Annotated in this window: 72 protein-coding genes (1 of these 72 only partly in view); 47 read left to right on the forward strand and 25 right to left on the reverse strand. The window is 40.6% G+C overall.

Features of this window, described 5'->3' with window-relative positions:
* From pilN to AC0IWZ_RS22595, 9 genes are all read left to right on the forward strand, one after another.
* On the forward strand, positions 1–1570 hold a 1570-nt coding region (pilN, locus tag AC0IWZ_RS22555; protein ID WP_471680533.1), incomplete at its 5' end, for a PilN family type IVB pilus formation outer membrane protein.
* Positions 1571–1579: 9 nt separating this feature from the next.
* Positions 1580–2986, forward strand: coding sequence for a type 4b pilus protein PilO2 (pilO2, locus tag AC0IWZ_RS22560; protein ID WP_471679357.1), 1407 nt, complete (start codon positions 1580–1582; stop codon positions 2984–2986).
* Complete coding sequence (locus AC0IWZ_RS22565; RefSeq protein WP_471679358.1) at positions 2970–3443, forward strand: hypothetical protein; 474 nt, start codon at positions 2970–2972, stop codon at positions 3441–3443. Before pilO2 ends, AC0IWZ_RS22565 begins: the two co-directional genes overlap by 17 nt.
* Complete coding sequence (locus tag AC0IWZ_RS22570; protein WP_471679359.1) at positions 3444–4994, forward strand: GspE/PulE family protein; 1551 nt, start codon at positions 3444–3446, stop codon at positions 4992–4994.
* Between the two features lie 3 nt (positions 4995–4997).
* Positions 4998–6062 (forward strand): type II secretion system F family protein, encoded by a 1065-nt coding sequence (locus tag AC0IWZ_RS22575; protein WP_471679360.1) that lies wholly within the window; start codon positions 4998–5000, stop codon positions 6060–6062.
* Between the two features lie 10 nt (positions 6063–6072).
* Positions 6073–6576 (forward strand): type 4 pilus major pilin, encoded by a 504-nt coding sequence (locus tag AC0IWZ_RS22580; RefSeq protein ID WP_471679361.1) that lies wholly within the window; start codon positions 6073–6075, stop codon positions 6574–6576.
* Entirely contained in the window at positions 6576–7550 is a 975-nt protein-coding gene (locus AC0IWZ_RS22585) for an ATPase, T2SS/T4P/T4SS family (protein ID WP_471679362.1), read from the forward strand. The genes AC0IWZ_RS22580 and AC0IWZ_RS22585 overlap by 1 nt, the downstream gene beginning before the upstream one ends.
* A 2-nt stretch (positions 7551–7552) precedes the next feature.
* The gene (pilV, locus tag AC0IWZ_RS22590; RefSeq protein ID WP_471680534.1) at positions 7553–8896 is read left to right on the forward strand and encodes a shufflon system plasmid conjugative transfer pilus tip adhesin PilV; all 1344 of its coding nucleotides are present in this window, start codon (positions 7553–7555) and stop codon (positions 8894–8896) included.
* A 1006-nt stretch (positions 8897–9902) separates the two neighbouring features.
* Positions 9903–11018, forward strand: coding sequence for a tyrosine-type recombinase/integrase (locus tag AC0IWZ_RS22595; RefSeq protein WP_471680535.1), 1116 nt, complete (start codon positions 9903–9905; stop codon positions 11016–11018).
* On the opposite strand, the gene AC0IWZ_RS22600 is transcribed toward AC0IWZ_RS22595, so the two are convergent.
* Together AC0IWZ_RS22600 and pilM are read right to left on the reverse strand one after the other, a co-directional pair.
* Complete coding sequence (locus AC0IWZ_RS22600; RefSeq protein ID WP_471679365.1) at positions 11010–11579, reverse strand: hypothetical protein; 570 nt, start codon at positions 11577–11579, stop codon at positions 11010–11012. The genes AC0IWZ_RS22595 and AC0IWZ_RS22600 overlap by 9 nt on opposite strands.
* A gap of 50 nt (positions 11580–11629) precedes the next feature.
* A complete protein-coding gene (gene pilM / locus AC0IWZ_RS22605; RefSeq protein WP_471679366.1) occupies positions 11630–12058 on the reverse strand; it encodes a type IV pilus biogenesis protein PilM in 429 nt (142 codons plus the stop codon).
* A gap of 75 nt (positions 12059–12133) precedes the next feature.
* Between pilM and AC0IWZ_RS22610 the strand changes: the two genes are divergently transcribed.
* From AC0IWZ_RS22610 to AC0IWZ_RS22675, 14 genes are all read left to right on the forward strand, one after another.
* A complete protein-coding gene (locus AC0IWZ_RS22610) occupies positions 12134–12655 on the forward strand; it encodes a lytic transglycosylase domain-containing protein (RefSeq protein WP_471679367.1) in 522 nt (173 codons plus the stop codon).
* Positions 12652–12864, forward strand: a complete 213-nt coding sequence (locus AC0IWZ_RS22615) for an EexN family lipoprotein (protein ID WP_471679368.1) — start codon at positions 12652–12654, stop codon at positions 12862–12864. The genes AC0IWZ_RS22610 and AC0IWZ_RS22615 overlap by 4 nt, the downstream gene beginning before the upstream one ends.
* A gap of 30 nt (positions 12865–12894) precedes the next feature.
* Positions 12895–13470 (forward strand): TrbM/KikA/MpfK family conjugal transfer protein, encoded by a 576-nt coding sequence (locus AC0IWZ_RS22620; protein ID WP_471679369.1) that lies wholly within the window; start codon positions 12895–12897, stop codon positions 13468–13470.
* Positions 13467–13880, forward strand: a complete 414-nt coding sequence (locus AC0IWZ_RS22625; RefSeq protein WP_471679370.1) for an H-NS family histone-like protein — start codon at positions 13467–13469, stop codon at positions 13878–13880. The genes AC0IWZ_RS22620 and AC0IWZ_RS22625 overlap by 4 nt, the downstream gene beginning before the upstream one ends.
* A 4-nt stretch (positions 13881–13884) precedes the next feature.
* Positions 13885–14364, forward strand: coding sequence for a thermonuclease family protein (locus AC0IWZ_RS22630; protein ID WP_471679372.1), 480 nt, complete (start codon positions 13885–13887; stop codon positions 14362–14364).
* Positions 14365–14810: 446 nt separating this feature from the next.
* On the forward strand, positions 14811–17057 hold the full coding sequence (locus tag AC0IWZ_RS22635) for a DNA topoisomerase (RefSeq protein ID WP_471679373.1): 2247 nt from the start codon (positions 14811–14813) through the stop codon (positions 17055–17057).
* Between the two features lie 20 nt (positions 17058–17077).
* On the forward strand, positions 17078–17299 hold the full coding sequence (locus AC0IWZ_RS22640; protein WP_471679374.1) for a hypothetical protein: 222 nt from the start codon (positions 17078–17080) through the stop codon (positions 17297–17299).
* A gap of 81 nt (positions 17300–17380) precedes the next feature.
* On the forward strand, positions 17381–17566 hold the full coding sequence (locus tag AC0IWZ_RS22645) for a helix-turn-helix domain-containing protein (RefSeq protein ID WP_471679375.1): 186 nt from the start codon (positions 17381–17383) through the stop codon (positions 17564–17566).
* Positions 17567–17639: 73 nt separating this feature from the next.
* Positions 17640–17834 (forward strand): hypothetical protein, encoded by a 195-nt coding sequence (locus AC0IWZ_RS22650; RefSeq protein ID WP_471679376.1) that lies wholly within the window; start codon positions 17640–17642, stop codon positions 17832–17834.
* A gap of 49 nt (positions 17835–17883) precedes the next feature.
* Positions 17884–18153 (forward strand): antirestriction protein ArdR, encoded by a 270-nt coding sequence (locus tag AC0IWZ_RS22655; protein WP_471679377.1) that lies wholly within the window; start codon positions 17884–17886, stop codon positions 18151–18153.
* On the forward strand, positions 18143–18652 hold the full coding sequence (locus AC0IWZ_RS22660) for a hypothetical protein (protein ID WP_471679379.1): 510 nt from the start codon (positions 18143–18145) through the stop codon (positions 18650–18652). Before AC0IWZ_RS22655 ends, AC0IWZ_RS22660 begins: the two co-directional genes overlap by 11 nt.
* Positions 18645–18836 carry a hypothetical protein gene (locus AC0IWZ_RS22665; RefSeq protein ID WP_471679380.1) on the forward strand — a complete coding sequence of 64 codons (192 nt, stop codon included), beginning with the start codon at positions 18645–18647 and terminating at the stop codon, positions 18834–18836. Before AC0IWZ_RS22660 ends, AC0IWZ_RS22665 begins: the two co-directional genes overlap by 8 nt.
* Before the next feature lie 305 nt (positions 18837–19141).
* Positions 19142–19426 carry a hypothetical protein gene (locus AC0IWZ_RS22670; protein ID WP_471679381.1) on the forward strand — a complete coding sequence of 95 codons (285 nt, stop codon included), beginning with the start codon at positions 19142–19144 and terminating at the stop codon, positions 19424–19426.
* A 44-nt stretch (positions 19427–19470) separates the two neighbouring features.
* Positions 19471–19698 (forward strand): hypothetical protein, encoded by a 228-nt coding sequence (locus tag AC0IWZ_RS22675; protein WP_471679383.1) that lies wholly within the window; start codon positions 19471–19473, stop codon positions 19696–19698.
* Between the two features lie 246 nt (positions 19699–19944).
* On the opposite strand, the gene AC0IWZ_RS22680 is transcribed toward AC0IWZ_RS22675, so the two are convergent.
* Entirely contained in the window at positions 19945–20217 is a 273-nt protein-coding gene (locus AC0IWZ_RS22680) for a helix-turn-helix domain-containing protein (protein ID WP_471679385.1), read from the reverse strand.
* A 342-nt stretch (positions 20218–20559) separates the two neighbouring features.
* Here AC0IWZ_RS22680 and AC0IWZ_RS22685 point away from each other — a divergent pair, with 342 nt between their 5' ends.
* The 11 genes from AC0IWZ_RS22685 to AC0IWZ_RS22735 all read left to right on the forward strand — a co-directional run bounded on the left by AC0IWZ_RS22685 (position 20560) and on the right by AC0IWZ_RS22735 (position 27314).
* Positions 20560–20862: a type II toxin-antitoxin system HigB family toxin gene (locus AC0IWZ_RS22685; protein ID WP_115784126.1), complete on the forward strand. Its 303-nt coding sequence runs from the start codon at positions 20560–20562 to the stop codon at positions 20860–20862.
* A 5-nt stretch (positions 20863–20867) separates the two neighbouring features.
* Positions 20868–21227, forward strand: coding sequence for a helix-turn-helix domain-containing protein (locus AC0IWZ_RS22690; RefSeq protein ID WP_471679387.1), 360 nt, complete (start codon positions 20868–20870; stop codon positions 21225–21227).
* A 123-nt stretch (positions 21228–21350) separates the two neighbouring features.
* Positions 21351–21605, forward strand: coding sequence for a hypothetical protein (locus AC0IWZ_RS22695; protein WP_471679388.1), 255 nt, complete (start codon positions 21351–21353; stop codon positions 21603–21605).
* 83 nt (positions 21606–21688) lie between these two features.
* Positions 21689–21937 carry a hypothetical protein gene (locus tag AC0IWZ_RS22700; protein WP_471679390.1) on the forward strand — a complete coding sequence of 83 codons (249 nt, stop codon included), beginning with the start codon at positions 21689–21691 and terminating at the stop codon, positions 21935–21937.
* A gap of 903 nt (positions 21938–22840) precedes the next feature.
* Entirely contained in the window at positions 22841–23161 is a 321-nt protein-coding gene (locus tag AC0IWZ_RS22705) for a hypothetical protein (protein WP_471679391.1), read from the forward strand.
* A gap of 109 nt (positions 23162–23270) precedes the next feature.
* On the forward strand, positions 23271–23690 hold the full coding sequence (gene umuD / locus AC0IWZ_RS22710; RefSeq protein ID WP_471679429.1) for a translesion error-prone DNA polymerase V autoproteolytic subunit: 420 nt from the start codon (positions 23271–23273) through the stop codon (positions 23688–23690).
* 8 nt (positions 23691–23698) lie between these two features.
* Positions 23699–24958, forward strand: a complete 1260-nt coding sequence (umuC, locus tag AC0IWZ_RS22715; protein WP_471679392.1) for a translesion error-prone DNA polymerase V subunit UmuC — start codon at positions 23699–23701, stop codon at positions 24956–24958.
* Between the two features lie 86 nt (positions 24959–25044).
* The gene (locus AC0IWZ_RS22720) at positions 25045–25533 is read left to right on the forward strand and encodes a hypothetical protein (RefSeq protein WP_471679393.1); all 489 of its coding nucleotides are present in this window, start codon (positions 25045–25047) and stop codon (positions 25531–25533) included.
* Positions 25534–26031: 498 nt separating this feature from the next.
* Positions 26032–26559, forward strand: a complete 528-nt coding sequence (locus AC0IWZ_RS22725; RefSeq protein ID WP_471679290.1) for a DUF2778 domain-containing protein — start codon at positions 26032–26034, stop codon at positions 26557–26559.
* Positions 26528–26821, forward strand: coding sequence for a hypothetical protein (locus AC0IWZ_RS22730; RefSeq protein WP_471679394.1), 294 nt, complete (start codon positions 26528–26530; stop codon positions 26819–26821). Before AC0IWZ_RS22725 ends, AC0IWZ_RS22730 begins: the two co-directional genes overlap by 32 nt.
* A 1-nt stretch (position 26822) precedes the next feature.
* On the forward strand, positions 26823–27314 hold the full coding sequence (locus AC0IWZ_RS22735) for an Hcp family type VI secretion system effector (protein ID WP_471679289.1): 492 nt from the start codon (positions 26823–26825) through the stop codon (positions 27312–27314).
* A gap of 67 nt (positions 27315–27381) precedes the next feature.
* Here AC0IWZ_RS22735 and AC0IWZ_RS22740 read toward each other — a convergent pair whose 3' ends face one another.
* Genes AC0IWZ_RS22740 through AC0IWZ_RS22750 form a run of 3 tightly spaced genes read right to left on the reverse strand, consistent with a single transcriptional unit; the run spans position 27382 to position 29237 of the window.
* Positions 27382–27831 carry a hypothetical protein gene (locus AC0IWZ_RS22740; protein WP_471679395.1) on the reverse strand — a complete coding sequence of 150 codons (450 nt, stop codon included), beginning with the start codon at positions 27829–27831 and terminating at the stop codon, positions 27382–27384.
* Positions 27828–28313 (reverse strand): hypothetical protein, encoded by a 486-nt coding sequence (locus tag AC0IWZ_RS22745; RefSeq protein WP_471679396.1) that lies wholly within the window; start codon positions 28311–28313, stop codon positions 27828–27830. Before AC0IWZ_RS22745 ends, AC0IWZ_RS22740 begins: the two co-directional genes overlap by 4 nt.
* A gap of 30 nt (positions 28314–28343) precedes the next feature.
* Positions 28344–29237 (reverse strand): DUF6364 family protein, encoded by an 894-nt coding sequence (locus AC0IWZ_RS22750; protein WP_471679397.1) that lies wholly within the window; start codon positions 29235–29237, stop codon positions 28344–28346.
* Positions 29238–30641: 1404 nt separating this feature from the next.
* On the opposite strand from AC0IWZ_RS22750, the gene AC0IWZ_RS22755 reads away from it, so the two are divergent.
* Both AC0IWZ_RS22755 and dinQ read left to right on the forward strand, forming a co-directional pair.
* A complete protein-coding gene (locus tag AC0IWZ_RS22755; RefSeq protein WP_471679398.1) occupies positions 30642–31454 on the forward strand; it encodes a tyrosine-type recombinase/integrase in 813 nt (270 codons plus the stop codon).
* A 644-nt stretch (positions 31455–32098) separates the two neighbouring features.
* Positions 32099–32152 (forward strand): damage-inducible type I toxin DinQ, encoded by a 54-nt coding sequence (dinQ, locus tag AC0IWZ_RS22760; RefSeq protein WP_373863399.1) that lies wholly within the window; start codon positions 32099–32101, stop codon positions 32150–32152.
* A 74-nt stretch (positions 32153–32226) separates the two neighbouring features.
* On the opposite strand, the gene AC0IWZ_RS22765 is transcribed toward dinQ, so the two are convergent.
* From AC0IWZ_RS22765 to AC0IWZ_RS22780, 4 genes are all read right to left on the reverse strand, one after another.
* The gene (locus tag AC0IWZ_RS22765; protein WP_471679399.1) at positions 32227–32436 is read right to left on the reverse strand and encodes an Hha/YmoA family nucleoid-associated regulatory protein; all 210 of its coding nucleotides are present in this window, start codon (positions 32434–32436) and stop codon (positions 32227–32229) included.
* 70 nt (positions 32437–32506) lie between these two features.
* Complete coding sequence (gene mobF, locus AC0IWZ_RS22770) at positions 32507–35326, reverse strand: MobF family relaxase (protein WP_471679400.1); 2820 nt, start codon at positions 35324–35326, stop codon at positions 32507–32509.
* 8 nt (positions 35327–35334) lie between these two features.
* Complete coding sequence (locus AC0IWZ_RS22775; protein WP_471679401.1) at positions 35335–36870, reverse strand: type IV secretion system DNA-binding domain-containing protein; 1536 nt, start codon at positions 36868–36870, stop codon at positions 35335–35337.
* A gap of 1 nt (position 36871) precedes the next feature.
* Complete coding sequence (locus tag AC0IWZ_RS22780) at positions 36872–37210, reverse strand: hypothetical protein (RefSeq protein WP_471679402.1); 339 nt, start codon at positions 37208–37210, stop codon at positions 36872–36874.
* 457 nt (positions 37211–37667) lie between these two features.
* Between AC0IWZ_RS22780 and AC0IWZ_RS22785 the strand changes: the two genes are divergently transcribed.
* From AC0IWZ_RS22785 to AC0IWZ_RS22805, 5 genes are all read left to right on the forward strand, one after another.
* Positions 37668–38051: a hypothetical protein gene (locus AC0IWZ_RS22785; protein ID WP_471679403.1), complete on the forward strand. Its 384-nt coding sequence runs from the start codon at positions 37668–37670 to the stop codon at positions 38049–38051.
* Entirely contained in the window at positions 38051–38746 is a 696-nt protein-coding gene (gene stbB / locus AC0IWZ_RS22790) for a StbB family protein (protein ID WP_471679404.1), read from the forward strand. Before AC0IWZ_RS22785 ends, stbB begins: the two co-directional genes overlap by 1 nt.
* 2 nt (positions 38747–38748) lie before the next feature.
* Positions 38749–39099, forward strand: a complete 351-nt coding sequence (locus tag AC0IWZ_RS22795; protein WP_471679405.1) for a hypothetical protein — start codon at positions 38749–38751, stop codon at positions 39097–39099.
* A gap of 80 nt (positions 39100–39179) precedes the next feature.
* Entirely contained in the window at positions 39180–39950 is a 771-nt protein-coding gene (locus AC0IWZ_RS22800) for a SprT-like domain-containing protein (RefSeq protein ID WP_471679406.1), read from the forward strand.
* A complete protein-coding gene (locus tag AC0IWZ_RS22805) occupies positions 39943–40164 on the forward strand; it encodes a hypothetical protein (protein ID WP_471679407.1) in 222 nt (73 codons plus the stop codon). Before AC0IWZ_RS22800 ends, AC0IWZ_RS22805 begins: the two co-directional genes overlap by 8 nt.
* A gap of 254 nt (positions 40165–40418) precedes the next feature.
* Here the strand turns inward: AC0IWZ_RS22805 and AC0IWZ_RS22810 are convergent, their stop codons facing one another.
* The 14 genes from AC0IWZ_RS22810 to AC0IWZ_RS22875 all read right to left on the reverse strand — a co-directional run bounded on the left by AC0IWZ_RS22810 (position 40419) and on the right by AC0IWZ_RS22875 (position 47967).
* Positions 40419–40679, reverse strand: coding sequence for a hypothetical protein (locus AC0IWZ_RS22810; RefSeq protein WP_471679408.1), 261 nt, complete (start codon positions 40677–40679; stop codon positions 40419–40421).
* On the reverse strand, positions 40679–41266 hold the full coding sequence (locus tag AC0IWZ_RS22815; protein WP_471679409.1) for a hypothetical protein: 588 nt from the start codon (positions 41264–41266) through the stop codon (positions 40679–40681). The genes AC0IWZ_RS22810 and AC0IWZ_RS22815 overlap by 1 nt, the downstream gene beginning before the upstream one ends.
* 45 nt (positions 41267–41311) lie before the next feature.
* Positions 41312–41524, reverse strand: a complete 213-nt coding sequence (locus AC0IWZ_RS22820; RefSeq protein WP_471679410.1) for a hypothetical protein — start codon at positions 41522–41524, stop codon at positions 41312–41314.
* Between the two features lie 128 nt (positions 41525–41652).
* The gene (locus AC0IWZ_RS22825; protein ID WP_471679411.1) at positions 41653–41991 is read right to left on the reverse strand and encodes a hypothetical protein; all 339 of its coding nucleotides are present in this window, start codon (positions 41989–41991) and stop codon (positions 41653–41655) included.
* Between the two features lie 106 nt (positions 41992–42097).
* Positions 42098–42283: a hypothetical protein gene (locus tag AC0IWZ_RS22830; RefSeq protein WP_471679412.1), complete on the reverse strand. Its 186-nt coding sequence runs from the start codon at positions 42281–42283 to the stop codon at positions 42098–42100.
* A gap of 53 nt (positions 42284–42336) precedes the next feature.
* Positions 42337–43002, reverse strand: coding sequence for an antirestriction protein (locus tag AC0IWZ_RS22835; protein WP_471679413.1), 666 nt, complete (start codon positions 43000–43002; stop codon positions 42337–42339).
* A 516-nt stretch (positions 43003–43518) separates the two neighbouring features.
* A complete protein-coding gene (locus AC0IWZ_RS22840; protein ID WP_471679414.1) occupies positions 43519–43866 on the reverse strand; it encodes a helix-turn-helix domain-containing protein in 348 nt (115 codons plus the stop codon).
* The gene (locus AC0IWZ_RS22845; protein WP_471680536.1) at positions 43863–44138 is read right to left on the reverse strand and encodes a hypothetical protein; all 276 of its coding nucleotides are present in this window, start codon (positions 44136–44138) and stop codon (positions 43863–43865) included. Before AC0IWZ_RS22845 ends, AC0IWZ_RS22840 begins: the two co-directional genes overlap by 4 nt.
* A gap of 99 nt (positions 44139–44237) precedes the next feature.
* A complete protein-coding gene (locus AC0IWZ_RS22850; RefSeq protein WP_471679416.1) occupies positions 44238–44426 on the reverse strand; it encodes a hypothetical protein in 189 nt (62 codons plus the stop codon).
* A 28-nt stretch (positions 44427–44454) separates the two neighbouring features.
* A complete protein-coding gene (locus AC0IWZ_RS22855; RefSeq protein ID WP_471679417.1) occupies positions 44455–44970 on the reverse strand; it encodes a J domain-containing protein in 516 nt (171 codons plus the stop codon).
* 425 nt (positions 44971–45395) lie between these two features.
* The gene (locus AC0IWZ_RS22860; RefSeq protein ID WP_471679418.1) at positions 45396–45734 is read right to left on the reverse strand and encodes a hypothetical protein; all 339 of its coding nucleotides are present in this window, start codon (positions 45732–45734) and stop codon (positions 45396–45398) included.
* A gap of 4 nt (positions 45735–45738) precedes the next feature.
* On the reverse strand, positions 45739–46206 hold the full coding sequence (locus AC0IWZ_RS22865) for a hypothetical protein (protein WP_471679419.1): 468 nt from the start codon (positions 46204–46206) through the stop codon (positions 45739–45741).
* Positions 46187–47221: a ParB/RepB/Spo0J family partition protein gene (locus AC0IWZ_RS22870; protein WP_471679420.1), complete on the reverse strand. Its 1035-nt coding sequence runs from the start codon at positions 47219–47221 to the stop codon at positions 46187–46189. Before AC0IWZ_RS22870 ends, AC0IWZ_RS22865 begins: the two co-directional genes overlap by 20 nt.
* Complete coding sequence (locus AC0IWZ_RS22875; protein WP_471679421.1) at positions 47218–47967, reverse strand: ParA family protein; 750 nt, start codon at positions 47965–47967, stop codon at positions 47218–47220. The genes AC0IWZ_RS22870 and AC0IWZ_RS22875 overlap by 4 nt, the downstream gene beginning before the upstream one ends.
* 2062 nt (positions 47968–50029) lie before the next feature.
* On the opposite strand from AC0IWZ_RS22875, the gene AC0IWZ_RS22880 reads away from it, so the two are divergent.
* Complete coding sequence (locus AC0IWZ_RS22880; protein WP_471679422.1) at positions 50030–50782, forward strand: RepB family plasmid replication initiator protein; 753 nt, start codon at positions 50030–50032, stop codon at positions 50780–50782.
* A 58-nt stretch (positions 50783–50840) separates the two neighbouring features.
* Here the strand turns inward: AC0IWZ_RS22880 and AC0IWZ_RS22885 are convergent, their stop codons facing one another.
* The gene (locus AC0IWZ_RS22885; RefSeq protein WP_471679423.1) at positions 50841–51173 is read right to left on the reverse strand and encodes a hypothetical protein; all 333 of its coding nucleotides are present in this window, start codon (positions 51171–51173) and stop codon (positions 50841–50843) included.
* 101 nt (positions 51174–51274) lie between these two features.
* Between AC0IWZ_RS22885 and AC0IWZ_RS22890 the strand changes: the two genes are divergently transcribed.
* The 5 genes from AC0IWZ_RS22890 to AC0IWZ_RS22910 form a co-directional block, all read left to right on the forward strand.
* Positions 51275–52024: a lytic transglycosylase domain-containing protein gene (locus AC0IWZ_RS22890; protein ID WP_471679424.1), complete on the forward strand. Its 750-nt coding sequence runs from the start codon at positions 51275–51277 to the stop codon at positions 52022–52024.
* A 71-nt stretch (positions 52025–52095) separates the two neighbouring features.
* Positions 52096–52383 (forward strand): hypothetical protein, encoded by a 288-nt coding sequence (locus AC0IWZ_RS22895; RefSeq protein ID WP_471679425.1) that lies wholly within the window; start codon positions 52096–52098, stop codon positions 52381–52383.
* Complete coding sequence (locus tag AC0IWZ_RS22900; protein WP_471679426.1) at positions 52373–52657, forward strand: hypothetical protein; 285 nt, start codon at positions 52373–52375, stop codon at positions 52655–52657. Before AC0IWZ_RS22895 ends, AC0IWZ_RS22900 begins: the two co-directional genes overlap by 11 nt.
* Before the next feature lie 13 nt (positions 52658–52670).
* A complete protein-coding gene (locus AC0IWZ_RS22905) occupies positions 52671–52976 on the forward strand; it encodes a VirB3 family type IV secretion system protein (RefSeq protein ID WP_471679427.1) in 306 nt (101 codons plus the stop codon).
* Between the two features lie 9 nt (positions 52977–52985).
* Positions 52986–54357 carry the 5' portion of a VirB4 family type IV secretion/conjugal transfer ATPase gene (locus tag AC0IWZ_RS22910; protein ID WP_471680537.1) on the forward strand. The gene runs 1091 nt beyond the window's last position, so only the first 1372 of its 2463 coding nucleotides appear in the window; the start codon lies at positions 52986–52988; its stop codon lies beyond the right edge, outside the window.

Raw genomic sequence — 54357 nt, forward strand, 5'->3', positions numbered from 1 at the left:
TTTAAAAGATTTTACCAACAACAGACCTACGGTTGTTTATAAAAATGAGCAATGGATTAATCCAACACCTTTACATATTAATCCTGATGATGTTCCTCCACCTGAATTAACATGCAAGGTTTCTTATAAACCAGTACGGCCTATTGACGTATTTCAGTTTGGTCAGGACATTACTACGCTTTGTCACATACCTGTTCGTATTACACCAGATGCAGCAATGCTGTTATCTAATCAGTCAGTTGGAGCGAACGGCAGCACGCAACAGTTAACAGCGGTTCCTCCGCCTGTGCTGGATGGTAATAATATGGTGTCACTACAGGCATTGAATGCCCCATCTACATCGCCAGTATCACAGGTGCGAAGTAGTGGTGGTGCAATGATTTCAGACATCATCTATCAAGGCAATGCTAAGGGACTTCTCGATGTTGTAACGTCGAGACTTGGTGTATCTTGGAAGTATGAAAACAATGCAATCACAATCTATTATCTTGAAACTAAGCGTTTTCAGATCGATGCGACAGATGCGAAAACAAAACTCTACAGCCTGGTAAAAAGCGGCATATCCACTCAGTCAGGTTCATCAAATTCATCTGGTTCTTCATCTTCTACAAGCGGTGTTAGTGGCGATTCTGGCTCAAATTCGAATACAGAAGTTCAGTTGGAGAATGATCTCTATGGGGATATAAAATCTACTGCTGAAAGCATGTTAACGCCGGGCGTAGGCCGCCTAAGTATGAACAAAACCTCCGGTGCGATTATTGTTACTGACGTTCCTGATGTTGTTAGGAATGTTGGTAATTATTTAAATAGTGAAAACTCATCTCTTAGCAAGCAAGTTAAGTTAAGTGTCAAAATTTATACTATTAACTTAAATAAAAATGACGAGTTAGGTGTTAACTGGAATTTAGTGTGGAAAAGCCTCAGCGGTAACTATGGCATTTCTTTAGCTAATACCTTCTCTGGTAGCACTGATGCAATCAGCGGTGGATTTCAGGTATTAGATACTGCAACTGGCGCGGCTAGTCAGTTCGCGGGTTCAGACGTTTTATTCAATGCTCTATCAGAGCAGGTAAAAGTATCTGATGTAAAAACAAATAATATCATGACAACTAATCTTGCAGCGGTTCCTGTGCAGGTTGCTAGCCAGGTTACTTATTTGCAGAGTGTAACATCTGAGCAAACAAGCAATGTAGGAACATCTGGTTCACTGAATCCTGGCTCTGTTACGACGGGGACGAATATTACTATTTTACCGAAGGTTTCACCTGATAATAATAAAGTAATGCTTACTATGTTTATGGATATTTCTAACCTTAAACAGATCAGAAGAATCAATAATGCAAACAATACAAATCTTATAGAAGCTCCAGATGTTGATTCTAATTCAATAAATCAGCGTGTTTGGTTAAAACCAAATCAAACGATTGTCATGAGTGGTTTCGAGCAAGAAGTTAGTGATGCAAGCAAACAAGGTGTTGGCGATCCAAATAATATTATTTTCGGCGGTGGTATGAGTGGTAAAAATAGCAAGCGTATGTTTGTAATAACCATTACCCCTGTTATTTCGTGAGAGTAAAAAATGTCTGATAAAGCACAAGTCCAGCACAAAGAAATAAAAGTTGTTACTGTTAACGGTAATAACTTTGTAGTCGGTCTTGATTGGAAATCTTTAAATAATGCCCGTAAGCACATGAAGGAGGCTAAAGACTACGGCAAAAAGAATGGGCTGGATGTTGTTGCTATTAAAAAAGGAGATTACATTCAGGCGGGTTTTGCACCCAAGCAAGCCAAAAGCATTAAAGGTATGTATTCATTAGCGGTCAGCCTTGTATCTTTGATTGAAGGTACATGGATTGGAGTCTTTCCTCTTGATGAACCAGATGCTGAGTCCCGACGCTACATATTAATAGCTTCCGGTGAAAATGGGGCTGTTATTCCCTGGACTGATCTTGTTGTCGGTGAAAGTGAAGTTAAAAAACTTGTAGATGGTTTGAAAAATGACCTATACGATCCTGATAGCAATTCTGCAATTGATGTAATTGGTGATATAGACTTTTCATGGGTTACTCGAGAAGTTTCGCTGAGTTCTATTTTAGTTCAAGATAATCTTCAAAAAGGATTCAAACTAAAGCCTCTAACATTCGGTTTAACAAAACAACAATTACTACTTGTGTCTTTTTTTGCAATCTTAGCTGCTTTTTTGGGGTTCGGATTGAATTATTATCTTGATAAGAAAGCTGAGGCTGAGGAACGCATTAGACTCGAGCTTTTAGCAAAACAAGAGGAAGTTAATAGAAATGCCCGCTACCAAGCGCGTTTAGATAGCCTAATACACCCTTGGATTGATAAGCCTAGCGTTCAAGACTTTATCAGAACGTGTGACAATATGAATAAAACTGGTACAAGCAATGGTACTGGTGATAAAGGCATTCCTTTATCAATACAAGGGTGGTTGCCTGTAGTTGTTGATTGTACATATGCTAGCCAAGGGCAAAGCAATAAAATAGCAAAAATGAAAATGGAGCTTTTGTTTAATAAAAATGGGGAAAGTCCAGCGAATGTTACTGATTTCATTTTGGCTGTTAAAGAAATGTATGGTGTAATCCCAAACTTTAACGCTAAGGATAATACGTTATCTTCATTTCATATTATAATGGACGCGCCGGGGAATGGTGATGATCCTATTTTACCTTTAACAACTAGAACAAATAATCTAGTGACAGTTTTACAAAAAAACTCTGTTGCATTTAATATCGCCCCGAGTACACCGTTGAAAAAAGAAGTAACTCCCGAGGATAGGGATTTGCCTATACCTACTTGGGTAGAGTTGAAGTTTTCATATGAATCAACAATACCACCGAGATTGATATTTAAAGATATTAATATGGATGGTGTGAGATTGAATATGATTAGCTACAAAATAAATCATGAAGAAGGTCAGATTTCCTATAGCGTAGAAGGTACAGTGTATGGCTCAGATAAGTAATTTTTTTGCATGCAAAAGTCCATTGTCTTTAATGATTCTTCTCTTAGCTACATTTACTACTTGTGCAGAATCAGTAAAAACAATTGGTGATATAGATGTGATTAATGGTGAAACTGCAATTTACAAAGCAATTGCAGCACGAAACAAAGCACAACAAGAAGCAAATAATCCAGATTTGCAGCGTCAAACAGGAGTTGTTACAGCTAATCAAGGAATGCCTGGGGGACAAACAAATTCTTTAATACAAAATCCTGTTAAATCTGACTCTTTACCTACTGTTTTGCGCGTCATGAATAATTTAGTTCAAATTAAATATAATGATGGTTCTACAGAATGGAAACGAAAAGGAGAGATTATCTCTGGTGGTTTCCAATTGTTAAGTGTTTCTGTAACAGGCGTATGGGTTATATCTGTCAAAGATAATAAAAAACATTTATTGAAAGACGAGGCTTATTAAATGGATTATTACTCATTAAATAGTCAGTATGGTATTTCGGATTATACTGTTAATGCCTTTTTAATAGAAAATATGTTAATTGCTACAGATGGTGAACTCAGAATACTGTATGTAGTTAAAGACCATAAACTTAATCCTGAAGTTATGGACTATCGAAAAGCATTTATTGCGCAATGGCCTGATTCTGCATGGGAACCAATACAAAAATCAAAGCTAATTGAGTTGCAGCAGAAAAACAATGTCTTCACCTCAAAGGAAGAGCATACAGACCTACAAACTGATGTAGTGCGCACCTTTGAAGCAGCTGTTAAAAAACGTGCATCCGATATTCATATCCGTGTTGGTTCAAAGTACACAAAAATATTTTTCAGAATTGACGGAAAGCTCGTTTTCTACAATGACCTTGTAGATGATAAAGGACAGAGGTTTGTTCAGGCTCTTTATCAAACTATGTGTGAAGGGCGTTCATCCCCTACATTCACATATACAGAGCCTGTAGATGCCAAAGTAAAAGAGTCACATGTTGAGAACTTAGGTCTAAGTGGTGGGCGTCTATCATCACGTCCAAAAGATGATCAAGTGTTGGTTGTTATTCGTTTGTTGAGAAAAAACACGAAATCATTAGTTTTAAATGAACTAGGGGTTACTGCTAAACAAGAAAGAATCTTGCAACGTGTTATTAGTAAACCATCTGGTGTTGTGTTCATTAGTGGCCCGACAAACTCGGGGAAAAGTACACTTGCTAAGTGTATGTGTGAGATTGTTACTTCTCGAGATCCTGGCATTCACTTGCTAACTGTAGAAGATCCAATTGAATCTACTATCGCTGGAGCTGTGCAAACCCCATTGATTTGCATTGAACGAGGCTCTCCTGGTGCTTTATCGAAAGCTTGGGGGGATGCTATCGCAAACATGATGCGACTTGATCCTGACCAAATTTATGTAGGTGAAGTTCGAGATTTTACGTCAGCAACGGGTGCTATCGCTGCTGCTCAGACAGGCCATAAAGTATATACAACAATTCATACTCATAATCCGATTGACATTATTCCTCGCTTAAAAAGTTTTAATGTCGATATGGATTTGGTTACAGACTCTTCATTAGTAACTTGTTTGGTTGGTCAGAGATTAGCCCCGTTGTTGTGTAAAAAATGCTGTGAACCGTACTCAAAAAAATTAAGCGAAATTGATGCTGTCTATAGAGAGTTAATCGAAACACATTGCAATACCAAAAATATACAGTTTGCTAGTAAATGTGGCTGTGAAGATTGTAACCATACTGGCTACAAAGGAATGACAGGAATTTATGAAATCATTGAAACCAATGCCGATTTTATGAATATATTTCAGAAGCATGGAAAACTTGCAGCTTATGAGTACTGGTATCAGCAAGGAGGGGTAACGCTTTGTGAAAGTGCAATAAGCTTGATAAATGACGGCTTAATAGATCCAATTTACTCTCATAGCCATGTAAGTAGTTTAGACCGTGATATTCAAATGTTCACTGCTGAAATCAGAAATTCAGTGAGCAAAAATCTTAAAGTGGCATGATATATGAATAAATTAAATAGATTTATTACTAAGCTAACTTTCAATGCAACTGACCGCATAGATCTCTATGATAATTTCAGTCAATATTTAATTGATGGGATTGAAGTTGATGTGGCTTATTTGCGTATGATAGAGAGTTATACACGGCGGGGGAAAAAACCAAATCATCCTATTGCTGAGATTCTTCGTGAATGCTATTCACACTTAGCAACAGGTAGTACATTAGCTGAGTCTCTAGCAGAATGGATACCTGATTCTGAGCGTAGCGTAATTGAAGCCAGTGACGCTGTTAACAAAGCTTCAGAAGGTTTTAGACGAGCAATGAAAATGGCAGAAGATTTACAACGATCAAAATCTGCCATTTCTGGAGCAGCAGGTATGTTCTTATTTATGTTCCTGAATTTTTTTAGTTTGTTAGCAATGATTTGTTCAATGCTAATTCCGCACACAGTGGAAATTACGCCATTATATATGTGGAGCTTGCCACAAAAGGCTATATATTATTTTTATGTTTTTGTGTCTGATTTTTGGTATATTGCTTTAACAGTTCTTATATCTGTAATATTTGGGGTTTGGTATTCCTTGCCTCGTTGGACAGGTAATAGTCGCTTTCATGCCGATAAATATTTACCATATTCTTTATACCGAACATTAAATGGTGCAACATTTGTATCTAACATTGATGCCATGCTTTCCTCGGGGATTTCCTTGCGCGATGCTTTATTAAAAATGAGGAACAGTTCGCGCGATGAATGGTTAAAGGAGCGCATCGACGGTGCATTAATTGGATTAGCTACAGGTGAAGGAAACTTAGGTGCTGCATTAGATGTTAGTGGCTATGATTTTCCTAGTGAAGATGCAATTATTAAGCTCCGTAGTTTATTTGATACATCAAATAAAAATGGATCATTAACGTCATTTAGTGAGAGATGGCAAGAAGCAACTATATCGAAAATTGAAAAGGTAGGGAAGGTAATACAAGTCATGGGTATGTTGGGTTGTGCATTCGGTATTATTATCGTATGTGTAATTTTATCTCCATTAGTCACAGCAATGTTTAACTTTTAAAAGGTGTACTATGAAAAATATGAAAAAGGGTGTTTGGCAACTCGGTGATGGTGTTGGCGCTTGGGCTATGGCAATTACGGGCTTAGTAGCGGTTGCATCTGTGGTTGCATATGCATTATTAAAGCCGAATCAGGCAGCAGAAATTCAGTCAGTAACCACGATCATGAACGAAATGCGCTCTTTCCGTAGTTCTACAGGGTACGGTACTTCGGATTATGTACCTGCACTTGCTGCTTCTGTAGGTAAAACTGTCACCGTTACGGCTGGTAAGCTATACAATAAATCGGGTGGTGATATTACAGTTGTTGGTGCTGGTACAGGATTTACTGTTTCTACAAGTAAGTTAAGCCAGGCTGATTGCATCAAGGTTGCAACAACAGTAAGCGGTGGGGATGTTGCGACAACACAGATTAATAGTGGTTCTAGTTTTAGTGGAGAAGTACCAACTCTTACAGCTCAAACAGCTTGTACGGCAGGGAAAAATAATACCATTGCATTTACTACTAGTTCGTAATGAATATGGAAAAAAAACTTAGTAATTCACTCTTCACCGATATTTATATCGGTGAAGAGTATACCGAAGTTAAAGGTCTATTTGGAGCAAGCATTTTGCTTGCTCCTGCTCCAATTGAGTTACTAGAGGATATTGAAAATTTAAAAAACGAATGCAAACTAAAGCATGAGCGCACAGGAAGAACAGAGTTTTCTTTGAAATTTGACGGTGTTTTTTATAGGATAACAATCTCTAGAAATAACATAGGTGCTATCAATTATGTTATTAGGCAGACATCAAGTAAGATAATATCTGCGGAAGAAATAGGGTTGCCTCCTTTTATCATAGATCTAATAAAAAAACAGGAAACTGTGGGTTTGGTCTTGGTTGCGGGAAAAATGGGAGTTGGAAAGACGACTACCGCAGCATCAATAATTAGTTACCGAACGGCGGCTACTGGTGGTGTGTCTGTTGCTATAGAAGATCCAATAGAAACACTTCTTGATGGTAGGCATGGAAAAGGCCGCTGTATTCAGCTTGAAATTGGAGAGCATGAGGGCTATTCATCTGCTTTGAAGAAAGCAATGCGTATGGGTGTTAATAATCTATTAATTGGAGAAATTAGAGACTCAGACACAGCGCATGAAGCTCTTAAAGCTTCAATTAACGGGATGTTTGTCATAGCAACTATCCATGCCAATAGCATCATTGATGCCATTGAGCGTTTTGACATTTTATGTTCTGAAAAAAATACTAACTCTAAATCAATTGTTTCACGTTCTTTATGTGCGGTTGTAAGTCAAACTATGGACTATGTAGAAAGAAATGGGGCTGTAATTGGAAGGAATGTTAATATTACGGCTTTTCATCTTCAAGATGATTTAATCAAGCAGAAAACAAGAAACAAGATTGCAAATGGCGATTTCTCACAGTTGATTGATGAAATTAAGACGGTTAATCAACAAAGGAATAATAGTGCAAGAGGTGGTATTTAAACATGAAAACTATGAAAAATGGCGTTTGGCAAATTGCTGATGGTGTTGGTGGATGGGCTGTTGCATTAGCATCTTTAAGCACGTTGATGATTCCGGCTTTGTGGTATTTGATGAATGATCAATCTTATTCAAATGCTGCACAACATGCAAAACGTGTGTCTGATGCTGCTGAGAAATATATAGCCGATAATGCATCTATCATTTCTGCTGGAGCTACCCCAACATCGCCATATGTTATAGATGTTGCTACCCTTATTAGTAGCGGATATTTGCCTTCTGGTTTTTCGGTTAAAAACACATACTCTCAAGATTATCAGGTTCGAGTATTAGAACCGAGCGCTAATAAATTTCAATCCATTCTTGTAACTCTTAATGGTGTCAAAGTAAGTCAATCAGCGGCAAGAAAAATAGCTACTCGCATTGGAGCTGATGGCGGTTATATAGAAAGCGGTATTGCGAAAGGTGCTTTAGGCTCCTGGAGCCAAAATATTTCAGCTTTTGCTGTGAATCCAGGAGATGGTCATATAGCAATTGCTCAGTTCTATAAAAATAATGTTTCAACAAACGATTACCTATATAGAAAATCTGTTCCTGGGCATCCAGAATTGAATACCATGAGCGTAGATTTGAATATCGGTAATAACAATATTAATAATGCTAATGGTGTTAACGCTGTGAATGTAAACGGAACAACCGTTAACGCTACTACTGTTAATACCAATACAGTTTCTGCAACGGGTAATATTAATTCTAATGCTACTGTTCAGGGAGCTAACGTCAATTCAACTGGAAATATTTCAGCCTCCGGTACGGTTACTGCACAAACGACTAATACGGCAGGAGAAACGTATACAGGCGGATGGTTTAGAACTCGAGGTGACACAGGCTGGTATAGTGAGAAATGGGGCGGGGGGTGGCATATGAGCGATTCATCATGGATACGTGCCTATAACAATAAGAACATTTATACAGGCGGTCAGGTTCAGGCTGGCTCAATACAATCTAATGGTTCCATTCAGGCAAATGGAGCGATACAGGCTAATGGTCGAATTACTACAAATGAGTATTTGCAGATCAACGGTGTAGCTACAGCAGGGTGGGGGTGTTCCCCAAATGGGCTTATAGGCCGCGATGCAAGCGGCGGCATCCTTTCCTGTCAATCCGGTGTCTGGACAAAACCTAGCACTGGAAAGCCCGGTTACTACTGCCGTTATACCTCAATGAGTGCGCGTAAGTCCGAAGATTACATTGGCTACACGCCACGTACAGATCGCAATTGCCCCGTAATTTCACCTGGGCAATTGCAAGGCGAATGTGCCTGTATGAAGATACTACTTGATTACTAAGGTAAAAATTGATGAAGCCGTTGCAATCTAAGGCTTCATCCTTTACAGCTAATTTGCTGTACACCATGCAACAGCAGCAAGGCATTGTCCGCTACTGTTAGCGCCACCAGTTACCAGTTACCAGTTACCAGTTACCAGTTATCGAGAACACATGGCGTAGGCAGCAAAACAGTTATTGTTTGAGCCAGCTCCAGTTACCACCCATCTGTTATTAGCTACATCTGGATAGCTACCATCAGGTGCGTTGTATGCTGAGGACGCATTACCCGAGAAATAAGTCAGACTGTAGCCGCCACTTAGGAGCTTGTTTTCTACAGGGCAAGCGGCGTATGAATATGTTTTGTTGCAGCCCGCAGCACCGACAACAACAAAACTATCAATTTCTGATTTTGCTGATTTCCACACACCGGATTGACAGTTATGCACAACTTATTATGAAGCTGCACTTTCCGCTTAATTCAGTCCTGTTAGTACCTGGATAAAAATTGTATTCATCATAGTGACCGCACTTAACTACTCGATTTGGATCGACAGCCGCTACTTGTCCGGCAAAATAGTTAGGTTTCCAACCATGCGGGTTTTCACTGTTACTCACACTCCAAGTACACTGATTTTGGCTAAATCCGTTAGGTAGCGGTATTTGTTGACCATTCCCTACAAGGCCAGTAAGGACTGTGCTTCCCCCTGATCGTTTCCACACACCGGATTGACAGTTAGCTGAAAGGACAGCAATAGGCATCAACGTGTTCTTCATCAACACCATCACCAATGCCATACATCCGGGTTCCGGCCATAACGTAGTTAGCAGGGCATTGAACAGGCTTGTAGTAGACAGAACCATTACCTTTCCCCCCAATAAAGTACTCGTTGGCAACTGGTGAAGAGTACCAATTACAGCCTTGAGCATTGATCTTTCCACTTCCTGTCCAGACACCGGATTGACAGTTTGACATTCTCGCTAGTGAAAGTAGAGTTCACGGTTTTGTAACATTGTGGAGATTCTATTTTGTCTAGGAAAAGAACAATTCGATTAAATGATGCTCTAGATAGATACGTTAATACTGTTTCTAACCTTAAAAATGGTTGGCAACAAGAAAGCTATAGGCGAAATGTAATCAATAGATACGCAATTTCAAGTAAGTACATGCATGAAATTACATCTATTGACGTTGCTGAATATAGGGACATAAGGCTTTCAGAAGTCAATCCTAAAAACGGTAAGCCAATTAGTGGTAATACAGTGAGATTGGAGTTAGCCCTAATATCTTCATTGTTTAATTTAGCGATTGCTGAATGGGGTACATGTATTAGAAACCCTGTCCAGACTGTACGTAAGCCTAAATGTAATCCAGGTCGTGAAAGACGATTACATTCTCATGAAGAAAGGAAGATTAAGAGTTATTTAATCCAAAATAATAGAGAGTTATATATTATTTTTTGTATGGCACTAGAAACAGCTATGAGGCAAGGGGAAATACTTTCGATGAAATGGGAAAATATTAACTTGCAAGCTGGAGTTGTTCATCTTCCTGAAACCAAAAATGGGACATGGCGGGATGTACCCTTATCTGCAAAAGCCCGAGCATTACTATCAGAAATGTCAATGAAAACATTTGGCTATGTTTTTTCATACACATCATCAGGGGTGAAAAGTGCGTGGAGAAAATGTATACAATATTTAAAAATTGAAAATCTACATTTTCACAATCTCCGTCATGAGGCAATCAGTAGATTTTTTGAACTTGGAACTTTAAATATGATGGAGGTTGCTGCTATCTCAGGACACAAGTCTTTAAGTATGTTGAAAAGATATACTCATCTTAGAGCTTATCAGTTAGTGAAAAAACTTGATGCAAAGAAGAATACAGTCAAAAAAATCGCTTCTTATTTTGTGCCTTATCCTGCGCTCAAAACTATAGAGAATGGAGTACACACTGTAGAACTTATAGATTTTAGTGAACTAAAAGCAACTGGATTCACGCTTGAAATCGCCCTGTCAAAAGCTAGTAATCTTTTATTACGCACACTTGCTAGTGCTGCGCAACAAGGAAAGAGGATTCCCGTTCCCGGAGAATTATCCAAAGTTACAAATGATATGATAATAGTAAACCCTCTAGGTTAAATAATTCCCCAATGTTAAGCTGATAATAAATGAAAGAAGGATTACTGGCACAAATGGAATGTAATTAATCTTGAATATACTTGTAAGTGAAAAACCAAAGATGAGTGCTAATGTTGGAAATAAAAAGGCTGTAGTTGGAGAGAGCCAAAGTGATAAAAAAGCAATGAGATATACATCACCACTGGCAACTAAGACTGATTTGTTTTTTATCACTGCAATACAGTTGATAGCTGATATTAAAGTAATAGATAAAGCCATTAAGATCATGGCGCTCTGGAAATTACCATAAAAGGATAAACATGAAGATACAGCTATGATGTGAATGATAATGTCAGGAACCCATTTTCTAACAATATCAATTATAGCTGATGTTGCTGTAACAAAAACCGTGAATGTAAGTATCTTATTATTGCTTATATATTGACAATAAGCTGGAGTTACTAAAATAGTCAAAAATGATACAAATACAGGAAAGGAAAGCCTTTCAGAACGGTTTTTAATTTCATTAGCAGTGTTTAAAATCTCATTTTCAACAAAATTAATTGCTTTCGGTAAATACATTTTTAAAATCATAGTTATGATGGCAGATGCCAATAGAATGTATAAATAGATCATAATATAAACACTATGTTGTTTGTCGGGATTTGGGATGGTTTTGTTACGCTCCCGAAGGTCGTTTGAATGGAGCTGCTATCAGATAAGCCAAATGAAACTGAATCGCCAGTTTGTGCGCGTAGCTTGGTGTATGCACCCGGTTTATTTGGCATATAAACATAGAACTTCCCGGAGGTAGCATAAACCGTTATAGCATTGTTTTTTTGCTGCCATGATTGTAATGTTATGTTTGTTGTAATATTACCATTTGCTGTAGGATTCAAAGTTTTATAACTTTGAACGGCATCAACGTAATTTAAAAACGAATATGTGATTTGCTCACTTGATGTATTCTCGAAATAACTTCGTTCCGAATAACTCACACCGCCTACAATGAAAGAGGCTAAAACGATCATCATTACTGCTGCAAGATAACTTAGGTTCATAATTTCTCCTTCAATATTGTAATATTGATGAATTGATAATATTATATTTATATTGATAAAGCAAAGGGCGTGATTATGAAAAAAAAATCTTTCTTTAGTTCTTTAGTTTTCCTCATTCTTTTAATTTCATTTTTTTCTGGAAAGGTTAATGCATTTTGCTTCAAAGAAGCTGGTGAAAAATATAGTGTAGATCCATTACTGTTAATATCAATTGCTCAGGTAGAAAGCAGTTTGAATCCTCGGGCTACCAACATAAATAAAAAAGGAACATCGAAAGAAAGTATAGATATTGGATTGATGCAAATTAATAGCATTTGGTTCAAACAGCTAGCTTCTGATTGGGGTATATCCCGAGAGGATTTGGTTACAAACCCATGTCAAAATGTCTATGTAGGTGCTTATATATTAGCAATGAACATTCAAAGAAATGGTGTTAACTGGAAATCAATAGGGGCTTACAATGCTGGTTTTGCAGATAGGAACGAGGCTACGAGAATTAAATATGCAAAGAAAGTCTATGATTTTTACATCGAGTTGCTTTCTAAAAATAGAGAAGCTGTAATTTCAACAGCATCAAAGGGGGTAATGATTAAATGAAAGTTAAAAATGTAATTGTTTCTGCTTTAGCTGTTCTTGTATTGATTGGTTGTGATTCATCAGAAAAAATTTCAATAGAATTTTACAAAACGAATAAGGAGGCTCGACTGCAAAAACTTAAAGAATGTAACAAGAGTCCGACTGATAGTGAATCGTGTCGAAATGCTTCAAATGCACAGCATCAAGTTTATTTCAGCTCAAAAGGTTAAAAATTTTTGCATGCAAAAAAGGGGATTACTATGACAAATCTTAAAGTACTTGTTTTTTCTCTCTGTTCTTTTGTAGTGGCGTCCAATGTATATGCTGAAAAAACAGATAGTATTGAAGCTGGTGAATTGCTTACTGGTGACACTAGACTCGCATGTGAGGCTACTTTATGTCTAGCTGGGGGAAATCGCCCAAGTGAATGCACACCATCGTTGAATCGCTATTTCAATATTACTAAGAGGAAATGGAAAGATACTCTAAATGCCAGGAAAAGCTTCTTAAAGCTTTGCCCTGCAAGTGAGGAGCAAGGTATGCCAGAGTTAACTGATGCCATTGTTAGCGGTGCTGGTAAGTGTGAACCTGATACTTTGAACAAAGATTTAATAGAACGTAAAACATTTATGGTTTGTTCACGACCGCGATCTCAATATGATGATGGGTGTGTTCCGGTTCAAAAGATGCGAATCTCATCTAACTTACCATCGTATTGTCAAACCTACTTTAGTAATGAATTTACAGATTTTAATGTTAATTACATTGGAAATTCAGAGTGGCAACTACCTAAAGATTTCCAAATAAACAACTCTGGTAAATGGGTGCTCCAATGAATCATTTACGTACCCTACTGAATATTAATACTTTGCGTGTCATTGCTAAATCGCATGATGGTGTGTTTTTACTTATTGCTATTAAAAATAAATTAAGTGATCTTATCGAAGAAAGAAGAGAGGAAGAAATTGTAAAAATAAAGCAAGTTGCAGAGCGAGAAAGAAAAATCAAATACTATAGAGATCTTCTTATACAGGATGGTGTTGAAGTTAATGAACTCATCCCCAAAAAACCCTTGCTTTCTTCTATTGATATAAAATCAGAATCTAATTCTAAGTATGTATATTATCAGGATGGTAAGCCGAAATACTGGAGTGGTCGCGGAAGAACACCTACCGAAATTAATAATGCAATTAAGGCTGGGCGTGCTATTACTGATTTTTTAATTAACAATGATGATGGTGATTAGGGAAATGATTTTGCATGCAAAAAAATATCTCTTTTGTATAGGTTTTCTTTTTCTTTGCAATCCGGTTTTTTCTAAAAACGTCATAGTTAAATATGTAATTGATGGTGATACATTTATCTATAGTGAAAATGGGGTAAATAAAAAGGTTAGGTTATATTGCATTGATGCACCTGAGAAGAAACAAACATTTGGCCTTGAGTCGAAAATGGAGTTAAGCAAGCTAATAAATAATCAGTCTGTTAGATTGGAAGTTAACGGGATTGATGCTTATGGTCGTGAAATAGCTGTTGTTAGTACCAAGATTAATATCAATTTAGAATTGGTGAAAAATGGCTTTGCATGGACATACACAAAATATTGTAATGAACCTTTCTATTACAATGCCCAAGATGAAGCTTTTAAAAAATCCATTGGGTTATGGAAAAATAGCGATGGTATTCCACCATGGGTTTATAGAGAGAGAAATCGTGATTTTAAATGGTAAATACTACGTTCAATCAGATGCTGTAGGGTTTTCAAGTTTTACAATTAATAATTGTAATGGCGTTATTATGATTTGTGAATGTGAAAAGCACATTGAACGTAATCACAACTGTATACAACTTCATGTAGAAAACATCGAATCATGGGAGGTTATGTATAGAAACTACAATCCTAATGCTTTCATATTAAGTGCATATAGTTATCAGAAGGTCTGGACTCCTGATGTGATTGGTCATATATGGAAAATGTCTGTACTTAAAAAAAATGTAATAATTTTATCAAAAGAGCAATGCAAAAAGTCATTGATTAGGCGGCTAAATATTTTACTTGAAATGTCTAAAATACAAACATCCATCTTTTGCTCTGGGAACTATAAGCAAATAGCTTGATTGTTAAATTAGATTCCATTCAACAATAAGAGTAAATATACAGTCATAAGGAATGAACATGAGATTATTTATTGCAGAAAAACCATCATTAGCAAAAGCTATTTTTGAAGGTCTGGGCGGCAATCCTGACACCGAAAAAAAAGGCGGCTATTTTCAGCATGGTAGTGATGTTGTAACATGGTGCGTGGGGCATATGTTAGAGCTATATGATCCACAAGATTATGATGCGAAATACAGTAAATGGCATTTCGCTGATTTGCCTATAAAAACAGTTTTTCCTCCATCGTTAAAAATTAAACCGCAAACTGCGGCGCAAACGAATATCATTTTGTCCCTGATTAATCAGGCTACCAGTATTGTTCATGCAGGCGATCCTGATGAAGAGGGGTGTTTACTGGTTGATGAAATGCTGGATTATGCCCGTAATACAAAACCCGTTGAACGGTTGCTGATTGTGGATCTCAACTTGGCACCAGTACAAAAATCACTGGCGAATATGCAGCCTAATAGCAAGTTTCGAGGTATGTCTAATAGCGCCTTAGCACGAGCATGTGCTGATCAAGGCTTTGGCTATAATCTGACAAGAGGTTTTACCTTAAAAGGCCGTGAGAAAGGCTATAATGGGGTGCTGAACGTTGGGCGTGTACAGAGTGCTACTCTGGGTTTGATAAACACCAGAACGCTTGCTAATCAAAATCACACAATCAGTTACTACTATGATGTTTACGGCAGTATTGCGTTACAAGGCCATACCGTTAAAGCGAAATACCAGGTAGTGGAGAGTGATCAGGTTGATGAAAAAAAACGTCTTATTTCAGAAGCTCAGTCACGGCATATCGCTGAACGGATAAAAGACCATAAGGCAATGGTGACGATTGCCACTACCAAATCTGAGAGCATTGCGCCGCCGTTACCGCTCGATCTGGGGACGCTCCAGATGATATGTGCGAAAAAGTATGGCTACAGCCCGCAAGACACTCTTGATATCCTACAGAGCCTTTATGAAACGCATAAACTGGTGAGTTATCCGCGTACCAATTGCCGTTATTTATCTGATGAACATTACTATCAGGCAACGGATATCGCCGGGGCGATCAGTGTGACCATGCCTGAGTTATCTGGCATCGTGGCTGGAATGCACAAAGAGCAGAAGCATAAAGCATTTAATACCAAAAATATTGAAGGTGAAGCGCATCATGCCATCGTACCTTCTATTAAAAATGGTGCCAATATCCGGCTGAGTCAAAAGGAAAGGCACGTATATAACTTGGTTGCCATTCATTTTCTGGGGCTGTTCTATCCTGATTCGGTAAGAAATAAAACCAAAGTTCACTTTGATATAAATGGCGACACCTTTACAGCCACACAGAGTGTGATGGTGAATAAAGGTTGGGAGATATTGAGTAAAGAACTTGAAAAAGATGATGCTGAGGAAGAAGCGGAATCATGTGAACTGACTGGCTTTGACCTGTCCACTTTGAAGTTTAATGATACGGGTAAATGTTTGTTGTCAGAAATTGATAAAAAACCCACAAAACCGCCTAAATACTTCACCACATCCACATTGATCGCCGCTATGAAAAATCCGGGTAAATTCATTCATGATCCGGTGTTACGTAAAGCCCTGGAAGAGAAAGAGGGCGGGGGTACGCTTGGCACAGAGGCTACTCGAGCGGGGATTCTTGAAAAATTAGCTGCAAATACAGGGCTTGTTGTTATTGAAAAAATGAAAGGCTATTCAGAGCCTGTATGGAAAACTACAAAGCAAGGTCAGGAACTATGTGCTACATTTCCTGCGGAAATAACACAACCAGATATATCTGCAATATGGGCAGAGAAACAAGCGTTAATAAAAAATGGTCAAATGACCATAGAGGAATTTATAGATTTTAACGACAATTATATTTACGTTCAGATTAAAAATCTTCATAGCAATGGATTGAATATTTCTACCAATGCGCCTATTTGTCCAGACTGTAAAAGACCTCTACGAAAAGTAAAAGGAGCAAATGGAGAGTTTTGGGCTTGCACTGGATACAGGGAAACGCCTCAATGCAAAAAAACATTACCTGATTTAAATGGTTTACCTGATTTTAATGGTAAAAATAAAAGCAAAGTAGATACCAAAAAATCATCTTCAAATACATTACACATTTGCCCAAAATGTAATAAAAGTTTAAAACGTATAAAGAGTAAAAAGAAAGAAGGGGAGTTTTACTGGGCATGTGAAGGTGTTTTTGATAAATCATGCGTAACATTTTTCTCTGATGTTCAAGGACTACCACAATTAAAGTTAAGTAAATAGGTGTCACAGGCTGACTTCCGGTGGCGGTGTCCTGGCTTGTTCCCGTCACCGGAAACGCCCTCTATGCGCTGGTCGTGGTGTTTATCATCTGCGACCGCTACAGATATTTTGAACAAGATTTTACGCACTCCGGGGCGCGTTACGGTAAACTGTCCGGGCGTCACTGGCTGGCGCTCCGGTGTCTGCGTCCGGGCTTGTTCCAGGCACCGGAACCCCTCTCCTTTAATTCCCCTGACAGTTAGACATACAACGCTTTCTGTCCAGTTGCATCAATTTCAAATATCGCCTAATCTACTGTGAACTATAGTTCATAAAAAAACAGCATGTACAAACCATCTAAAGAAGAATTTAAAGCAGAAATGAAGCGTAAAGGCTGGACACGCCCTCAACTTGCTGAACGCTGGGGCAAGTCAGAAACATGGATAAGCAAAATTGCCGGTAATGATGAAAGGGATCAGCACTGGAATGATGCGTTAGCGGGTTTGCCAAAAAATATAAGTGAACTATAGTTCACAATCTATCTTGCTTAGATGTGAACTATAGTTCATAATTAACGTATTGAACTCACAATGAGTAACCGTTATGAAAGTCTCAGCACTTGTATGTATCAGGCCGAATGAAGATGCTTATTTCTTTACGGCTGGGAAAACCTATCCTGTCGTAACAGATAAAACACACCTTAATTTACCGGGTGTTGAAGTTGAGGACGATGAAGGGGAGTTGGTTTTTGTGAGGCTTAATGGCTCAAGTCATGGCGATTTTAAACAAGAGAAATAAAGCCGCGCAGCGGTTTTTCTTGATTCAAAGTTAATGGCGGGGGTGATGTATGAGCAAGAGGCTAAAAATGGTTGATGTGGTTAGTATCGCCGCCTTGTGGCGTAAAGAGCATCCCGAACACGCGACAATAGGTGTTGTGATGATCTGGGAAGAAAACCCCTATGGCTGGAAGAATTGTTTACGTGATGCGCACTGCGAGCGTCCAGGCGTTATTGCTGTGGATGTTGATAATCACATATTTATAGCGGAAGGGGGAAATGATTATGACGGAGCTAAATGTTGGGTTGCAACAACGCAGGAGTCTTTTAATGCAAAGTAAATTGTACTGGCGGGTTTTACTTCCCTCTCAAGCGATAATCACTCTGACTGTGTTATGTCTTTTTGGATTAAGTGTGTTGGCTTTATTAGGGTTTATATATAATCCAACGCAGACGATTTTCTTGATGGTTATCAATTCCGCACAAAATACCCAACATCAAGGCATTTCTGAATTGGATGTGTTTACTCAGGTGCTATATGTTCTTTTTTGTTTTTTGTCCCTCTACATTAGTGCATCTGTGGGGCATTCATTAGGAGGTTTTTTAAGTAATTTATACATTAATGCGGTGACTTCATCGAAAGAGAATGAAGTGATAGCCAAATTTTTCGATAAAAAGCGAAAGGAAAATGAAGCTTTATCCGTAGAAGTGAATAAAAAAAACGCATTGGAAATTGCAAAAAAAGAGCATTGGGAAAAGTGGAAACGGGCGAACAATAGCACAATTTCCTACGGCGACTGGAAAAAAAGTTATTTACGCGATGGTGACTACAATGATTAATTGGCTGGTACTCATTTGCGGTATACTTTTCTTCTGTAATGCTCTGTTTGATTTAGCTGGGTATTTCAGTCGTCTGGTAGATCCGGGTTATGCCTGGGTAGTGCCTGTTGGTATGACCATTTTTGGCTTTAGTGCTGCAATTTTAGCTGGAGTTCTAAGCTGTCGTGCCGATAAAACTAATTAAAGCTGGTTTTTTCACACTAGAGTAGGTAGCCAATGGAACCGTTTAACATAGTATTTTTATCAATAGTAGCTATATTTGGAATGCGTTGTTTCTGGAAAGCGTGGTATCTCCATCCAGAAACGACTAACAATGCCGGGGCTAGATATACTGATATTGCATTAAAATCGGGTGCTAACTCCCCCATCATAAAAAACCACATTAAAAATCGCAGGAACATCTATTTTATAGGTGGAGTTGCTAGTATTATTTTGTTGATTTTATTGTTCTAAAGCCGCTCGGCTTTTCTTGATTCAAGAGGGAATGAAATGAGAAATAAAATTCTTGTGGCAGTTATGCTGATATTGAGTAAACAGACATTTTCCGCAGGTATACCAATGCTATATCCTGCTGATCCAATTAAGGTATCAGAAAGCCGTTCTTATAGTTGTAATAATGGAAAAGCTATGCAGTTATTAGATACTGGACAAAAACAATACATAGTTTATGGCAATAAGGTAGTTGCTTGTCACGATGATAACCTTTGGCTTGACGGAAAAGCCCTTAGCTTTGTTGATCTCGTCAGTTTGGCGGCTGACGAAGCTTCAAAATAACATCTGAATTAGAGGGGGGGGGTAAAATGCTGATGGAGAAGAATGTGGAATATACAAAGAAACAATATCTTTTGATCGGTGTTGTATTTATTTTAGTGGCAATTTTTGGTTTTATGCTTGAAATGACTGATAATGGGAATGATGTTTTACATACTCAGGAATTAGTCAGCGTTCTTTGGAAAATATTTGCTGTTGTAGGTGGTATTATGTTTTTTATTGGAGTGCTAAAGAAAGCTGATGATAAAAATAAATCATCCAGTAAAGTAATGTAAATCTAACAAAGCAAAGGCCGCATGAGCGGTCTTAAGTCATTAAATAGCAGGGAAATTCGTTATGTGGGCATTTGAAACGGTTAACGTATTAAGTCTTTTCCTGTGGAGCATTGCTCTACTGTGCATAGTGGCAGCATCGTTTGCTAAAAATATTTAAAGAAAGGCCGCGCCAGCGGCCTTTTATTTTCCCTTATCCTTCCCCGTACAGCATGATTAACTGTGCAAAGGTCGCTGACCATGTGCCGCTTATGTCTTTTTATTTCGAAAAGTACGTTGGACAAGCTTACCTTCGCTATCAAAATAACGGCTAGGCCAGATATCTTCAGGGTTAATACCCAATGCAAGTGCGATTATCTTTTCGCCTTTGGGCCAGGGGCGAATGATTGCATTAGCAAGAGTTGAACTACTTAACCCTGCGCCCCTGGATACAGCAGCCAGTGATGTGTTCCGTTTTCGTAAACCCGCGATGATATCAGCAGGATGCCAATCTGTTTTTCCCGATGAACTATTTGAAGACATAATTGCTCCTTGGGTGGCGACCACGACAAGGTTTGCAATACCGGCAAACAAACAAACCGGCGAGCCTCTCGACTCCCTTGCCGTGACCGCCATAATTCAGACGAGCACAGGCACACTGGCAACGAATTGTCAGCGGTTTGTTTGAATGGGGTTGCAAATCCCCGCCACTGTTTTTCAGTGGCGGGGTTAGTTTACCATAACGGGGTAGCACGCCGGAATTACAGAAAATTCCGGTGCCTAAAGCTAGAAGTTAGACATACAGTGTTTTCTGTCCAAAACGATAAGTCCCATTTCGGGATAAAAAAATTTGCCATAGTCCCATGATGGGACTAATATATATACATGAAGATAATTGCTATCAAGACACTTAGGGATTTCTGGACGGCGAATCCCGATGCAGAGCAGCCGTTAAAAGCCTGGGTAGATGAAGCTAGTAAAGCTGAATGGAAAACCCCGGCTGAAATTAAAGAGCAATACCGCAGTGCCAGTATTCTTAAAAACAGGCGAGTGGTGTTTAACATTAAAGGAAATGACTATCGGTTAATTGTTGCCATTGCCTACCAACGTGGATGGATGTTTATAAAATTCATCGGTACGCATAAAGAATATGACAAAATAGATGCTGAAACCGTCAATCTGGAGTAAACCATATGCACATTAAACCCATTAAAACAGAACAGGATTATGAAGCCGCATTACGCGCCGTAGAGCCTATGTTTGATAACGAACCTCCTGCCGATACACCGGAAGGGGATTTCTTTGAAATCATGTGTGTACTGATTAATGAGTACGAAAATAAGCATTACCCAATAGAAGCCCCCGATCCAATTGAAGCTATTAAGTTCAGAATGGAGCAGCAGGGTTTAAAAGTTAAAGACCTTGAACCAGCTATTGGCAATTCTAACCGTGTCTATGAAGTGCTTAATCGTAAACGCAATCTGACATTACCGATGATTAGAAAATTACATGCGATGTTTGGCATTCCGCTAAAGAGCCTTGTTGGAGGGTAAACATGGAAAATCTTTTAAACGAAGGCCAGGGTAAACTTCTGGTGACTATTCTGATTCTTGGCGGCGGGGCTGTCTTTCTTTCAGTCTGCTTGGGTTTAATCATGTTATTAAAAGGGTAATAATATGGCGGGTTGGTGGATGCCAAAAGGTCAATTAAAAATTCTTCGTGAAATGAACGCCGGGGATGTTCTTTGGCGAGATAGCAAGGAGCGATACTTTATTGGCGCAGATAATACGAACTGTACTGTGTCAGCAAAAGCTTTATTGAGAAAGTCATACATTACGCCTAATAGTCTGATAGTGAATGGACGCGAGAAAATGAGCATGACCCCGACGGGGAAGAATGAAATGGGTTACAATCGGCATCAAGTGATATAATTTGTTTTGAAAGGGTAAATAGCATGAAATTAATACTGAAATTTTTTCCAGTAAACAAAATTATTTAATCAAGAGGGAATGCGATGAATAGTAAAAAATATGATGAATATCAAAAAAGATATGAGGTTTCACAAAAGATATTAAAAGCAGTAATCGTGCTGATGTTCTTTTTCATGGCTATGGCTGGATTATTTGGATTTATAGCGGGGAACACATTTAATGATTATTGGCTAATAGTTCTTTCAAGGGTAGCAATGTTTGGTGCTGTTGGTTGTTGTGTTTGTTTTATTGCAGTTGTATGTTATGACGTTTTTTCCAAAAAGCCTTCTTAATACAGAGCGGGGGATCAGCGCAATGATGGTAAAATGCCGCATTCAATAACCTGTGAGATTGTGACCAATGATTAATAATAATGACTCACTACAACAAAAGCTGTTTACTTGTTTATGTGAAACTCGTTGCGACGAAGATAAAAGAAGAGACAATGACAGGAAGTGCAAAGCAAATATTCTTGCTTTATTGCGCAAAGGTATTAATGAAAGAAATACAACTCGGATTGCACAACTGATTGACCGTATCAGTTGATGAGTCATTTAGGATTTAATGTGTTTCAGGACTACTCCAGTGGTTATTTAGTATTGATGGCTTTCATTTGTTTCATTGTGAGTGGTTTTTCTCTCATAAGATGCGAAAGCCTTGAGGATTATTGCAGGAAAATAATAAGAGACAAATACCAGATAGTCGATACTGGCGGGTTTTGGTAATGAACACGCAGTTCCGTTCTCACTCTTCTGATCGCTGATATGAAGCGCCAGTGGCCTTGTTCCCCGGCGCTCCTGCGTGAATACTTGCGCCCAATCCCCCCCGCAAAATTTCAGATTTCACGTAGTGCAACGTGCCTCCTGATACCTTCAAAAAAACTCACCAATATTATTTGCCATGCAAAACACCTAACTCCCTGTAAAACAACAATTCATACTCGCGCCGGTTGCGCATCGAGCGCGGCGGTCATGTCGTTTTGCAGCTGCGACCGCTACAGATATTTTGAACAAGATTTCACGCGTTTCCGGGCGGCTCCGGGACACTGGCGGCATCGTACCGGGCAGATCACAACCGCCTGGTATTCATTCCCCAGGCAGTCAGACATACAGCGTGTTCTGTCCAGTTCTGCTGGCTGTGCGGGATCTGGCCTGATACTATCAGGCTATCCCTCTGGTTAATCAGGAAAAAATAAAATGTATGCTGACGTAATGAAGTCTATGGATGGCACAAGGACAATTAAAGCACATATCACTAAGCTACAAGATATTCTGGATGTACCCCCTGTCGATCCGCAACTTGCATCATACCTACGGGTGGCACTTACATCCCTGGCGCAAGACCAATATGATGCCGCTAAAGCGGGTCATGCCAGTCAGACAATACGTCTGAACTCGACAACGACAACGGTATATAGGCAGCTATACAGTTACTGCCAGCAACATGTCAAGGCAGGAACACCAGAATGGATGGCGGCGGCATTACAGGCAGGATGGACACCGCCGACAACGCCATAACCTTTCATTAAGGCCGCGCCAGCGGCCTTTTTTACCCCTCCTGTTTAGATTGTCGCATTCCTTTCATCTCGCTATACTGTAAAAATGTACAGTTGTTTGGTGTCTTATGATGAAAGCAGAAATCTACTCTCCCGGTCAGTCCGTTAATCTAAAAATACCTTTGTTCTCATACAGATGTGAGGCTGGCTTTCCCAGCCCTGCACAGGACTATATCGACTCCACACTTGATCTGAATGAATACTGCATTCGCCACCCCTCGGCCTCGTACTACCTCCGGGCTTCCGGTGAGTCGATGGTCGAATCCGGGATTCAGTCGGGTGATCTGCTGGTTGTGGACAGGTCACTGACTCCGGTACATGGCAGCATTGTGATTGCCTGTATTGACAGTGAGTTTACGGTTAAAAAACTGTGCCTCCATCCCCGCCTGTGTCTGATGCCCATGAATCCGGCCTACAGCCCGATTTACGTCGATCCTGATGAACTGGAAATTTTCGGGGTCGTGACGCACAGCATTCATGATTTTCTGTAGGAGGCATCATGTACCTGCTGTGTGACGTAAATTCGATGTATGCGGCCTGTGAGCAGCTTTTCAGACCAGACCTGAGAGACAAGCCCGTCTGCGTTCTTTCGAACAACGACGGGAATTGTGTGGCGCTTAACCTCCAGGCAAAAAGCCTCGGTATCAAGCGCGGCGCACCGTATTTCCAGATCAAGGCGCTGATACAGAAACACAATGTCGCCGTGTTCAGTTCTAACTACACACTTTATGGTGATCTCAGTGCGAGAGTATTTTCCGTTCTGGACTCATTAGCAGTTAAAACAGAAGCTTACAGCATTGATGAAGCTTTCCTGCTGGTAGACGGCATCGAGGCCAGCGAATCCCTTCAACATTACGGTCAACGGGTACGGGACACCGTTTATCAGCATACCGGGCTGACCTGTGGGATCGGCGTGGCGCAAACCCGGACACTGGCAAAGCTGGCTAATCATGCCGCCAAAACATGGACGGCAACGGGCGGTGTGGTGGTGCTCACTGAACGGCACCGCCAGCGGAAGTTAATGCACCTGCTCCCGGCTTCCGAGGTGTGGGGTATTGGACGGAAAACCAGTCAGAAGCTTGGCGCAATGGGTATACATACCGCACTGGAGCTTGCTGATGCCAGTTTACCGTTCATCCGTAAGACGTTCGGCGTGGTTACTGAGCGCACTGTACGGGAACTTAACGGGATTTCATGCGTATCTGTAGAATCGCACCCCGCCAGGCAACAAATCATTTGCAGTCGCAGTTTTGGCGAGCGGATCACCACGTTACAGGCCATGCATGAAGCGATCTGTCAGTATGCCGAACGTGCCGCAGAAAAGTTACGCGCCGACAGGCAGTTTTGCCGACATATCACGGTATTCATGAGTACCAGCCCCTTTTCCCGCGATCCCTACTACAGCAACAACGCCAGCCAGCGCCTGATGCTGGCAACGCAGGACACACGCGATATTGTCGCGGCGGCAGTCCGGGCGCTTGAATCGGTATGGCGGGACGGGTACAGGTATCAGAAAGCGGGGATCATGCTCAACGATCTCATGCCCGGTACAGGCCAGATTGATTTGTTTGATGAAACGCCACCCAGGGCGAACAGCGCCGCGCTTATGCGCGTGATTGACAGGATAAACCAGACGGAATCCTGTGGAATTAATTTTGCCGGACAAGGGATCAACAAAGGCTGGCAGATGAAGCGCGAAATGCTCTCCCCGGCGTATACGACGAACTGGAAACAGCTTCCGGTTGCAGTCATTAAATAAGTGGTACATCTTCGCCAGAGCTGGCTGTAGCAGCGCCGGGCGCGTATCCTGTGTGATACTTTCGTTTGCGTGACAGGTGACTTTGAATGGAATTAACGGTCTTAAATGTAACCCTGATGGGGGCAGCAGGTTCGTTTATTGGTGTGGCGTTTTCGGCGCTGATTAACTGGATGATAGCAAAAGACAACCGCGCAAAATCTCTGAATGAATGGCGCAGAGAGAAATTACTGGCACTGGTCTATGAGTTCCTGCATGAATATAAAGAATGCACCTCCCGTAATAACAGGAATATAGGCCAGTATGATATAAGTATTATTACTGAAATGGCGCTTAAAAATTATCATCCCTGTGATCAGAAAGCTTATCAGATATGCCTGTTTATGCCTGCAAATAAGAGTGAAGATTTTATTGGGAAATATAATGCGATGAAACTTGAGGCAGCAAAAAATACCGATAAAATGCACCATAATTTTATGACAGGCAATCATTATGATTATTTCTCAACAACCGAAGATTACAGCCAGCTTAATGATGTGATTGCATTATTGTCCGGTGTGATAAAGAAAATGAAGTAACCCCGGCTCAGTTAAGCGACGAGATGGTGATTTTTCAGGCGCTCTCTCGTCAATTCTTGCCTCCAATCCCCCCCGCAAAATCTCAGATTTCACGTAGCGCAACGCGCCGCCTGATACCATCAAAAAAACTCACCAACATTTTTTGCAATGCAAAACACCTAACTCACTGTAAAACAACAATTCATTGAAACGCCGGCTTCGCCCTCGATGCGCTGGCCGTGGCGTTTATCAGCTGCGACCGCTCCAGATATTTTGAACAAGATTTCACGCGTTTCCGGGCGGCATCCGGGACACTGGCGGCATCGCTCCGGGCAGATCACAACGGCCTGGTATTAAATTCCCCAGGCCGTTAGACATACAGCCTTTTCTGTCCAGCGGTTCTTTTTTCCGCACTAAGATTAAGACTTTTCGGAGTCCAAATAGCACTCTTTGCCTTTTTCTATCCATTTAGCCGATATACGATAAAAAACAAATACCTACAATTTTAAAGTGGTTTTTATGGCGCTACATGGAAAGTTTGTTCTGAATGATGCGGATTATTCACCTCTTACATTTTACGGTGTAGGTACATTCATGGCATTTTCGGGTGGGGGTATATACCGTAACAGAGGTGCATGTGGGGATGTACTCAAAAGTGGCCCCTTGCCACCGGGTAAATACTGGATTGTGGAGCGTGGCTCTGGAGGTGTTCTTTCAGGGCTTAAAGCTGATGCGCAGGATCTCTGGAATAAAACGGTGAACGGGACAGCATTCGGGCGTGATGAATGGTTTGCATTGTATAAAGATGATTGGGGGATTGATGATGGAACATGGATTAATAATGTCCATCGAGGTCTTTTCCGTTTACATCCAGGGCATATATCAGAGGGTTGTATTACGCTTCCTAATAATTCTGATTATGCCTCTGTCAGAAATGCTTTGTTGCGAGCTGTCCCCGTAGAAGTTCCCTGCATGAAGTCCCTGATGGCGCGTGGTGTTGTGGAGGTGATAGCTAATGGAATTAGCAACAGTTGTCCAGCCCCTTAAAAAGTGGGGCTTATGGCTGCTCAAAATAATATTCTATATTGGACTTTTGATTACTGTAGGCCGTTCATTAGGTGAACCCGAGATATGGATAAATAATGAGTTTGCCGTGAAAGTGACAGAGGTTATCAATGGTTATAATAACGTAAATGCTGAAACACTTTACGATAGTTATTTCTATATTTCATTTGTTACCGTTTTGGTTATTACAACAATAATTTATATTTTTTTAGTGAAATTAATCAGAAAAATAAGGAGTTTCTAAAATGCCAATCCCCCCGTATTTATGGTTAAAAGATGATGGTGGCGCGGATATTAAAGGTTCTGTAGATGTAAAAGATCGTGAGGGAAGTATTGAGGTTATTGGATTCAGTCATGGTTTGAATCTTCCCGTTGACAGTGCGAATGGCAAAATTACTGGCACTCGCTCTCATTCCCCTGTTATGTTTGAAAAAGAGTTTGACAGTTCAAGCCCCTATTTATATAAGGCTGTGGCAACTGGACAGACGTTAAAAAGTGCCGAAATAAGATTTTATCATATTAATGATGCTGGTCAGGAAGTGTGTTATTTCACCATTACGATGGAAGGGGTGAAAATTACTGGTGTTAACCCCGGTGTACCAAATACTAAATTAGCCGGGAACTCACAGTTAAATCACATGGAATCTGTTTCTCTCATGTACGATAAAATAACATGGAAATATGTAGACGGTAATATCCAGTATTCAGACGCATGGACAGAAAGAAATACTGCATAGCGAAATTATTCAAATTCGCACAGGCCGCGCCAGCGGCCTTTTATTTTCCCTTATCCTTCCCCGTACATTATTTATCCAGCCACGCCGCCCCTATCCAGACACTGTGGGCAATTGAATGCGTATGCTCCGCTATATCCGTTTCATCATACGGATCATTACTCACCTGACTGTCTGCGCCGCCAATGGTGCTATCCAGTTCCACCTCCACCTCATAACCTGGATACGCCGCCGTTATCGCCTCACGGATGGCGTTTGTATACCGCTCAAGTTCCAGCCCGGTTAGGCTTTCAGATACTGATTTCGTGCCCACGGTGTAAGTGATAAGGGGTAGTTTTGGTGCAGAGTCGCCCAAAATGCTACCTGACGGGAATAGCGCTTTATGAGCGAGATAATCGGCTTCGGTCATATTTTCGGCGTCGTGCTGGCGCTGGCAGCGCGTACAGCGTGTTTTACCGCCTGGCATATCCTCGCCGCAGTCCGGGCAGTTCTCCAGGTTATCTTCTTTATTGATTTTCACACCTTTCCTCCTGATTTGATGTTTTTTAGTCGTGTAATTCTGGCTTTAATGACTTTAATCAGTTTAAGCTCGCCATTATATTCTTCTTCATGTTCCGCGCTCCACAACCCCGCCGCTTTTTCATCTTCATACCATTTAATACTCTGGTAAGTGGATTCCAGTTCGTAGCGTAATGCCATATTGGGAGTCGTGTAAAAGCCAGCGGGTAACGGGTCGTTTTCGTAAAATTTCTGCCGATAATGTGCCGATAAGTTCGTCAGCCATTTACCCTTTTGCCAGGTAATATCCTCCTGCTTTTGTACTAGGCTGATCACGACCTTTTTCGTTCCAAAGTGCTTTGATACCGTCCGGTTTTGTATGGATCGCACATGCCATTCATCAACGTCTAAGTGGCATTTACCTTCATCATCCGTCCAGCCAAAAGCTTTATAAAGCACTGCGCCGATTTTTATGATACTGGCGGGGTAACGTTGTGGTTTCATCCTTTTTAACCCTTCTATTCTCTTTTCTGACTATTCGCCGTTCAGCCGTATCATGATATTCATGACTGACTTTAGCTGGCTGCTGTGTGCATCCAGCAGACCGTTACACAGGTACTGTAATTCCTCGTCGGTCAGTAAGATTTCCATATCATCATTGCGCATTTTCCAGTGTTCAGATTTATCGGCGCGGGTGAAGCTTATCCCGTTAATAACAGGGGTATCCTTGGTAAAGCTTTCACTTTCCAAATAGCGTAACAGGCGCACTGTGGCGATATACTTTTCCATGCCCAGCATGACTGAGAAATAGTTTCCGTCAATATCCAGACGAACAAGCGGCGATACGCGCTGTTCCTTCGGAACCATGCGATTACGAATTGTTCCTTCCACGCTCAGACGAAAACTCAGGTTTCCATTCTGATATTCTTTGGTGACGGAACGGATGGTATCTGGTGTATTGTCAGTGGCAAATGTGACGCGATCTGCACGAGATTTAAGATAATGACGCAGGGCAAACGGAAATAATCTGTCAGCATCGTCAAAAGTGATTGTCGCACTTTTTAGTGCGTGTTCTGCAATCTTTTTAGTTTCGGTATACCAGGGTAACTGGATGTTGCGCCTGTTTATTTCAGTCAGTGAACCCTCTGCCAGAAAACGTATTTCAGCAGGTGTTAGCGGGGCTGTATCGTAGTTATATTCGCTGTCAGAAATATTATCTGACAGCAGGTGATAAATGCGACTGAGAGGTGTAAAAGGTTCGGCAATCATTCGGGAATAATCGGCCTGATCGCTGCTCTCATTGTCCAGACCATTAATAAGATAACGTTCAACCAGCATATTTACAGAAACGTTTTCCTGTTTTGCCGTTGATTTCAGGCGGTCTATCAGTGCTTCCGGGAACCGGAGATTTAGCTGTTTCACCTTCATTGTGCTGCCCTTATTAGATAGGTTTCTACATATGTTATCACATCGCATGTAAATTGCTATGCTAGCATTAACATAAATCTTTAAAATAATGGCGCTCCTGCGTGAATACTTGCGCCCAATCCCCCCGGCAAAATCTCAGATTTCACGTAGCGCAACGCGCCTCCTGATACCATCAAAAAAACTCACCAATGTTTTTTGCCATGCAAAACGCCTAACCCACTGTAAAACAACAATTCATTGAAACGCCGGCTTCGCCCTCGATGCGCTGGCCATGTCGTTTTGCAGCTGCGACCGCTACAGATATTTTGAACAAGATTTCACGCGTTTCCGGGCGGCATCCGGGACACTGGCGGCATCACTCCGGGCAGATCACAACGGCCTGGTATTCATTCCCCAGGCAGTCAGACATACAGCGTGTTCTGTCCGGTAACGCTGGCTGTGCGGGATCTGGCCTGATATTATTGAGTGAAGAATACAGGAGGCTGGCATGACATTTATTCTTACTGCGTTTGCTCTGATAGTCGTCGGTAGGCTTCTACTACGAAAGAGCCTGAATAAGCTTCACAATGAATATTACCGCCGCGCTGACGAGCGGGGATGCGCGGAGCGTTATGAATCTATCGTTCGCCTTTACAACTCCAGAGATCCCCGTGATTTAGAATCTGCTTATCAGGAAGCAATTTCCTGCACTAAGGCCGCTTGAGCGGCCTTTTTACTACCCCTCGTTTAATTCCCTTCTTCGTTAGACATACAGCCATTTCTGTCCAGTTGCCCTGCCCTTGTTCTAATAGTTACAACATACATATATTCATCACAACATCTGGTGCCTGTCGGCGGCATCGTGCCTGTATCCTGGGCTGTCCAGATCTGAGGGGCGAACCGCGCCCCAGAAAGTCCGAAACCGGACACGCACCCGACCAGGCAAAACGGCACTATCGGAAAAAATGTCCAAATTTATTTTTGGTGATCGGATTTATTACGCTCGGCCTGTCTGCCGCGCTGCGTCATAATTAACGGCGCTGGCCTGACGGCGTGAATCGTCACCCTTAGTAGCAGGATAACCGGGCTGGCCTGACGACTTAGCGGCGACAAGAGAAGAAATACGGCGAACGGCTGCGGCGTGGGTTTTGTCTCTTACAGGAGACAAAGCCGGGGTCAGCCTGGAAAAAGGAAAATAAACCACGCTAAGACTCTTTTCAGTATTCGTCACCCTGAGTAGCAGACACACGGCGCTGGCCTGACGGACTAAACCCCTACAATAGATACACTGATCAGATCACGACTCTTAGCGAAGCCGGGAAACTGGCGGGAAATTTTTTCCCGCCAGGCTCGCGGCTGGACAAGTCCGGGCAGACTGCCCGGAGGCGTCAGTGGTTGTTGAATGAGGATGCGGAGCGTAAAAAATTGAGTCACTTACCCCCGGCGATTTTGCAGAATTTACACAGCGGTGCCATTCTCCCGGCTGGCGGTTCGCTGCCCCTCGATGCTGCCCGGACAATGCGCGACTACGCCGCACACCTCGGCGCGGGTCTGCCGAAATACTTACTCGCCCCGGAAATCAGCTTACTCCTTTCCTATATAGATGATCTGACCGCCCGGATGTACTTTGAAACCCTGTGGAATACGGGCGCGAGACTCAATGAAGCACTGGCACTTACCCCGGCGTGTTTTACGCTCGAGCCGTCGCGCCGCCACCCGCAAGCCGTGGTGGTACTCAAAACCCTGAAACAGCGAAACCGGGAAGCCAGCCGGGGGCGTGGGCGACCTGCAAAAGATGCCGACACTGACCATCCCGATCTGCGTTACCGGAAACCACCTGAGCCGGGGGTAAGAATTGTGCCGCTGCTCGATGCGGCCTACGCGCAACGGATGCGCGAATATCTCGCCACCTGGCGAAAGCGCGTGAAGCATGTTCCGGTATGGGATATTCGTTCCCGGCAAACGCCGCTCAACTGGATCAGCACTGCCCTTACCCGCGCAGAAGGTGACGGGGTCACGTTTCCGATCACGGTCACGCCGCACACCTTCCGTCACTCTTTCGCCATGCATCTGTTAATGAACGGCGTACCGCAGAAAGTGTTACAGGGACTGCTGGGGCATCGGTACGCCCGGAGCACTGAGGTTTATACGCGCGTGTTCTCGCTCGATGTGCTGACCGGAAAGGGATTGTCATTCAGCTATGACGCGCAGACGGCAAGGCGGTTACTGGCTGACTGATGGGGTAAAAATGTACTGACAAACCCCGGACAAGCCCCGCCAGTGGCGGGAAAACGGGGTAAAAACGCTTCCCGGAAATTTTAAGATTTCCGTCTTTGCCCCGTCCTTTCTGCCCTGCCCGGTTTACGTTGTTCTGCATCAATAAAATCAGGAACATCTTTAATGCACATACCAGATGCAGTGTTTAAAATACTTACGTAATCAAGATGTTGTGGTGCGGAGGAAGGATTTGAAAAGGTACAGACGTAAAAAAACCGACTGGTGAGGTCGGCTTCTTTACAGTTCCGGTGCGGAGTTGGTGCTCTGACCGGAGGGGAACATTCAACATCTGACCACTTAATTATATGCCCTGGGCATTCAGTGTCAACCACAACACAGGATTAGCGGTTCGGGGGCGGGGCGTTGTATAATCAGCGGGTTAGCTCTGTTAAGTGGCTCTCCTGCCCTTAAACCCCGTTGTAGTGGGTATGAACAGTTTAAAAGTCCTGGCTGAACAAACAGGTGGTGCTGTGTTTGGTGCTCTGGCAGGAGGGGAACATTCAACATCTGACCATGTAGAAACCGCGATAACAGGCAGTGTATGAGCAAGTCGCGGTGTTCTTCCTCCAGTTCACCTGGAGAAACGCATGATTGATAAAATCATCATGGTTCTGAAAGCCGTTATCGTGCTTTTAGAGCTGATCCGCATCTTCTTCTGAGGATAACGGAAACGTAGCTAAGGCCGTGGAGTTAACCGCTTCACGGCCTTTAACATTTTATAAGACCAGTAAAATTATGTGACGTTTTTCCATGCTGATGCTGGTACTTTATCCCAAAATTTACCATGTATAATTTCTGCTCGGCGGTGATCTGATGCACTAAGCAATGCATCAAGTTCATCATTAGCCACCTTATCTCTTAGGTGATCAAATACCTTTTCAAGCGTTTCTAGTGTTGTATATCGTCTGAATTTCAAAAGGTATCGCTGTTTTTTTTCATTCATTTAATGGTGCTTTCTCTGTGTCAACGGTTGTCTTACATGCAAAAAACTTTTGCATGCAAAAATTTTTGCATCAAGTACGTTCTTTACTTTTTTGTTGCGTTTTTTCCATAACCTTATGATTTAATTCCATTGCTGCTTGTTTTGTGCTGGCTCTCGCAACAGAAGCGGGAAGCTTCTTAAGATTGTCTGTGTACACTTTGACTACATGTTTAGCTCGGGAAATAGCTACGTAATACCAATCTTTACTCACTGTTTTAGATTTAGCTTCAATGTTTGCAATGACTCGATTAGAAGTTAATCCTTGTGCTGAGTGAACCGTAGATACATATGCATAATCCAAATGAAGCTTATCCTTTGTATTGAGGATAATGTCTTTATTATCTTTATCTTTTAAATGGAGTTCGCCATTTACGATAGCATTGACAGTCACCCTGTCACCATTGGCAACATCAAGCACTGCATCATTTCGGGTAATGACTAGTTTATCCCCTACTCCGTAGTGCTGAGTTGCTAGCTTATATACTGAAATATGCTTATGGTGTGCTGGATTTATAGATAACCTATCACCGTTTGATGCTTCAACGATTAGTGAGTTATTTTCCCCCTGCGCTTTGACGATGTACACTTCCCCTCTCTTCAAACCTGCATGCGGGTAATCTCTCTCAGGGCGTATAGCTGTAGTGTCAGCATTGTAATTTCGGCTATAACGTCGTTCGGCTTGTGTTGAGTCAAACCTAGAAAGTGCGGTAATTTTCACTTCATCACGGATCTTTAAACCATCTCGAATTAGACCGTTTATTTTTTCACGGCTTTCATTTGTACCTGTTAATACAAGCGTTTGCTCTCGTTCTTCTTTTGTAAGACTAATATATTCATCTGCTATTTGCTTGAATCTGAGAAATGAATCTTTGGTTTCACTAACCTGTGTGATAAGAGCCAAAGACTCAAGACTACGACCAACAGCCGCCAGTTCTACCGCTTTAAGTAATGTAGGGCTTTCCTTTTGCCTTTGAATTTCATTCATCAAGGCTGTATCCATACCATTACGTTGAAGTAAAGCAAAGGGGATACCGGCTTCAACAGCTTTTGTTTGCTCTGTATCTCCCATTAGAACAAGCCTTGCGCCTGTTTCTTCTGAAATCTCAGCCAATTTAGCCAACAGGCGGTTAGGTAGCACTCCGGCTTCATCCACATAGATAAATGTTTTTTCATTTAACGTATGTTCACGACTTAACGTATGTAGAAACGATGCAACTGTTCGTGCTTCTGTCATTCCATCTTTTTGCAAAGATTTTACCTGTGAGCCATAAGGCGCTAACGTGTGCACTGTATAACCCTCTTCCTTTAGTTTCTCCGTAACGGAATTGGACATAAAACTTTTGCCTACCCCGGCTTGCCCTTGAACGCCAATGATACGGCTATCACTACATAAGATTAATTCAGCCGCTTCACGCTGATCTTTACGCAAAGTGGTGGTATCCATGAAAGAATGAGCTTGTTCATTCGTCAGCACTGGCGTAGATGCCCCGCGCCCATTACGTTCGCTGGATAAAATCTTTCTTTCTTGTTCCAAAGCTTTTTGTGTAGTAAAGCGTTCCGAGTGCTTTATCAGCCGTCCATGTGCAATAGCGAGGTCTACTTGCCGCCTGGCCTCGTTTCGAGTTCTACCCAACTCAGTCATTTCTTTAATCCACTGAGTCTTAGTAAGAGTGAGCATTTTTTCGGAGTTAACAGCGGTATAAAGGGGTTCTTCTGTTATTAATTTACCAGACTCCTTTAACCTGATTATTTCCTTTTCGATGTGATCAGAAGTGGCCTTTCCCATAGCATGATTAATGGCTGTAGTTTTCAATTCATCAAGTGTGAGAATGGTATGCCGTTCCGTATGGTGGTTGATTGCAAATTGCATTGCCCGTTTTGCCACTTCTTCCGTAGAAATGACTTCCATATTTTTTGATACTGGAATAGCTTTCAATGGCATATCAACACCATCAAGGTTTAGATCTCTTCTCTCAAAATCAATGCATAGCTTTTTGGCGCTGTTCTTCCACTCCTTAAACAATTCTTCTCTATCGAGACTATTATCTTTCTTTTTTCTTGTTGCTCGAGCGGCAACAGTCCGTTGGGCTGCGGTGGAGTTTTCTCTACTGAGTCCCATATCTAAAAGCTTCTCATTAACCTGTTTGAGCCGTGTAGACATCCCCTCTATTTGCTCCCGGCTTATATGTGCCAACTCAAAACTATTTTTCTCCAGTTTTAATGCATAGCCTAAATCCTCCAGTTCTTTAGCCAGGGCAGACTTATAGATCATGTCATAGTAAATTGGGTTCTTTATTAATTCATCGTTAACCAATGCTCGCCATTCACCATCTGCACGTTTAGTTGCATTTAACGCAACAGCATGCGTATGTAAATGCGGTTCTTTCTCTCTATTCGTTTCATGTCTGAACTTTGCAACTATGAGATTTCCCGTTTTTTCAACATAGTTTTTCCCGTTAATTTTTTGCCTGGTCTGCGCCCGTTTTTCAAGCTCAGTAACGGCGGCTGCAACTGCACGATCATGGGCAAGAATGATATTCGAATCACCTGCAATCAATGCCTGTAGAGATACAGATTTAGGAGCCTGAAAAGTAAAGTCTATGCCTATACGGTTTTTGCTATCGCTACGCTGTGTTCGTGCCATCAATGAACCATCAGGCAATTTACCGTTCAGCATATCCTTAAATGTTTTTTTATCTACTTCACCGTCTAGACCAAAAATTTCAGCCCCTGCACCTTGCCACGACTTTGATTCCCCTTCCTTCTGGTAATAATCATCAATACCATCCATAAAGTATTTTGTAACATCATCAGCGCCTTTCTCAGCGGTCAATACCGTGACATTTAACATCTTCCCCCCTATAAGAATGAACGAGGTATGTAGGCTTCATTACGAGCCTTAAACGCAACAATCGGTACTTTTACTTTTGCGATAGGGTATCCCCTGGTAAGAGCAACGTAACCTTCTCGATCAGGCAGGTTAGAAATTTCACTTGCAGTAACAACCCTATCTTTATCATTACCTTCTGCAAGGCTGCTGCCACCCCCGCCTCGAGAACTTGTGCTTTTAGTTTCACGGTCACGCACAACATCAAACTCACCGAGCGCAACGGATAATACTTCTGACGTTCTATCATCTGAGCGCGCCCCCCCTAAAGCTACTAAATTACGATAGCAACTTCTTAATGTAATGGAACCTGTGGTTCCCCATATTTCATCTAACTGAGATATGGCCTGAATACATGAAATAATTCTCAAGCCTTTCTTTCTTCCTTTTGTTAATGCTGGTTCTAATGCTTTGAGTTTATCAAGTGAAGCTAACTCATCTGTATGTAACCATATTCTTTTTTGTTCATCTTCCGGCAAAGATAAGATTGCATTACATATAATATCTACCCATGTAGAAATTAATGGTTTTAATGTGGCTATTTGATCTTCTCGCCATGTTATAAATATATTTCCAGCATCAGGATCAGCTAAATAATCACGAATTGAAAATGAACCGCCTGGCATAATCATTTGTGCCGAAAGTTTGTTAGATAAAACAAAACGAGCAGAACCTAGAGTTCTATCAGTACCGACAAATAGAGACTCTGCTTTTGTACCTCGGCAAAACTCTTCAAGTTCTTCCTCTGGCGCGTTCAAACACCAATAATAGATTTGAGAAAAATCACGAACCCCTTGAGAATGTAGCTTTTTAAATACCTCTGTAACTAATAAGCGTCCATATCCATTCCATTCTTCCTCAGTCGAACTTTTCCCTAATGGTACTAAAGAATAAGAATAAGTCTCGAAGTCATATACTTCTCGCATTTCGTTGAAAATTGTCCAACCCGGTGTGCGTTCATCGTATGGATTTAATAATACATCCCCTTCTTTATAAAAGAGCGATGTGAAAAATCCATCAGGATCAACTATTACCTGCCTATCGCCCCGCAGAAAAATAGAATAAATAGCTTGTGTTAAAATCAATGTTTTAGCCGAACCCGTAGCCCCAACTATTAATGTCTGGAGATTTTCCAACGCCAAAGGCATTTTTATTGTTGCCAATATAACTTGCTTGTTCTTTCTATCATTGGTTTTGTTATTTAATGCCTCAGAACTTACTACATCACTACCCCTTAACCTGTAATTATATTTATAACCCTTAAAGTCAGGGTTATTTAATTTAACCAGAACAACCCAAAAAACTATTGCCGCAATACATGCACCTAAAGACGATAAGTACAAAACAGGATGCTCTAATGTATCTGGAACAAGGTTAACAAAACCTTTTATTTTAGGATTAGTTACCACAACCAGATCATTTTTCTTAGCAGCAGCAAGCCAGCCAATCACTGGTGCAACAACCGTCAATATAAGTCCAAGCTTATGAGTATCTGCATTTCTTCCCATTTTATAGCTCCGTTTGTTTTATGCCTAAACGCTGCATTTCTGCTTTAACGTTATTTAATATTTCTGGTTTTGCTAACGCTCGTAACAATAGAAGAGTTTCAATTGTTACGGGGTCTAAACCACTACGAACATTAGTAGAAAGAAGCTCTATTTTATTATGTAACTCTAAAACATTTGTAATAATTACATCTCTAAACTGAGCTTCATTGCTGTTGTTCTCCAACAAGAAACGAAGATATTCTGAGAATGATTCATACCCTTTTGCACGTTCCCGAAGTGTGCTTTCAAGGGCTTCTGGTATGAGCAAATTCACCCTGGAAGCGTAGTTTTTTTTGGTCATTGGCACTCCTTCAATCTGACTCTTTAACGTAATACGAATAGTATTATCAATATAATCATATATATCAGTTAGTTACATGAGATAAACAACACATATGTATTATGCTTTGTATGATGTAAATACCTGTCTATAAATTATACTTATCATTTCAAATCAGTGCAATACCGCACCTTTTAGGGTGCGTATTGTGTATGGCTTTTTAGGGTTAAGGGTTAAGGAAAAATCGGCTATTAATTAATCAAAAAGGGTTAAGGGAGGATTCGATCAGGGAGTATTTAAATCAGATTTTGAGAAACACATACATAAAAGGGACAAAAGAGAGACATAAAAGGGACAAAAGAGAGACATAAAAGGGACAAAAGAGAGACAAATAAGGGACAAAGAAGGGACAAAAAAGGGACAAAACATTTGACAGGTGAAAAAAAAGGGATCATTATTAGTAAAAAGGGGGGATGTTATGAAAGATGGTGAATATCGACTTAAAAAAAGTGTGGTATTTAGAAACAGTATGCCTGAGATAATGAATAAAATCAGAGAGGGTGCGACGTTAAAGCAAATCGCTGATGAAATGGGAATGAAATTTGAGACATTCCGAAAATATTATCAACGATTCAAAACTGATGTGCCTGTAAATGATAAGCCAATTATGCATGATTCATTTTCGCATGCAAAAATAAATACAGAAGTTAAAACACCATCAAATAATGATGGTGCTGAAAATGAAAATTTGACTGAAAAGCAAAAACCAGATTTCGAAACAATTCTTGATGCTGATAAACGTTCTGGACTTAATGATAAGTATCTCACACAGCGCAAACCTATTGGAAAAGGAAAGAAATAATGAAAGTTGCTACTATTAATTTCTCTGGTAATAATGGTAAAACAACCCTCGCGGAAAATCTGTTTCTTCCTAGAATCCCGAATGCGTTGTATCTAACAGTTGAAAGTATTAACTCAGGAAGTGATGCTGAAAAGGTTCGTGGTAAAGATTATGGCGCTATCCTTGAAGAAATGATGATGACTGACAATGCCATTATTGATGTTGGTGCTAGTAACGTAGAAGATTTAATGAAATTGATGCGTCAATATGCGGGTTCGCATGAGGAATTTGATTATTTCATCATTCCGGCGGTAAAAGAATCAAAACAGATTGATGATACCATGTCCACGATAAGAGCATTAAATGCGCTTGGTGTATCACCTAAAAAAATCAAAGTCGTCATGAATAAGGTAGATGTTGATGATGATGTTGAGGATGTGTTCTATCCGTTATTTGCAATGAACAAAGAAGAAAAGAATTTTGTTCTTTCGCCAGCGGCTAAAGTGGAAACATCAGAAATTTATCCATTGCTCAAAACCTACAAAACAACAATAGAACAACTATTAAATGATGGCACCGATTGGCGCGTGAAAATGAAGGAATCAAAGAGTGAAGATGAAAAACGTACTGCCGTTCGCATGATTTCAATGACACGGCTTGCACGTTCTGCGAAAGATAATCTAGATGGTGTTTATCGTACCTTAGTTGGTAAATAATTATGAAGTCGCAATCTCTAATTGAAACCCTTGCAGTTACCGTAATGGAGGATGTTGCGGAACTGGTAGAAAACCTAAGCCGTGTTGATTCCAATGTTCAGGAAGCGGTGAAGAAAAGCCAGGCGAATATTGATAAGGTTAATCGAGAATCCGAAGCCATTACTCGGAGATTAGAGGAGGCTTCTAGAGAATTGATAAACACATTGAAAGATGTGAAAAAAGCAGAGAAAGAAAGTAATAATGAATTAAAATTGTTACTCCTAAAGCAATCAAAAAAAAATACGATGCTAACGTATACTTGTATTATTGCTTGCTCTCTTCTAGCTGGTTCATTTGTATATTTTACTTTCTAAAAAAAGGGCGCAAGCCCTTTTCCTTCTTTTACAATTGTAATGTACAATACAAATTTAATGAACAATACAAAGAGGCCATTATGAATACCTCGATACCTACAACAGATACCTACCGTGAACTGCAAGAAGCATATGATTTCTTCAATCGCACTCTTTTTAACTCGCGGCTGCCATCTTGCTTAATAACGTTGCAGCGCGAAAAACGAACTCAGGGGTACTTTTCAAGTAACCGATTTGTCGCCCGTGACAGCAAGCTTTACACGGATGAAATCGCAATGAATCCGTCATATTTTGGGATCTGCCCCATCGAGGAAACTCTTTCAGTGCTTGTTCACGAAATGGTGCATTTGGATCAAGAACACAATGGCAAGCCTGGGCGGGGTCGGTATCATAACCGTCAATGGGCTGAGTGGATGATCAATATTGGCCTTTACCCTTCTAGTACTGGTTTAGAAGGGGGTTCTAAAACTGGCGATCAAATGTCCCATTACATTGTCAGTAATGGTCAATTTGACAAATTCTGCAAAGAGCTAATGACTAAAGATTTTACACTAACGTGGATAGACCGATTTCCTCCCGTTACTCAGAGTGCAATCTCTTTACAAGGTGGGTTATCCTCTTTGCCCGTCGAAGATGAAGATGATGCATCAGGTAATCCTGATGCCGCAGATCACTTTGAAGCTCTGGTATTTAAACCGATAGAGGAAAAGCAAACGCGTTTTAAATTTACATGCCCGGAGTGCAAAACTAACGCCTGGGGGAAAAAAAGCTTGGTTGTGCTTTGCGGGATCTGTGAAGGAAACCCGGCGATGATTATTAACACTGAGACAAACAGGGGCGGTAATGACTGAGCAAATTCACCAGAAAATCCTTATATCTTTGAGCCTGGATGAAACCCAAAGATTAACGCGACTTTCCGAACGCCCCACACAGAAGAAGCCTATAACAAAAACAAATGTAGTCAGAGCGGCTCTCCTTGCACTTGAAAGTATGCCTCAAGAAAAACGAGCAGAGTTTTTTGATGAAGCAGAAAGAAATGCAATTAAAACAGGAAGGCGCTGGTAGAGCCTTGGCTAAATATCAAAATAAAGGCACCAAAAAGGCACCACAAAGCCATAACTTACCACAACCAATACCCCCCTACCACAAAACAAAAAAACGCCGTAAATAGCGTTATGCGGCGCTTTCATTTCTTTAGACATCAAGCCATAGCCGTATGGCCGGAAACCCGTAAGGGGTTCCGCGAAGCTTATCATGCTATGCATGGTTAGCTGAGTTGGATTGACGACGCAACATGAAATGTTGCGGAGCCGAAGGTGTCACACATTCAGTTTTTTTTGCATGCAAAAAAAATCACTATGTAGAAACTTTTTTCCCTGCCGGGATCTCATGCATTCTAACCCCTCTAGATCAGCAAGTTTTTCCGCTCGCCATGAACCTGTAGACATGAGCTTGTAGTCAGTCCCTTCAAAACGCCTGAAAGTGGATGCTGTAACTAAAAAGTGATTCAGGAACTTTTCAATTTGAAACACGTATTTTTTATTAATTTTTTCCACTTCATCAAAATACCAAACAGACATTAATTTTCCTTTTCATGAGTCTTTATTAATGCGGTAATTTTCACCAATAATTCACCATCAACATTTCCAATATTTAAATCAAATCTATCACCATCACTATAATAGCGAGTGACTTCAATATCAGGTTTACTACGGTGCCACCTTCTAAGGCAAAGTTTCATGTCAGATCGCGCGGATTGATAAACGGAAACCAACCGCGAAAGAGCATCAATAACAAGCTGGCCTCTAATTTGCTCAGTTTTCCACTTCAATACTTCGGCCTTTCGTGCTGCAATGGCTTCATCATAACCAATAAACAGACGGCGTTTAACTTCGCGCCCAATCTGATAAGCGCTCCGGGAAACAGAAGCATGCATTTTACTATGCTCCGACATTCCCCCAAAAACGCAATAATTTATCTGTGTAGCTATTGCGTATTTACCATTAGATGGGTGAAGAGAAATAAGATGATCACGATTATTTTTATTGGTTAAGTAGACTGTGGGCTTACCATTACTCAAACCTTTATTCACAACCCAACTATCGCCAATAGTTTTAGCCAGGCTATCAAGGAAAGGAAGATCAAAACCGTTCGGGAAAGCAATCATAGGGAACCCTAACGGCGCAATGCATGCATTGCGCCGTTTTTTCTGTTAGTTAAATTTACGTGACCGTTTAATAAACTTTAACAATGACTCTAACTGCCAGCCTTTGAGGGAAGGAATGCGGGTTGGTAAGCCCTGTTCTTCATTACGGATAAGAGTTTGACCTAAAGAAATTAAATCATCATCAGAAATTAGTTGCCCTGAAACTTGAGTAGCAAGTGATTGGCTTGGAGTGTGTAAACCATGATTAGTACGGATCATATAAAATACCTTCTCCCGAGTCGGCGGGGTTCCGTTATGGCCTTTGCCACATCACTTATTATATATATAATAATATTTATTTCAATATCCACGAAAAAAAACATGGTCTTAACCATGTTTTCGTTTTATTAGGCGTAACTAGAAAATCTATACCCTTTAAATGGGTTGGTTTTATTCATTACTGTATAATCATCTCTTACTGATGGCTTATCATGATTTTTTAGTAAACGCTTAACGATAACTTCATCATTTTTAAAATGATTAAGTTTGGCGTATTTTTTCCCCTGTAATGAAATGTCATCATCTTGTACCGTCCAGGTTTCAATTTCCCGTAACTTAACAGTACTTTTACCAGATACGGCGACAACCTGGTAGAAATGAACATTAGTTTGCTCACATCCCCATATAGAAACAAAAACATCATTAACTGAAATTTTGTTACCTTCAAAAACAATTTCATTAACCATGATTAAATATCTCTCCCGAGTCGGCGGGGTTCCGCTATGGCAATTGCCACACTTCTTATTATATATATAATTATATTAAATTCAACCAATCGAGAATAAATATTTATTATTTTAAAAAAGTACCAGCAACATAAAATCCTTTATTAGCTGCCACGGTTTTTAAAACTTCAAATATAACTTCATCCTGAGTTAATTTTCTAAAACCAATCTCACCCCTCCTACTATTTATTTGAGACTGCATGTTTTTAATAATTAACTTCATTTCATCTTGGTCTGACTTGCATAAAGACATAAATAGAACCCATTTAGATTTATGAAAAGGGGGCGCAACGCCCCCCATGCTATTTAATCAATGGCTCTCATTACCAGCAAGTAATCCTCTGCGCTTAAAGTATTAACAAATTCTCTAAGCAAGTAATAATGTTTGGTTAAATATTCCTGCAAATTGTGATAGTCCCTGCTGTGTGCAATAGCGATCAAGTCAGAATATACATAAAACATTGAAATGATGCCTGCTACCTTTGCCGATACCGTTTCTGTAAAATAATTAGGTAACGATAGTTCATATTCATTATCATCTGGTGCTGCAAAATAAGCCCCATTAGCACAGGTATAAAACTCCCAGTATCCACCATTATAGTTAGATGAATATTTACTCATGAAATTATAAAGGCCATTTTGCCCACGAACAAATGCACCACCAAAAGCAGCAGGGAAAAAGTTCATCCGTGATCTTTCAGCAATCAGGTTAACTTTCATTGTAGAGAATCCAGACACCGTAGCATCCTGTTCCTGAGATTCTGGTTCGATATGATCGAGCATATTATTTAAAGCGTTACGTGCATCGCTAGCACTTCTATGGCAGCAAGTGATGATTTTGTTTTTTTCTTCCAGCGGCAAGGAATCAATCATTGCTTCACGGCGGGCAGTGTGTACATCAAAACCCTTTGCCAGTACATCCAGCATCACACGAGCGGCTTCTACTGCATTGGTTGGCTTGTTTACTTTCATTTTATATCTCCTGGCCTACTGGCCTTTATTGGTAAGCAACGTTGCTTCCATGTGTTATATATTACATATTATAGTATGTAATATCAAGTTTTATTTCTCTATCTCTTTGTTTTTTATGCCCGTTAGGGCATGGAAGGCGACCGCACAGTTCTCTAAATAATTCCACGGCAGCCATTCGCCGGGAAAATCAGTATCAAATAGATATGGCGATCCATTCCCTCGCCCTGCAAAGCTAATACAGGCTATCAGGCGACTCTGACAGCCCATCAAGCCCCGTTGAGCTACAGGAACGGCTTACAGACGTTTCTGTAGTGATTTACGGGGGATTGGTGCGCCATATGGCGCACCTAGCGGCGTAATAATGATGAAAGCTATGAAAGGAAAAGGAATATTGATTGAACAGAAAAAAATTAACGTTAGCGATGGCAGCCCGAAGGGGCGAGACAGCTTGCCTGGCTCGATGCGTAGCACAACGTAGCGACCCCGTAGGGGGAACGCCAGCCAGAAAAGATTTAATTATTTAAGTGAATTATCCATCTTTAATTTATCATTTTCTGCCAACGCATTTTGAAGTTGTTCGCGTAGGATTTTTATTTCTAAATTTTCAATCCCTGCTAACTCTTCCATATCATTTTGATTACTGTTTTCTTGTAAACGAGGAAGCAAGATATATTCGGGATGCTCGTTTAAAAGTAATTTTATCCAGTGATATTCTGCTACCGAAACCCTCGTATCGTTTTGTTCCTTTTTTTGCCATGAGTTTAATGTCATACCAAAAAAATCAGCCAACTTTTGCTGTGACCAACCAGTTTTAAGCCGTAAAGCTTCTGCGAGATCACCCCTATAATCAGGTTTAATTTTCATGATTTTTTCTCTTCTTCAATGAAATTAATAAATTTATTCGTTAATTCGAGCATTGGATAATTTTCTGGTATGAGAATATCATTCACGCCAATATAAAAAACTTGATTAAATACTTCAAATCGTTTTTCCTTTGCACCATTCGCCCGTTCAATTTTTGAGGGATTTGTTCGGTCAAAAATACGGTAGTGCAGTTTAAATTGAATGCCGTCACTATAAACAGTTAGCATCTTGTTAACTCTGCCTTTGCTTCTAGTAAAGAAAATTTCTTCCACTTTGAAATCTCCAAAAGTAATAAAATCAAGCAAGACCGTTCTATACTTGACTCGGTTGAAAGCAAAGCAGCCCTAAACTATTAGGGCTGTGATCATATCTTAAAAACTGCCGCGCTCAATAACTTCTACAAGTTTTTCAGCCGCGAGTTTTTGTGCTGCGCTGGTAACAATGATAGTTGGACGCTCTTTGTTACCTTCAACGCAAATTCCATTCCAATTCTTAATCAAGAAAAACACTTCTTTGATCCATGTGTCAGCACCAATTGCTAGGCGTTCTGCAAGGCTCATGAGGGGGCTAAAGCCCCCTCCATTTTTATCAGGCTCTGTTCTCAACAGTTTTACGCCCATATGATTTATTGCTGCCGCTTGTACCGTACATTTCGCGGATTTCATCTATTGAATGTTCTTTACGATTACGGTGACATTTATGTTCTTCTGGTCGGAAGAACCACTTAGCTTTTTTAGGTGCCCATTTGCAACCTAAGTTTTTCAATGTTTCTTTGTGTTCTTTAGTTTCACCAGAAATCCACACCCAATTCCCAATAACTTCAAATACAATTCCTGATAAGGAGTTCAATTCTGTTAATACTCTTTCCAGTTCTTCACCAAAATTATATCTTGAATTTTCATCTGTAGACTGGAATTGGTTTACTTTATCCAAATTAACCATTAAAAAATCAACCGCTGAATTAACAGCTTTCATTAATTCTCCACCGAGAGGGTTGCGATCTGGATGATATTTTAACGCCAGTTTTTTAAAAGCTGTTTTAATAACATCTTTGCTAATATCGCCTGATAACCCCAAAACATTTAAAGCTTCTTGTACATTCATTTTATATATCCTGGCCTACTGGCCTTTATTGGTAAGCAACGTTGCTTCCATGTGTTATATATTACATATTATAGTATGCAATATCAAGTTATATTTCTCTATCTCTTTGTTTTTTAAGCCCGTAAGGGCGTGGGAGGCGACTCAACAGATCTATACGTAGAGCAACTTTTTATAATCGCCGGAAACATCAACACGCGATAAGTACGGAGATCCATTCCCCCTCCCTGCAAGGCCAATACAAGCTATCAGGCGACTCTGACAGCCCATTAGCCCCGTTGAGCTACAGGAACGGCTTACAGACGTTTCTGAAGTGATTTACGGGGGATTGGTGCGCCATATGGCGCACCTAGCGGCGTAATAATGATGAAATCTATAACAGGAAGAGAAGAAAGAGTAAAAAGGCGTCGGGGTGACGCCTTCTATAATTAGGCGTGAGAAATATTTTTACAGAATGCAGACACAACATGCGGGGTGATATTTATTGCTAAAGGGTAGGGCTGACCTCGGTACTCAGACACTTCACCATTAACCAAAGAAAGCTTATGGAGTATTCCTGAACTCTCAAGATCTGAAATGACAACACTAGAATTTTTTGAGAACGATTTCATCTTATCCTCTTCTTTGCATAGTGCGGAATCTAGTTCATTTTTAAATATGTACTGGCTTCCTTCTGCATGACGATCTACGCAAAAGAAAATAATTTGTATGCACAACAGAGGTCTTTTACTATTTTCGATGCATTTTAGTAAATCAATTAGAGTCATTTTTTCACCTTTTAGGTGGTGGTTCTGGCGCTTTTCCTGTCGCCTCCAGAGCTGCTACTATCCAGCCTAATGCACACATTCTATCCAGATCGGGGTGTATCATTTCAGAAAAAACCTGCAACCGGTATTCACCTGGCTTTCGCCTGATAAGGAAATAACTATAAACAGCCCACTCAGTAGCTGTAGATGGCCTCCATCCTTTATCCAGGCATAAATCTATTGCAGCTTGACAAGCCCATGTAGGAGCCGTGTTTTTATGAACCCAATCTTGTAGTGTTGAGCCTTTAGGTGGTGATAGGTTATCCCGCCATTTATGATCATTGGCATAATTATTCAGGATCTCTGCCGCCACTGCTGGCGGCTTTTTTGAAAAAAAAAGCCATTGATTAATGGCTTTTGATTTACTATCCCGAGTTAGCCACTTAAATCCTTGCGCACCATGCACACTTGGATTAGTAACTGATTCGCACAAGTTTTAACTCCTCAAGCGGGATCTCATTACGCAAACCATCAACAAGAACTAGAGCACAGTTAACTTCTGACGGTTTATCGTCTGTAGAATTAATTAATACACCTTCAACAGTCTCATTATTTGCATCCATAAATGAGACAATTAATGTGGCTTTGAATATGTCAGTTTTATTGCTCGCCCCTGCGGGTTCTTTACGTTCTGGAGAATTGCCGCCAACGTTAATATTATCGCCAGATTGATTTTCACCTTCATCTAAAGATTCACGGTCAGAACCTGATTTTTCACCTGGTTCTTTTTTATCTTTACCTTTAGGTTCCTGCGGCGGTGAATCCTGATCGTTTTCATCTGTGTTGCCAGCGTTTTTTAGTTTGTCTGATACTGAACGCACCATAACACGATTTAATTCCCCGGCTTTCTCACCTTCACTAATCACCTGCTCTGCATCAGCAGGAGAGCGTTTATAGATGTTAGACAGATAATAAAACGTATCAATATCATTGCTAATCTTCTCAGCGCGATCTAACAATTCGATTGGCATGCTGCCAATACTAGAGTATTTACTTACCTGTGAATTGCTCATGCGTAGCTGTTCACATATTTCTTTTGCCTTTAAACCATCTAGTTCTTTCAGGTCATTAATACCGATAGCAATATCTACAATTGTCAGATCTTCACGATGAAGGTTTTCAGCAAATTGCGTAACTCTAATTGCAGGTGGTTTTTCACGCTGGATAGCTTTGATAGTGATTGAGCCACGTTCTTGCTGTGCATAGTAACGTGTATGACCATAATAAAGAGGACATAGACCTTCATCATCAGGGAAACCAATTACAATCGGTTCTAATTGCCCATGCTGTTCAATTGATTCTGAGATTTCCTTAATCTTAGCTAGATTACGTTTCCGACGAACCTGTGGGTTAATGACAATGCTAGCTAATGGAAAATCCATTACGTATTCACCATCATCAAATACGCTTTCGAGAGTGTTTGCTACTGAGTTGTTAGATTTGCTCATTTTTCAATTTTCCCTTCTACAATTTCAGAAATGACCGACTTCACCAGTTTTGAAGCAACACGATGGTTGCCGTTCTTTGCGTTCTGCCAAATCATGCGGCCTAATGACATAGCAGTTTTGATAGGTTGCAAGTTTTTAATAGGGGTTGGGTGTACCTCATTTGGAAATCGTTTAATTAATGAATCGACTAATTCTTTCTGATCATCAACTTCTTGATACTTATTGATGATAATAGAATTGATACGGGCTTTAGGGTTAAATCTGGCAAGCTTTCTAATAGAGTCTCTTAGCTCTACTAAACCATCAATTGCTGTAACCTCGGCTTCAACCGGGCAAATAATCGTGTCTGCCGCTAAAATGGCAGCAGTGATACGCGCCCCTAAACCTGGCGGTGTATCTATAACGACATGATCATAGTTTGGTTTGATGCGGTTCAGTTCTGCAACGAAGTTCTGAGCTTCAACAAAATCTGTGCGGTCAAGTGTATGAATGGAGCGGTCAGAGCATAGAGAGTCAAGATTTTCAGAAACCTTTTGAACATCATAAGGTTCATTGAAAAACATACCATTGAGAACTTTACCATCAATAAGACTTAAAGCCCGTTTAGCGGCTCGACCTTGATTATCTAAAGGGATATACAAAGTCTTTTTGTTCATAATCTGGGCAAGGTACTGTGCAATTGTCAAAGCAATAAATGTTTTGCCAATTCCACCCTTTTGACTTGCTACTACTGTTACACGCGCCATTTAACACCTCTTAGCATGAGCGATTGCTCGATTCCATGTGCGTATATTAACCCAGATTATGGAAGGTATCAATATTGAAACCTTGCTTTTTTTGCACTTTTTTTATATCGGCAGAAATACAAAAACCTTTAGAGATAAATAAGAGTAATCTCAATGTATTCAGCTTGGCTATATTAAGATCTCAAAATTACCATTTTACAAGCTAAAATATGAGATATATGTCACTAAATTTAATTTAAGCATCCTTAAATTATATTAGCTATATATAAATAACACATCGTTAATAATATAATTAAAATAGTTTCAAGCTGAATTTAAATGTAACGTGTCCCCAACAGAAAACTTGTTTTCTATTGGGGGCAGGTTGACCGAGCCGCTTTGCGGCGCTGGTAAGGACATTTACCCCGGTATAGAACTTATCCCCAGGCTAATTCTAGTTAAAAGATCCTTTTAACTTCCTTTTAAAGAAAGTCTTGTTTAAAAGCCTTGTAGGATTGAAAAAACGCACCTATCCAATTGTTTTAAAAGGTTTTATATAAGATCAACGGAACAGATCGCCGTTCATGGGGGAACATTATGCCGTTATTTCGGGAACAAAACGGCGTCTAATTTTTCAATGAAATCAAGATGGTTCCCCTGCTCCAAAGCGTTGTAAGACTAATAACTAAATTATAACTAATTGATTTATAAGAGGGAACATTTTACCGATTAAAGGGGAACAAATCGCCTGTTAACTAATTGTATTGTACAAAACAATATTTTGTAGCTTATAGATTAAATATACATATAAATCATATAGATATTTCATGTCTTATTGTAGGTAGGAAAGTTATCAACGCAATTAACTTTTTACTCACCTCGTTATCAACAATCTAAAGGTGCTCTTGCAGTGGAGCAGAACGGTGGTTTGTTCCCGCTGACTGTAACGGGCAGGAGAGCGGCGGTTTGTTCCCCCTGGCTGTTGTACCGGGCAGGAGAACGGCGGTTTGTTCCCCCCTGACTGTACCGGGCAGGAGAACGGCGGTTTGTTCCCGCTGACTGTACCGGGGAGGAGAACGGCGGTTTGTTCCCGCTCACTGTACCGGGCAGGAGAACGGCGGTTTGTTCCCGCTGACTGTACCGGAGAGGAGAACGGCGGTTTGTTCCCGCTGACTGTACCGGGGAGGAGAACGGCGGTTTGTTCCCCCTGGCTGTTGTACCGGGCAGGAGAACGGCGGTTTGTTCCCGCTGATTGTACCGGGGAGGAGAACGGCGGTTTGTTTCCCCTGACTGTTCCGGGCAGGAGGACGGCGGTTTGTTCCCGCTGACTGTAACGGGCAGGAGAGCGGCGGTTTGTTCCCCCTGGCTGTTGTACCGGGCAGGAGAACGGCGGTTTGTTCCCCCCTGACTGTACCGGGGAGGAGAACGGCGGTTTGTTCCCGCTGACTGTACCGGGGAGGAGAACGGCGGTTTGTTCCCGCTCACTGTACCGGGCAGGAGAACGGCGGTTTGTTCCCGCTGACTGTACCGGAGAGGAGAACGGCGGTTTGTTCCCGCTGACTGTACCGGAGAGGAGAACGGCGGTTTGTTCCCGCTGACTGTACCGGGGAGGAGAACGGCAGTTTGTTCCCCCTGACTGTACCGGGGAGGAGAACGGCGGTTTGTTCCTCCGTTGCTTATACCGGAAACATGAAAAGATCTTCCTTTATATAGGTCATAGCATCTTGTGATTTATTGAGTGTGCTATTACGCCGCTAGGTGCGCCGATGGCGCACCAATCCCCCGTAAATCACTCCAGAAACGTCTGTAAGCCGTTCCTGTAGCTCAACGGGGCTAATGGGCTGTCTGAGTTGCCTGATAGCTTGTATAGGCTTTGCAGGGATGAAGGGGGGGAGGTTTACTGATTAGCATCGCAAGGCTCGTCGGTTTTACGTTGATGATCTGGTTTATTGCAGTGAGCCTCCTTTTAGTCAAATCAAAATTTAAATTTTGATTTGACTGGGGGGAACATTCTAAGATAATGTGTACATGATTTAGTTCCCCTTGTATGATGTTTCATCAAACATAAAAAGCGTGGCCGATTATGAAGAATAAAGGACAGAGTGACGTTGTTGTGTGGAGTACTGACAATCGCGTTTTAATGCAAGCGAATGCATTAACACAAGCCAAAAACGATCTCTCGCGTGACCAACAAAGAGTATTGGTTATGTGCCTAGATAACATTGCTCGGGGCGGCTGGCCTAAAGATGGAGTATTTAGAATTGACCACGAAGAATATATGAAAGTGTTTGATATAGGAGATCAAGAATCAAGAGAAGATATTTTGAGGGCATTAAAAGGTTTTAGAGGTAAAGAACTAACTCTGTATGAAACTTGGGATGATATTGAAGAACCAGTTGCAAGGGATATGGTATGGGTTACTTCAAGATGGACAAGTGAAAAGCGTGGGATTTATCAGATCAAGCTAAACTCAGATCTACGAGAGTTTATGGAGCCATTAGCGCATGATCACCAGTTCACTGTTTATAGATTAGGTCAAATATCTAAAACACCTTCCAAATACTCTATGAGATTATTACAAGCGTTATCACAATTTAGAGATACGGGAATTTTTGCTATCAGACTTGATACACTGAGGAATCGTTGGACGCTGCCAGATTCGTATGAAAAGTTTTCATTACTAAAATCTAGAGTTCTGGAGCCAGCAATGAGAGATGTAAGAAAAATCCCCGAATTTTCCAATTTGACAATGGAAACTCGCACAGAAAAAACAACGGGAAAAATCACTAGCGTTTTATTTCAGTTCAATCCCTTCACACATGATCGACATAAATAGTAAATTTTTCGCATGCAAAAAAAACCGCTTAAAAGCGGTTTTTCTATTTGTGAAGTAGTTAACGTTTTGCGCTATGAGTAAGTGCCTTAAGGACTAGCGAAAAGATGCAGACGCTTAAAGTAATGTAGAACGCTTTATCGTTACCTGCATGGTGGAAGAGATATGCCCCTGCACCTGTGCCAACAAGGATTATCCCGAGAAGCTTATCAATGATAGGGAGTGACAAGCTCCAAAGCATACGAATGATGCTTATCAGTAAGAAAAGTAAGCCTTTACCTAAAGTTGCGATAAATGAATATTTTCTTTTCTGGTCGGTACTGGTCGTCAGATTACTATTACGGTTGTTCATAGACGAATCGTTATTTTTGGTAATAGCCAGAGAGTTTGACATAAACCGTTCCTCATTGCTAATCTAAGTACATTAAATCAAAATTGCAATCTTGATGCAAGTAGTATAGTATAAATTTCACACCTTGATAAATTGGCTTAAAAATGAAAACTAAAGCGGCGATAATTGCTTTGTCTCTGCTGTGTCCATTTTATAGCAGTGCATCTATGATTGATTCTGATAATCTTCATGCGCTAATAAAAACATGCGCACCGGAAATTAAAGCAGAATCAAAAGTAGCTTTTGGAATAGTAAAAACAGAATCATCCGGCAACCCTTATGCAATAGGTATTAATACAAAGGGGGTGAAATTAAAAAGGCAACCCACAAGTCTTTTAGAAGCTATGGAAGTATCAACATGGCTAGCTAAAAACAGATATAATTTTGATGCTGGTATCGCACAAATTAATAGTGTGAATATTAATAAATTTGTAGAAGGAGATATAAATTTTCGCATGCAAAAAGTTTTTAACCCATGCGACAATCTCAAGCTAGCGGAAAAAATATACAATTCCTGTTTTTCCATGACGGGAACAATGGTAGGTGCTCTTAGCTGTTACAACACTGGCAACGCAACAAGAGGCATTAAAAACGGGTATGTTGCGAAAGTTTTAGCTAATATTCCTGATCTGCTTGAAGTCCGAGGTGAGGCTAGTTTGCCTTATGTCGGTAAAAGCAAGGGGAAGAGGCTAGAGGCCACTAAGTCGGCTTCAACTACGCAGTCAGCAAACGAAACGTTACCTGATAAGCGGAAAGATGAAGGGTTAGAGGATGTTTTCGCAGCAAGTGGAAAAGGTGATGTATTTAGTAGCGAATGTGTTGAGGGCGAAAATCAAAAATGTGATAATGATTGAACCCGAACGCTCTAATTATATTCCATTGCTGGCCTCGTTTATTTTTAAACTGCCAAAATGGGGATCTAATAATGGAGCGTAAAGGTATTCAACTCAAACATGCCGAAGAGTTAATTAATAGTGCGTCAATTTCTAGTGTCAGTGCAGAACAACAAGAAAGTGGCGAATGGACATGTTTTATTACCTTTTATAATTCTGAGTCTATGCAAATCGAAGAAGTATTTATTGAGAAGCAAAGGGACGGAATGAGAACCTGGGCAGATCCGAGAAAGATGTTTGATTTCATGTATGTGAAATTTGGCGTCACTGACGGTCAATTTAAAATTTGTGAACAAAGAGAACGTAAGCATGAAAAATAACGGAAAGAAATTAGCTGTAGATTTAGTAGTTATGGCCTTAGTTATGGGTGTTCCTTGCTTGGCAATGGCGGCAGGTGTAAATAAGGCTGATTCTGGCCTTAACTCATTAAACACATGGTTAAGCACTATCGCACCAATTATAGCTGGCATGGGTGGGGTTTTAATCTTTGTTCTTTATATGTTGGGGATGATCGGTAAACAGATTTTCCAACAAATGTTGACTGGATTAATTGGCGCGGGTTGTATTGCGTGGGTTGTTAGTCTCTTCTTCTAACGGGGAGGTAGTAATGAGACAACCGTATAGTTTTTATAAAGGGGCGGCTCGCGCCCCCATTGTTTTTGGATTACCACGCAACGTATTTTTAATGACATTTGGCATGGTAATGTGTCTAGGATTGGCGTTAAGTAAGGCAATTTGGTTTTCTGCACCAATTTTATATTTAATACTATTTAGAATTTACAGCAAAGATCCAGATGGATTACAGTTAGTAATGCTGCATTTTCAAACTACTATTATTCATAAATTTAAAGACGGAAAAGACGAAAGTTACCAAATCGAAGAATATTCACAGCATTTAAAAAAACTTAAATAGGACATATTTATGTCAAATGAAATGATGACATTTCGGAAGAAAATGTCAGGGGTTCAATTTCTGCCATTCTCATATCACCTAACAGATACAATAGTATCTTTAAAGCAGTGTGAATTTATGACCTTAATTAAGGTGCAAGGTAAATCACATAAGACAACTGATGAAGATGATATTTTTACATGGATTGAAAATCTAAACACTATTTCTCGAGCTGTGTTATCACCAAAGGTGGATTTGCTTTCATATACTATACGCCGGGAAGAAGTTGAATATCCTTCTGGTGATTTTGATAATTACTTTAGCGATACATTTAACCGTAAGTATAAAAATAATTTCCTGAATACAGAAAATAGCAAACTCATGATTAATGAGTTGTATTTGGCTATTGTCTATAAACCTTATGGAAGTGATTTTTTCTCTGGAATGAGAAAGCAAGGAGCTAAGGGGCGTGAGGCCATTGCAGTACTTCACGAAGAAGCTACTAAAGAATTAGAGTCTGTAACGGCAAAGCTTGTTTCTGCTTTAAGCTCTTATAATAGCCGAGTTTGTTCTGTCTATGAAGAAGAGGTATCCGAAGCGGGTTCAAGTATCAAAAAAGTTGTACATTTTTCTGAACCTATGGAAGTTATGAGTTACATCTATAATAACCGTAGGGTAAGGGTTCCTCTGACTAATGAACGATTCAGTAACAGTATTGTTCAATCAGAAATGAAATTTAGTAAAAATGCTGACTTGGCAGTACGCCATAGTTTGAATGGTCATGAATTTGTCGGGATCTGCGGTATTTCAGATTACGACAAAAATACATGGCCAGGTCAATTTGATTTGTTATTAGAGTCTGATTTTCCCTTTGTTCTGACGAACACTTTTGTTTCAGTGACTGACAGAAGTGCAAAATCATTTTTAGGAAATCATCAAAAATTCCTCAAGGAATCTAATGATGTTGGTGAAACCCAAATCAGAGAAATTGATGATGCACTAGATCAGCTACAAAGTGGGCGCTTTGGCATGGGCTACCATCATTGTACGATTATGGTAACGGCTGATGACGTTAAAACAGTTAAGCAGCGCATGGAAGCCGTAGCTACGGATTTATCCACTCATGGCATTATCATTAAGCCTTATTCAAAGGCTCTTGAAGCTGCGTTTTGGTCGCAATTTCCATCTAACAGGAAATTTAGACCTAAACCAAAACCAGCTACAACCTTAAATTTTTGGTGTTTCTCTTCATTCCATAATTTTATGAAAGGTAAAATCGCGGGTAATCCTTGGGGTGACGCAGTAGCTGCATTTAAAACGGAGTCTAAAACTCCATGTTTCTTTAGTTTTCATGAGACTCCTTTAAACCAGGACTCCTTGGGTGATCGACCTGCGGGACACA

The organism is Buttiauxella sp. AC142 (assembly GCF_979253435.1).

What these genes read in the sequence shown, in the direction of transcription:
- AC0IWZ_RS22635 (WP_471679373.1), top strand. Translation starts at nt 14,811, where the DNA reads ATGAGATTATTTATTGCAGAAAAACCATCATTAGCAAAAGCTATTTTT.
- AC0IWZ_RS22615 (WP_471679368.1), top strand. Translation starts at nt 12,652, where the DNA reads ATGAAAGTTAAAAATGTAATTGTTTCTGCTTTAGCTGTTCTTGTATTG.
- AC0IWZ_RS22625 (WP_471679370.1), top strand. Translation starts at nt 13,467, where the DNA reads ATGAATCATTTACGTACCCTACTGAATATTAATACTTTGCGTGTCATT.
- AC0IWZ_RS22700 (WP_471679390.1), top strand. Translation starts at nt 21,689, where the DNA reads ATGAATAGTAAAAAATATGATGAATATCAAAAAAGATATGAGGTTTCA.
- AC0IWZ_RS22785 (WP_471679403.1), top strand. Translation starts at nt 37,668, where the DNA reads ATGAAAGATGGTGAATATCGACTTAAAAAAAGTGTGGTATTTAGAAAC.
- AC0IWZ_RS22815 (WP_471679409.1), bottom strand. Translation starts at nt 41,266, where the DNA reads ATGATTGCTTTCCCGAACGGTTTTGATCTTCCTTTCCTTGATAGCCTG.
- umuD (WP_471679429.1), top strand. Translation starts at nt 23,271, where the DNA reads ATGAAAGCAGAAATCTACTCTCCCGGTCAGTCCGTTAATCTAAAAATA.
- mobF (WP_471679400.1), bottom strand. Translation starts at nt 35,326, where the DNA reads ATGTTAAATGTCACGGTATTGACCGCTGAGAAAGGCGCTGATGATGTT.
- AC0IWZ_RS22730 (WP_471679394.1), top strand. Translation starts at nt 26,528, where the DNA reads ATGGAATTAGCAACAGTTGTCCAGCCCCTTAAAAAGTGGGGCTTATGG.
- pilO2 (WP_471679357.1), top strand. Translation starts at nt 1,580, where the DNA reads ATGTCTGATAAAGCACAAGTCCAGCACAAAGAAATAAAAGTTGTTACT.
- AC0IWZ_RS22780 (WP_471679402.1), bottom strand. Translation starts at nt 37,210, where the DNA reads ATGACCAAAAAAAACTACGCTTCCAGGGTGAATTTGCTCATACCAGAA.
- AC0IWZ_RS22765 (WP_471679399.1), bottom strand. Translation starts at nt 32,436, where the DNA reads ATGAATGAAAAAAAACAGCGATACCTTTTGAAATTCAGACGATATACA.
- AC0IWZ_RS22825 (WP_471679411.1), bottom strand. Translation starts at nt 41,991, where the DNA reads ATGGTTAATGAAATTGTTTTTGAAGGTAACAAAATTTCAGTTAATGAT.
- AC0IWZ_RS22885 (WP_471679423.1), bottom strand. Translation starts at nt 51,173, where the DNA reads ATGTCAAACTCTCTGGCTATTACCAAAAATAACGATTCGTCTATGAAC.
- stbB (WP_471679404.1), top strand. Translation starts at nt 38,051, where the DNA reads ATGAAAGTTGCTACTATTAATTTCTCTGGTAATAATGGTAAAACAACC.
- AC0IWZ_RS22600 (WP_471679365.1), bottom strand. Translation starts at nt 11,579, where the DNA reads ATGTATTTACCGAAAGCAATTAATTTTGTTGAAAATGAGATTTTAAAC.
- AC0IWZ_RS22660 (WP_471679379.1), top strand. Translation starts at nt 18,143, where the DNA reads ATGCAAAGTAAATTGTACTGGCGGGTTTTACTTCCCTCTCAAGCGATA.
- AC0IWZ_RS22860 (WP_471679418.1), bottom strand. Translation starts at nt 45,734, where the DNA reads ATGACTCTAATTGATTTACTAAAATGCATCGAAAATAGTAAAAGACCT.
- AC0IWZ_RS22745 (WP_471679396.1), bottom strand. Translation starts at nt 28,313, where the DNA reads ATGAAACCACAACGTTACCCCGCCAGTATCATAAAAATCGGCGCAGTG.
- AC0IWZ_RS22655 (WP_471679377.1), top strand. Translation starts at nt 17,884, where the DNA reads ATGAGCAAGAGGCTAAAAATGGTTGATGTGGTTAGTATCGCCGCCTTG.
- AC0IWZ_RS22580 (WP_471679361.1), top strand. Translation starts at nt 6,073, where the DNA reads ATGAAAAATATGAAAAAGGGTGTTTGGCAACTCGGTGATGGTGTTGGC.
- AC0IWZ_RS22795 (WP_471679405.1), top strand. Translation starts at nt 38,749, where the DNA reads ATGAAGTCGCAATCTCTAATTGAAACCCTTGCAGTTACCGTAATGGAG.
- AC0IWZ_RS22870 (WP_471679420.1), bottom strand. Translation starts at nt 47,221, where the DNA reads ATGAGCAAATCTAACAACTCAGTAGCAAACACTCTCGAAAGCGTATTT.
- AC0IWZ_RS22585 (WP_471679362.1), top strand. Translation starts at nt 6,576, where the DNA reads ATGAATATGGAAAAAAAACTTAGTAATTCACTCTTCACCGATATTTAT.
- AC0IWZ_RS22565 (WP_471679358.1), top strand. Translation starts at nt 2,970, where the DNA reads ATGGCTCAGATAAGTAATTTTTTTGCATGCAAAAGTCCATTGTCTTTA.
- AC0IWZ_RS22840 (WP_471679414.1), bottom strand. Translation starts at nt 43,866, where the DNA reads ATGAAAATTAAACCTGATTATAGGGGTGATCTCGCAGAAGCTTTACGG.
- AC0IWZ_RS22650 (WP_471679376.1), top strand. Translation starts at nt 17,640, where the DNA reads ATGAAAGTCTCAGCACTTGTATGTATCAGGCCGAATGAAGATGCTTAT.
- AC0IWZ_RS22720 (WP_471679393.1), top strand. Translation starts at nt 25,045, where the DNA reads ATGGAATTAACGGTCTTAAATGTAACCCTGATGGGGGCAGCAGGTTCG.
- AC0IWZ_RS22570 (WP_471679359.1), top strand. Translation starts at nt 3,444, where the DNA reads ATGGATTATTACTCATTAAATAGTCAGTATGGTATTTCGGATTATACT.
- AC0IWZ_RS22805 (WP_471679407.1), top strand. Translation starts at nt 39,943, where the DNA reads ATGACTGAGCAAATTCACCAGAAAATCCTTATATCTTTGAGCCTGGAT.
- AC0IWZ_RS22610 (WP_471679367.1), top strand. Translation starts at nt 12,134, where the DNA reads ATGAAAAAAAAATCTTTCTTTAGTTCTTTAGTTTTCCTCATTCTTTTA.
- AC0IWZ_RS22880 (WP_471679422.1), top strand. Translation starts at nt 50,030, where the DNA reads ATGAAGAATAAAGGACAGAGTGACGTTGTTGTGTGGAGTACTGACAAT.
- AC0IWZ_RS22725 (WP_471679290.1), top strand. Translation starts at nt 26,032, where the DNA reads ATGGCGCTACATGGAAAGTTTGTTCTGAATGATGCGGATTATTCACCT.
- AC0IWZ_RS22835 (WP_471679413.1), bottom strand. Translation starts at nt 43,002, where the DNA reads ATGAAAGTAAACAAGCCAACCAATGCAGTAGAAGCCGCTCGTGTGATG.
- pilM (WP_471679366.1), bottom strand. Translation starts at nt 12,058, where the DNA reads ATGAACCTAAGTTATCTTGCAGCAGTAATGATGATCGTTTTAGCCTCT.
- AC0IWZ_RS22620 (WP_471679369.1), top strand. Translation starts at nt 12,895, where the DNA reads ATGACAAATCTTAAAGTACTTGTTTTTTCTCTCTGTTCTTTTGTAGTG.
- AC0IWZ_RS22875 (WP_471679421.1), bottom strand. Translation starts at nt 47,967, where the DNA reads ATGGCGCGTGTAACAGTAGTAGCAAGTCAAAAGGGTGGAATTGGCAAA.
- AC0IWZ_RS22750 (WP_471679397.1), bottom strand. Translation starts at nt 29,237, where the DNA reads ATGAAGGTGAAACAGCTAAATCTCCGGTTCCCGGAAGCACTGATAGAC.
- umuC (WP_471679392.1), top strand. Translation starts at nt 23,699, where the DNA reads ATGTACCTGCTGTGTGACGTAAATTCGATGTATGCGGCCTGTGAGCAG.
- AC0IWZ_RS22690 (WP_471679387.1), top strand. Translation starts at nt 20,868, where the DNA reads ATGCACATTAAACCCATTAAAACAGAACAGGATTATGAAGCCGCATTA.
- AC0IWZ_RS22890 (WP_471679424.1), top strand. Translation starts at nt 51,275, where the DNA reads ATGAAAACTAAAGCGGCGATAATTGCTTTGTCTCTGCTGTGTCCATTT.
- AC0IWZ_RS22800 (WP_471679406.1), top strand. Translation starts at nt 39,180, where the DNA reads ATGAATACCTCGATACCTACAACAGATACCTACCGTGAACTGCAAGAA.
- AC0IWZ_RS22665 (WP_471679380.1), top strand. Translation starts at nt 18,645, where the DNA reads ATGATTAATTGGCTGGTACTCATTTGCGGTATACTTTTCTTCTGTAAT.
- AC0IWZ_RS22905 (WP_471679427.1), top strand. Translation starts at nt 52,671, where the DNA reads ATGAGACAACCGTATAGTTTTTATAAAGGGGCGGCTCGCGCCCCCATT.
- AC0IWZ_RS22670 (WP_471679381.1), top strand. Translation starts at nt 19,142, where the DNA reads ATGAGAAATAAAATTCTTGTGGCAGTTATGCTGATATTGAGTAAACAG.
- AC0IWZ_RS22900 (WP_471679426.1), top strand. Translation starts at nt 52,373, where the DNA reads ATGAAAAATAACGGAAAGAAATTAGCTGTAGATTTAGTAGTTATGGCC.
- pilV (WP_471680534.1), top strand. Translation starts at nt 7,553, where the DNA reads ATGAAAACTATGAAAAATGGCGTTTGGCAAATTGCTGATGGTGTTGGT.
- AC0IWZ_RS22575 (WP_471679360.1), top strand. Translation starts at nt 4,998, where the DNA reads ATGAATAAATTAAATAGATTTATTACTAAGCTAACTTTCAATGCAACT.
- AC0IWZ_RS22735 (WP_471679289.1), top strand. Translation starts at nt 26,823, where the DNA reads ATGCCAATCCCCCCGTATTTATGGTTAAAAGATGATGGTGGCGCGGAT.
- AC0IWZ_RS22645 (WP_471679375.1), top strand. Translation starts at nt 17,381, where the DNA reads ATGTACAAACCATCTAAAGAAGAATTTAAAGCAGAAATGAAGCGTAAA.
- AC0IWZ_RS22850 (WP_471679416.1), bottom strand. Translation starts at nt 44,426, where the DNA reads ATGAGCCTTGCAGAACGCCTAGCAATTGGTGCTGACACATGGATCAAA.
- AC0IWZ_RS22830 (WP_471679412.1), bottom strand. Translation starts at nt 42,283, where the DNA reads ATGTCTTTATGCAAGTCAGACCAAGATGAAATGAAGTTAATTATTAAA.
- AC0IWZ_RS22685 (WP_115784126.1), top strand. Translation starts at nt 20,560, where the DNA reads ATGAAGATAATTGCTATCAAGACACTTAGGGATTTCTGGACGGCGAAT.
- AC0IWZ_RS22810 (WP_471679408.1), bottom strand. Translation starts at nt 40,679, where the DNA reads ATGTCTGTTTGGTATTTTGATGAAGTGGAAAAAATTAATAAAAAATAC.
- AC0IWZ_RS22895 (WP_471679425.1), top strand. Translation starts at nt 52,096, where the DNA reads ATGGAGCGTAAAGGTATTCAACTCAAACATGCCGAAGAGTTAATTAAT.
- AC0IWZ_RS22705 (WP_471679391.1), top strand. Translation starts at nt 22,841, where the DNA reads ATGTATGCTGACGTAATGAAGTCTATGGATGGCACAAGGACAATTAAA.
- AC0IWZ_RS22680 (WP_471679385.1), bottom strand. Translation starts at nt 20,217, where the DNA reads ATGTCTTCAAATAGTTCATCGGGAAAAACAGATTGGCATCCTGCTGAT.
- AC0IWZ_RS22630 (WP_471679372.1), top strand. Translation starts at nt 13,885, where the DNA reads ATGATTTTGCATGCAAAAAAATATCTCTTTTGTATAGGTTTTCTTTTT.
- AC0IWZ_RS22775 (WP_471679401.1), bottom strand. Translation starts at nt 36,870, where the DNA reads ATGGGAAGAAATGCAGATACTCATAAGCTTGGACTTATATTGACGGTT.
- AC0IWZ_RS22855 (WP_471679417.1), bottom strand. Translation starts at nt 44,970, where the DNA reads ATGAATGTACAAGAAGCTTTAAATGTTTTGGGGTTATCAGGCGATATT.
- AC0IWZ_RS22820 (WP_471679410.1), bottom strand. Translation starts at nt 41,524, where the DNA reads ATGATCCGTACTAATCATGGTTTACACACTCCAAGCCAATCACTTGCT.
- AC0IWZ_RS22695 (WP_471679388.1), top strand. Translation starts at nt 21,351, where the DNA reads ATGGCGGGTTGGTGGATGCCAAAAGGTCAATTAAAAATTCTTCGTGAA.